This is a genomic window from Stackebrandtia albiflava (assembly GCF_007994225.1).
In the GTDB taxonomy this organism is placed as follows: Bacteria; Actinomycetota; Actinomycetes; order Mycobacteriales; family Micromonosporaceae; genus Stackebrandtia; species Stackebrandtia albiflava.
Map to the genome: position 1 here is coordinate 849351 of NZ_VLLL01000006.1, position 57671 is coordinate 907021.

A 57671-nucleotide genomic window follows, 5' to 3' on the forward strand; every position below is an offset into this window, starting at 1 on the left:
GCGACCTGGTCGAGGTGGGCCTCGTGGGCGTCCACCGTGTGGTATCCGCCGTAGTAGGTGTCGGCGGCGGTGGTGACGGGTGCGGGGTCCTTGTAGACGGTGTCGTGGAACGACGGCGTGAAGCCGTCGGCGCGGAGCCGGTCGGCGACCCGGGAGTCGCCCAGGACGACCGCGTCGCCGTCGTGATAGCGGACGACGTCGTAACCGTCGGCGGTCAGTCCGGCCAGCGCGTCGAGTGTGACGCCGGTGATCTGCCAGGTGACCGGCGTGTCGTCGCCGGGGTCGGAGTGGGCCGGTCCTGACGCCACCGCGATGAGTGCGGCGGCACCGGCCAGGCTGAGCAGCCTTCGCAATGCCATACGGATTCCTTCCGGTGGCGGGCGGTGTCGGCGCCCGCCGGAACGAGTATCGAAACATCGAGCCTACTGAATATTCACTCGGCGGGGGTGTCCGCGCACACCCGTCACCGCCGTCGACGGGCACATGACCGACCGGCCACCTCCACCGGAGTCACCGGCCGGAGGGTCCGGCCCACACTCCACTGTCCCCGATCCTCCCCGGACACGACGAAGCCCGCCGGAATCCGTTCCGGCGGGCTCCGCGGACGTGGACGCTACGGGCGGTACTTCGGGAAGGCCCCGGCTCCGGCGTAACGGGCGGCGTCGTCCAGCTCCTCCTCGATGCGCAGGAGCTGGTTGTACTTGGCGACCCGCTCCGAACGCGCCGGGGCGCCGGTCTTGATCTGGCCGCAACCGACCGCGACCGCCAGGTCTGCGATCGTGGTGTCCTCGGTCTCGCCGGAACGGTGACTCATCATGCAGCGCATGCCGTTGCGGTGCGCCAGCTCGACGGCGTCCAGCGTCTCGGTGAGGCTGCCGATCTGGTTCACCTTCACCAGCAGGGCGTTGGCGGCGCCGCTGTCGATACCGCGGCGGAGCCGCTGCGGGTTGGTGACGAACAGGTCGTCGCCGACGATCTGGATCTTCCCGCCCAGCTCGGAGGTCATGGCGATCCAGCCGTCCCAGTCGTCCTCCGACAACGGGTCCTCGATCGAGACGATCGGGTGGTCCGTGATCAGCCCGGCGTAGTACTCCACCATCTCCTCGGCGGACTTCTTCGCACCCTCGAACCGGTAGGCGCCGTCGGCGTGGAACTCGGTGGCGGCGACGTCCAGGGCGAGCACGATGTCGCGGCCGGGCGCGTAGCCGGCCTTCTCGATCGCCTCGGTGATGAGGTCGAGGGCCGCCGCGTTGGTGTCCAGGTCGGGTGCGAAACCGCCCTCGTCGCCCAGGCCGGTGGCCAGGCCCTTCTTCTTCAGTACGGACTTCAGGGCGTGGTAGGTCTCCGCACCCCAGCGCAGCGCCTCCCGGAACGTGGGGGCGCCGACCGGAGCGATCATGAACTCCTGGATGTCGACGTTGGAGTCCGCGTGGGCACCGCCGTTGAGGATGTTCAGCATCGGCACCGGCAGCATGTGCGCGTTCGGGCCGCCCAGGTAACGGAACAACGGCAGCTCGGCGGAGGCCGCGGCGGCCTTGGCCACGGCGAGCGAGACACCCAGGATCGTGTTGGCGCCCAGGCCGCTCTTGTCGGCGGTGCCGTCCAGGTCCAGCAGCAGTTGGTCGATGAGGCGCTGTTCGCTGGCGTCCACGCCCAGCAGCTCGTCGACGATCCGTTCGTTGATGTTGTCCACGGCGTTCAGGACGCCCTTGCCGCCGTACCGTTCGTCGTCGCCGTCGCGCAGTTCCAGCGCCTCGAACGCGCCGGTGCTGGCTCCCGACGGCACGGCCGCCCGGGACTGTGCGCCGTCGTCCAGCAGCACCTCGACCTCGACGGTCGGGTTGCCGCGCGAGTCCAGGATCTCCCGGGCGGCGATGTTCTCGATACTTGCCACTTTGTCGCACTCCTTGTCGGTGAGCGTCTGATCATGCGGTCGCCCGCGTGGCGGGCCCACCGGTCGTGAATCGTCGCCCGGCGCGACGGTGGCGCCCGCGATCCCCCGCCCGGTGACCGCGGCGTGAGCCCGCGGTGATCGGTCAGCGCGGCACTGCGCTGGTCTGAACCTGTGCAGAGTGAGCCTAGACCGGCCGGGGCCCGGTCCGTGCACCTGCCCGCGCGTCCGTCGTGACCGCTTCGCGCCGTCACCGATACACGACCGTGACCTGCGGGTCGTCCGGCGAACGGCTTGCGACGCGCGGGTAACGTGGCAGGCGCCGACAACTCCCGAATCCCCGATCCTCCAGGAGCCGAACCCATGCGCTCACGCGCGGCCATACTCGGTACCGTCCTCGCCGCCACGCTGGCCGGATGCGGTACCGGAGGCGGCAACGACCTCGCCGGTCACACCAGGTTGATCGACGAGCTGGCTCAGCAGGTCGACGGATCGGGTGATCGTGGTTACACCGCCGAGTACCTGCTCGGCGCGGACGGCGCCGCGGTGACCATCGGATGGCAGGCCGACCCGCCGCGCGCGGTGTACCGGTTCCCGGGCGGCCGGTACGTCGTCACCGAGGAGTACACCATGGTGTGCACGCCCGAGGACGCACCCGAGGAGTGCCGGCTGACCGACCCGACGTCGCCGGGTACGCCGCCGGGGGCCGCCGTCCTGGCCGAACTGTCCGGTCAGCAGTACCTCGCGCCGCAGACGGTGATCGGTTGGCTCACCGAGGCCGGGGCGAGTTCTGCCGCCGCCATCACCTCCGACACGCGCAGCATCGCCGGCGCGCACACCACGTGTGTACTGGTCAGCGGTGCCGAGGGCGCCCGGGTGAGCGACTTCGAGGCCTGTTTCACCGACGCCGGCCTGCTCGGCAGCTTCTCCGGCACCGTGGACGGCGAGGCCCGTTCCGTGGTGCTGGCGTCGGTCAGCGGCACGGTGGACGCCGAACTGTTCGAGGTGCCCGCCGACGCCGTGGTCACCGACGACCGCGAGGTCGACCCGACCTGACCCACCTTTCATGGGGCTTGGTTGGCCGTACGACCATCGACATGCCTCGAATAGGCCCTGATGTCCGGTTTTTCACCGTCGTATGACCAACCAAGCCGGCATTTTGACCAACCAAGCCGCGGATCAGACGCCGAGTAGGGTGCGCAGGTGCCGGGGTGAGGGGTTGCCGTGTGCGAGCATCGCGTCGTGCCAGGCCCGGTCGGGGCGCCCCGTCGGGCACGCCGCGGCGATCTCGGCGACCTCGGTGTGTCCGACGAAGTAGGTCGACAACTGCGTCGAGGACAGCAGCGCCCGCCGCCACTTGCCCGCCGCCTCGCCCTCGGACTGGAAACCGCGCTCGGTCATCAGCGCCATCGCCTCGTCCTCCGTCATACCCTCACAGTGGACGAGCTGGTCGATCAGCGCGTTGATGACCATCCGCAGCTGCATCTTCAACTGCTGCATCCGCACCGGCAGGCCACCGAACCCGTGCGAGGCCATCAACTCCTCCGCGTAGACGCCCCAGCCCTCCACGAAGGTGCCGCTGAACGACACCGCGCGCACCCGGGTGTAGCCCCGGTACCGGCGGGCGTGCGCCAACTGCAGATAGTGCCCCGGCATCGCCTCGTGGACCGTGAGGTTCCGCAGCATGTGGTCGTTGTACTCGGCGTAGAACGACTCGACCCTCGCGGCGTCCCAGTCGGCCGGGGTGGGCGAGATGGTGTAGAACGTCGGGACCTTCGCCGTCTCCAGGGAACCGGGCGGGTCGCAGTAGGCGACGGCGAGGCCGCGCGCGAACTCCGGCATCTCGATGATCTCCAGTGGATCGTCGAGCAGGGTCACCAGGTCGTGTGAGGCGACGAACTCGGTGGCCTCGGCCATGGTCCGGCGCGCCAACGGCACGATCGTGTCGTCGTCGGGGCGCTGCTCGGCCAGGGTGCGCAACGCCCGGGCGGCCACCTCGGGGGACGGCGGCTCGCCGAGCAGTTCACCACCGGCCTCGGCGATCTGCGTGGTCACCTCGTCCAGTCGCCGCCACGCGCGGTCCAGCAGTTCCCGCGCCGACAACGGCGTGTCGAGGGTGTGCCACAGCTTCGCCTCCCACTTGGCGCGGCCCAACCGGGGCTCGCCGTCGTGCGGTTGCGTCGTCAGCCACTCCCCGAACTCCCGGAGGGCGGCGACCGCCTGGTCGGTGGCCGCCGACGCGGCCGACGACATCCCGGGCACCTCCGCCGCCAACACCGGCACCTGGGACCGGACCAGTGCCGCGGTCCCGGCGAACTGTCCCACGGCGGCCTGCACGTGGATCTCGGGCATGTCGCGCAGTGTCCGCCGGGCGGTGGCGAGGCTGTCGGGCAGTGCCCGCAACTGGGCGAGCAGCGCCGTCAACCGCACCTCGGCGGTGTCGGTGGGCCGCAACAGCAGCGAGTTCAGCCGCATCCCGGGGTTGTAGGTCAGCGGATTCCACTCGTGTTCGCGCAGGTCGGTGAGCGCGAACAGCCGGGACGCGACCTGGTTGGTCAGCAGTTCCAGGTCCACCGCGTCGGGCGTCGCCAGTTCGTCCCCGTCCACCTCGGCGAGCGTGTGGGACGCCTCCCGCAGCATCGCCACCTGCGCGGCGACCCCGTCGGCCGAGTAGTCGGGCACCCGGTCGTCGAAGCGGTGGTCCCCGGCCCACTGCGCCGTGTCGGGGTCGTGTTCCAGGATCGCGTCGATGATGCGCTCGGCGCGGGAGATGAACTGTTCAGCCATCCCCACACGGTAACCCGGGGGCGGTCACAACCGGTCGAGCCAGTCTCCCTCGCCGAGGTCCCGCAGTAGGGCGCCGTACCGGGCGATCTTCGCCGGATCCTGTTTGACCACACCGTCCAGCAACGCGAAGTACGAGAGCGTGTCGAGGAAGTCCCGGTCGGTGACCTCCGCGTTCGGCGCGTCGAGCCGGGCGTCGAAACCGGGTTCGGGGACCCGCCAGTCGCCGTAGTTCTCGTCCAGGTACCGCTCGGGCGGGTCGGGCACGAACTGCGGCCGGCCGAGGAAGTCCACGGTGGTCAACTCGAACGGCGTGTTCCACCAGCGGGTCGCGGTGCCGTCGTGCCAGACGCGCCCGTCGGTGTCGTGGTAGTGCGGGAACAGGTCGATCATCATGCCGTTGCGGTGGTTGACCCGCAGCCGGTCGGTGTTGAAGTCGAGCCGCCTGACGTGGAACGTTTTCGACCGTTCGAACGACCGCTCCAGGTCGGCCGCCGACATCTCCGAGGTGAAGAACCCCAGGTCGATGTCCTTGTCCCAACTGATGAACCCGCCCTCGCGGACGTATCCGAGCAGGGTGCCCGAGATGAGGAAGCCGCGCACCCCCAGGGCGGCGAACTCGGCGTCCAACTCCGGAAGCGCCTCGGCGGCGCGGGGTTCGAAGGAGTCGGCGTCGTCGCCGGGCGTGACCTGCTTGACCTGCCTGATCGCGCCGTGCTTCAGGCGGCCGAGCCGGGCGCGGATCCGTTTGGCGCGCATGCCCTGCAGTACGGTCGCCTTGCGCAGGATGGTGCGGGCCTCGTCGTGTTCGCCGGCCGCCGCCGCCGCGCGGGCGATCGTCGTGTGCAACGGGACGACGCCGTGGCAGCTCCGCGGGCTGTCCCACCACAACCGGCGGATCCGCCGGTAGTCGGCCGGTTCCTCCATCATGGACCGCAGCTCGGTCCACAGCCGGGCGTACCGCCACAGGCCGCCCCGTATCGCGTCGGTCAGCCGCCGCTCGGCGGCGTCGCGGTCACCGGCGGCGCGCAGTGTGCGCGCGACCGTGAGGTGTTCCTGTGCCAGCCGTTCGAGTTCACGCGGGTCGTCGGGCAGTGTCGCGGGTGCCGTGCCGTCGGTCGTCGCCATTCTCATCCACCGATCCGAGCCGCCAGTTCCGGTTCCCCCGCACGCTCCAGCTCGGTAGCGGCGGCGGACGTGTTCCCCTTGGAGAGTTGTTTGTACCCACGCCGGATGAAATGCAGGCGCATGTAGTCCGGCCAGGTCACCTCCACGTTGGGGGCGTCGCCGTCGAAGAAGGCGTCGAATCCGGGGTACGGGGTCCGCCAGTCGCCGTAGTTCTCCGTCAGGTATCGGTCGGCGTCGGCCGGGAGCGGCAGGTCGAGGCCGCGGATGTCGCGTCGTTCGACCTCGAACGGCGTGTTCCCCCAGCGCACGAACACCGCGTCGTGGTAGACGAGGTCACCGTCGGAGTAGAACCGGAAGACGTCGATGGGGGAGCCGCCGCGGTGGCGCAGCCCGAGCTTCTTGGTGTGCGGGTGTACGACGTCGAAGTCGAAGCGGGGGTTCTTGGCGAACAGCTCCACCAGTGCGTCCCGGTCGAAGTCGGCGTCGAAGACCCCCACGTCGATGTCGTTGTCGGCCGACAGCGGCCGCCCCTCGCGGACGAGCCCCAGCGCGGTGCCCGCCGCGATGAAGTACGGCACCCCGGCGCCGTCGAGGGCCTGGTGGAGGTCTTGGAACGCCGTCCAGGCGCCCTTGCCCTCCAACTTGCCGTCGACAATCGGGCCGCCGAGTTCGGCCCCGTCGAGGACCAGCCGGATGGCGCGCCGGTAGAGGTCGACACCGGCCTCGATCTCACCGGCGCGGGCGGCGGCGGTGGCGAGCTGGCGTACCGACTTGAGGAGCCGCTCCGGCTCCGGCACCTCCTCGTGCCACGCGGCGTCGAGCCTGCGGAACTGTTCGGAGGAGTCGCACTGTTTGCACACCGCCCACAGCACCTCGCCGTTGACGGGGAAGCGGCGCAGGGCCGCCACCGCCGCCTGGTCGGCCTCTTCGGTGGGGAGTACGCGGTAGCCGTACTGGACCATGCGGGCGACGGCCCCGGCGTGGGACGGTTCGAGCAGCCGGCCCTGCCTGGCCGAGGCGAGCGCCCGCGGGTAGTCGCCGTAGTAGGCGTGGAAGTCGGCGGCGAGCGCCTGGACGTCGGGGGATTCGGGGAACCGCCGTTCCAGCGTCGTGAGCGTCTCGGTGAGCAGGTCGTCGGCACCGGCCCGGAACACCGCCTTGGCCGCGACCAGGGCGGTGGAGAGGTGCCGGGTGGGGATGCCACCGGACTTGCGGATGAACCGGGTGATCTCCTCACCGCCGGCGTTCTCGCCCAGGTATTTCAGGGCCGCGTAGGTGCGTACCGCACCGTTGGGGAGTGCCCGGTAGACGGGAGTCCTGCTGAAGACCCGGACGACGGACTGCTTGGCGGATGGCATATGCGCTCTCTCGTGAGTGGACGGTCTCCGGCGCGGGTCAGAACGTGTCGTTGGCGCGTGCGAGGTCTTCGGCGAAGTCGACCTCGATCACGGGGTGTGCCGAGATGTCGAGTGCCTCGATCTTGAGGCCGTCCTTCTCGATGGCGAGCTCCAGGCCGCGCTCGAAGTAGTCCTGGTCGTCGCACTCCTCCAGGCGCCTGGTCAGCATGGCGCGGTCACCCGAGGAGATGAAGTTGATGCCGACGGCCTCGCCCAGCGCGCCCTCGTGGACGGTCTTGGAGAGCTGCGCGACGTAACCCTCGGAGTCCAGTGTGTACTTGACCTCCTCCTCGGCGACGGAGGCGGTGTTGACGCACACGAACGACCTGTCCATGGCGATGTGCGGCAGGAGGTCGTCCAGCACCTCCTCGACGAACACGACGTCCCCGTTGAGCCACAGGACCCCGCCCGGCCCCGCGATAGTGAGCGCCTTCAGCAGGCTCTTGGACGTGTTGGTGTCGCCGTACGCCTGGTTGTACATGAAGCCGACGTCGGGGACGGCCTCCATGATCATCTCCTTCTTGAACCCGACGACCAGGTGGATGGAGTGGCGGCTGAATCGTGACACCAGCAGGCGCAGGCACCGGTGGAGGATGGTCTCCCCCGTCGACAGCGGCGTGAGCGGCTTGGGGTGGGGCCTGCCGAGCCGGGAACCGACCCCGGCGGCGAGGATCACGATGTTGTTGGCCACAGATACTCCTCCAGGAGACGTCCAGTCCGCGCGAGACGTCTCGGGCGGATCTGCCGGGGTGAACTGCTCATATGGGGCGAAGCGCTGAGTGTCGAGAGACTATATCACCGACGGGGGCGCCGGAATCCTCGCAGCGATACACCCGCATGACCGTATCGTGACCGATTCGTTACCAAATCCGCAGGTGGTCGCGGTGATGTCACCCGGTGGAGGTGGCCGGCAGCGGCTCGGCAGCGGCCCGGCGGGCGGCGCGCAGCCGCCGCCCGTGCCCGAAGGCGTCCACCGTGAACGCCAGCAGTGCGAGCCACACCAGCCCGAACCCGATCCAGCGGGCCGCCGGCATCGCCTCGTGGAACACCGCGACACCGATCACGAACTGGATGGACGGCGCGATGTACTGGCCCATGCCCAGCGCCGTCATCGGCAGCCGCGACGCCGCCCCGGCGAAGAACAGCAACGGGATCGCGGTGACCAGACCGGCGCCCGCCATCAGCAGGCCGTGACCGAGCGACACGGTGCCGAAGGTGCCCTCACCGGTGGCGTGCAACCAGACCAGGAACCCCGCCGCCGGAAGCGTGACCACGGCGGTCTCGGCGAACAGGCCGTCGGCGGCGGGCATCCGCACCTGCTTCTTCAGCAGCCCGTAAGTGGCGAACGAGCAACCCAGCACGAGCGCGATCCACGGCAGGCGTCCGTAGTCGAGGGTCAGCGTCACCATCGCCACCGCGCCGATCCCGACCGCCGCCCACTGCAACCGCCGGAGCCGTTCCCTGAGCACCACCACACCCAGCAGCACCGTCACCAGGGGGTTCAGGAAGTACCCGAGCGCCGACTCCACGACGTGACCGGAGTTGACGCCGTATATATAGGTACCCCAGTTGACGGTGATGATGACGCCCGCGAGCACCAGCGTCACGACGGTCCGCGTGTCGCGGAGTGCGGCGCGCAGGTGCCGGAACCGGCGCAGTCCCACCAGCAGCAGCCCCGTGAACACCGCCGACCACACCATCCGGTGCGCCAGGATCTCGAAGGCCGTGCTGGGTTGGAGCAGCTTCCAGTACAGCGGGAACAGACCCCACAGGCCGTAGGCGGCGCTGGCGAAGACGTAGCCGCGTCTGAGTTCGGGCACGGCGCAAACCTATGCCCGGTCCCGCTCCGGTATGTACTGCCACGAACGTGGTCTCGGTCACGGGGTAAGTCGGCGAGCCGGTGCGCTCCCGCCGCCGGTGTCGCCGTGTAGAACCGCGGTTCCGGGAAGTCCTGCCGCGCCGCGACCTCCGCGACGTGCCGGCACATCTCCTCGCTCCGGTCGCTGTTGACCAGGCAGATGACGCTGCCGCCGAAGCCGCCGCCGGTCATCCGGGCGCCCCAGGCGCCGCCCCGCAGCGCGGCCTCCACGGTGTGGTCGAGCTCCGGGACGGTCACCTCGAAGTCGGCGGCCAGGCTCAGGTGCGACTCCAGCATGAGTTCACCGAGGAACCGCAGGTCGGTGTCCCCCGCGCGGAGCCGGTCGGCGGCGGTGCGGGTGCGGTGGTTCTCCGACCGCACGTGCCGGACCCTCCTGCGCAGCACCTGGTCGGGGAGGGTCAGCGCCTCGCCCCGTCGCACGTCCCGCAGCGAGTCCAGGCCCAGCAGTTTCGCGGCGCGTTCGCAGTCGGCACGCCGGTCGGCGTACTCGCCGTCGCTGTGCCGGTGCGGGGCGCGGGTGTCGACGACGATCATGTCGAGACCGGACTCCGCCAGCGGAAACGGCAGCGCCTCCACCACGCCCGACCGGCAGTCCATGAACAGCACCGAGTCCGGCAGCGACCGCAGCGACGCCGTCTGGTCGAGTATGCCGGTGGGCGCACCGACGTACTCGTTCTCGGCGTGCTGCGCGACCAGTACCTTGTGCTCGTCGGGCAGGTCCACGCCGAACAGGTCGCACAACGCCAGCAGGACCGACAGTTCCAGCGCCGCCGAGGACGACAGGCCCGCACCGGTGGGCACGTCGGAGGCGATCGCGATGCGGGCGCCGCCGACGGGGGCGTCCGCCATGTGCCGCAGTGACCAGACCACGCCCGCGACGTAACCCGCCCAGCCCGACACCGCCTGGTCGCGGGGCAGTTCCTCCCGGACCCGCCCGGGGCCGAACGTGACGGTCTCCCCGGTGGCCTCCGACCACACCTGCCAGGTGGGGCTCTCCGACCTGGCGACCGCCGCGACCGTGTAGTACGGGATCGCGTACGGCAGGACGTAACCGTCGTTGTAGTCGGTGTGTTCGCCGAGGACGTTGATGCGGCCGGGCGCGGCCCAGCAGCCGTCGGGTTTACCGCCGAACGCGCGGGTGAAGCCGTTGCGGGCCCGTCTGATCAGGTCATCCATGTCTGTGGAACTCCCAGGCGTCGGCGACCATGTCGGTCAGGTCGGGGTGGTGGCGCCGCCAGCCGAGTTCGGTCTCGGCGCGGTGGGACGCGGCGACCAGGGTCGCCGGGTCGCCCGGGCGGCGCGGGGCGGCCTCGACGGGTACCGGGCGGCCCGTCACCCGGCCGACGGTGTCGAGGACCTCCCGGTTGGAGAAGCCGACGCCGTTGCCGAGGTTGTACACCAGGTGCCTTCCCGGTACGGCGGCGTCGACGGCCAGCAGGTGGGCGCGCGCGAGGTCGGCGACGTGGATGTAGTCGCGGACGCAGGTGCCGTCGGGCGTGTCGTAGTCCTCGCCGTACAGCCGCAGCGGTCCGCCGGTGCCGGTGGCCGCCGCCAGGGCGAGTGGGATCAGGTGGGTCTCCGGCAGGTGCCGTTCGCCGTGCCACCGGCCGCCGAGGTCCCGGTAGGCGCCGACCACGTTGAAGTACCGCAGGCTCACCGCGGCCAGGCCGTACGCGCCCGCGTAGGAGGCGACGGCGTGGTCGGCGGCGAGCTTCGTCGCGCCGTACGTGCTGGTGGGCGCGGTGACGGCGGACTCGGTGACCGGCAGTTCGGCGGGGTTGCCGTAGACGGCCGCGGTGGAGGAGAACACCAGCCGGGGCACTCCGGCGGCCCGCATCGCGGTGAGCAGGGCCAGGGTCCCGGTCGTGTTGACGTGCCAGTACTTCTCGGGTTCGGTCATGGACTCGCCGGCGGCGATGAGCCCCGCGAAGTGGAACACGCCGTCGAAGTCTCCGGTCAGGACGGACGCCGCCTCGTGGACCGACGCGGTCACCAGTTTCGCTCCGGCGGGGACCGCCTCGGCGTGGCCGGTGCTGCAGTCGTCGAGCACGACGACCTCGTGACCGGCCTCCAGCAGCATGGTGGCGACGATTCCGCCGATGTAACCGGCGCCGCCGGTCACCAGGTACTTGCGGCCGGGTCCACCGGCTTCGGGTCGTTTCACTGTGCCTCCCGTGTCGATTCGGATGCGTCAGGCTCGCGGCGTGACGCCGTTGAGCAGTTCCGCGGCGACCTCCGGCGGGACGTCGTTGACGAACCCGCCCATGGCCGACTCGGAGCCGGCGAGGTACTTGAGTTTCCCGGCCGCGCGGCGGACGCTGAACAGTTGCAGGTGCACCCGGAAGGGTGCGCCGGTGTGGCCCGCCGGGGCCTGATGCCACGCCGACACGTAGGGCATCGGTCCGTCGAACAGGGCGTCGAAGCGGCGCAGCACGTCCAGGTAGATCGGGCCGAAGGCGGCGCGGTACTCCGGCGGCAGGCTCGGCAGGTCGGGGGCCGCGATGTGCGGGTGGAAGTGGACCTCGAACGGCCAACGGGCCGCGTGCGGCACGAACGCCGTCCAGTGGGAGTCGGCGGCGACGACGCGCCCGCCGTCGCGTTCGGCGCGCAGCAGGTCCTCGAACAGGTCGGCGGAGTCGCCGTGCTCCCGCCGGTACCGCGCGGACTGGGCGAGCATGGCGCGGGTCACGGGCGTCACGTACGGGTAGCCGTAGATCTGGCCGTGCGGGTGGTGCAGTGTCACCCCGATCTCCTCGCCGCGGTTCTCGAAGCAGAACACCTGGGCGACGCCGGGCGTGCGGGAGAGTTCGGCGGTCCGGTCGGCGAGCGCGTCCACGACCAGCCTCGTCCGTTCGGGGGAGAGGTCGGCGAACCGGGACCCGTGGTCGTCGGTGAAGCACACGACCTCGGTGCGGCCGGTGGCGGGCGCGACGATTCCCGGACCGGGGGGAACGTCGGCGGCCGGTGCGGCGTGTTCCTCGCCGGCGAAGGACGGGAACCGGTTCTGGAACACCGCGACCTGGTACCCCGGGGCGGGGATCTCGGTCGCCGCGCCGGGTCGCGACGGGCACAACGGGCACTCGTCGCTGGGCGGCAGGAACGGCCGGTGCTGCCGGGCCGCGGAGATGGACACCCATTCGCCGCGCAGCGCGTCGAACCGCATCTCGCCGCCGGGTGCCCGTGGCGGCAGGTCGCGGGTGTCGGCGTGCGCGTCGCGGTGGTGTCCGGGTTCGGTGTCGTAGTAGTACAGCCGCCGGCCGTCGGCCAGGTCGATTCCGGTGCGGGTGAAGGTCACGCCTGTTCGTCCTGTTCTCCCGCGATGACGAGCCGTCCGACCGTGCCGCCGAAGGCCGACCGCGCCGACTGGGGCAGCCCGGTGTCGCTGATCAGGACGTGGGCCTCCTCGGGCCGGGCGATGGTGCGGATCCCGACTATCTCCCACTTGGTGGAGTCGGCGACGACGACGAGCCTGCGGGCGGCCCGGATCAGTGCCCGGTCGGTCTCCGACTCGTCGATGTTGGGGGTGGTGAACCCCTCTGGGGAGATGCCGTGCACGCCGAGGAACAGGGTGTCCACGTTGATGGTCTCCAGCATCGCGACCGCGAACGGCCCGACGAGGGCGTCGGAGGGGGTGCGGCGGCCACCGGTGAGGATCACCGACTGGTCGGCGCGGCCGGAACGGTAGAAGGTGTCGGCGACCGGTACGGAGTTGGTGACGACGGTGAGACCGGCGACGCCCAGAAGGTGCTGTGCGAGCGTCCACGTCGTGGTGCCGCCCGACAACGCGATGGCCTGGCCGGGGGAGACGAGGGTGGCGGCGGCCCGGGCGATGGCCTCCTTGGCCTCCTTCTCCCGGACGGACTTGGCGGCGAAGCCGGGTTCGTCGGTGGGGTTCATGTCGACGGCGGTGGCTCCACCGTGGACCTTGGAGACCAGGCCGCGTTCGGCGAGGCTCTCCAGGTCACGGCGGATCGTCATGTCGGACACGCCGAACTCGTCGACCAGTTCGGCCACCCGGACGGCACCGGTGCGGCGGACCCGTTCGGCGATGACGGACTGCCGTTGGGGGGCGAGCATGGCTCCTCCTGACAAGGGCTGGGGTGAGGGCTCCCGGGCGCCGGACGGTCCGGCGGGGAGCCCGGGTGGTGTGTCCGGTGGCGGCGTCGTCGGGGCGGCGGGCGTTCACCACCCGGGCCTCCGCCTCGCCGGGACGTCGATGTCACGGGAACACCGCGGCGGCCGTGACTACCACCGCCCGATCATAAAACAACAAGATCGAACATGGCCGCGTGGGTTCGCGCCCGACCCGGCCGACACTTCGGCGGCCCGCGCCGAGGGGCCTGGCACAATGACCCCATGACCACCGCAGACTCCGCGATCCGTCCCAGGGTGCTGTCGGGCATCCAGCCGACGGCAGACTCCTTCCACCTCGGCAACTACCTGGGCGCCCTGCGGAGCTGGGTGGAGATGCAGGAGACACACGACGCGTTCTACTGCGTGGTCGATCTGCACGCCATCACGATCTCGCACGACCCGGCACAGCTCCGCCGCCGCAGCCTCGTCGCCGCCGCCCAGTTGCTCGCGCTCGGCCTGGATCCGCAGCGCTGCACCCTCTTCGTGCAGTCGCAGGTGCCCGAGCACCCCATGCTGAGCTGGATCCTGGAGTGCCACACCGGATTCGGCGAGGCCGGCCGGATGACGCAGTTCAAGGACAAGTCCGCGAAGAACGAACGGGTCACCGTGGGCCTGTTCACCTACCCGGTGCTCCAGGCGGCCGACATCCTGCTCTACCAGGCGGACGCCGTACCGGTCGGCGAGGACCAGCGGCAGCACCTCGAACTGGTGCGTGACCTGGCACAGCGGTTCAACACCACGTACGGCAGGACCTTCACGGTGCCGTCGCCGTACATCGTCAAGGAGACCGGCACCATCCAGGACCTGGCGGAGCCCGCCCGGAAGATGTCGAAGTCGGCCTCGGGCCCGTCCGGCATCATCGACCTGTTGGAGGAGCCGGCGCGAATCCGCAAGAAGATCAAGTCCGCCGTCACCGACACCGGCCGCGAGATCGTCTACGACCCCGAGAACAAACCGGGCGTCTCCAACCTCCTGACCATCTTCTCGACCCTGGCGGCGGTCCCGATCGTGGAACTGCAGAACCGGTACGAGGGCAAGGGGTACGGCGACCTGAAGAAGGACCTCGCCGAGGTGGTGGCGGACTTCTGCGCGCCGATCGCCGAGCGCACCCGGTCCTACCTCGACGACCAGGCGGAACTGGACAAGATCCTGCTCGCCGGCGCGGAGAAGGCCCACGCCGTCGCCGCGCGGACGCTGGCCCACGCCTACGAGCGGATCGGGTTCCGGCAACCGCTGTGACCGCCGCCCGCGACGGCCGGGCCTCGTCCGTCGTTGCGGCACGACCCGGCCGGCCGGGCCGGTATCTCGACCAACCCGGCCGTTGTGGGACAACTGTCGTGCGCACGACCGGCTTTCGACCCACCAGGCGTTACAGTCGGGGAACCCGGCCGCCGACGGTGCCGAACGCGCCCGCCCGACCGGGCGCCACGCCGCCGCGCGACCGGGATGCGCGTCGACGGGTGCCCCCGCGCGGCGGACGACATGAACGACCTGCGAGGAGTTAGGTGAAGGCTGTGACGACCGTAGGGGTGGCGATCCCGATTCCCCAGCCGTGGGGGCGGCAGCTGGACGAGGCCCGGGCGCGCACCGGTGACCCGCAGGCGCCCCACGTCCCCAGCCACGTCACCCTGTTGGGGCCCACCGAGGTCGCCGCCGAGCGGATGGACACAGTGGAGCAGCACCTCGCTCGGGCGGCCGCCGACCACCACGCCTTCGAGATCCACCTGCGCGGTTCGGGCACCTTCCGGCCGGTCACCGAGGTCGTGTTCGTGACGGTCGCGCGCGGCATCAGCGAATGCGAGAAGCTTGAGGCGGTGGTCAGGTCGGGTCCCCTCCAGAAGGAGCTCACCTACCCGTACCACCCGCACGTCACGGTGGCGCAGTCGGTGCCGACCGAGGCGCTCGACGCGGTCTTCGAGGAACTGGCCGACTTCGAGGCCCGGTTCGCCGTCGCCGGCTTCACCCTCTACACCCACGACGCCGACGCCACCTGGCGGCCACGGCGCGAGTTCGGGTTCGGTGAGTGACCTCCCGCCGACCCGCGAGGAGCCGTCTCCGCGTCCCGTCTAGCCCCCTCGGGCAGGCGCCTGAGGCACGCATGGGCGGCTTCTCGCGGCGTGACGTGTCCCGATGGGTCACGATAGGCGCGTGAGGTTTCCCGACGTCGAGGCGATGTTCGACCGCGCCGTGGAGTGGCTGCGGTCCCGCTCCAAGCGGTTCGACCACTTCTGGCGCGCACAGGAACGGTTCTTCGAGGTGCAGGCCGGACTGTTCTCCGCCGCGATCTCCTACTACGCGTTCTTCGCGGCCCTGTCGCTGTCGCTGCTGGCGTTGTCGGTCCTCGGTTACCTGCTGGAACTGCAGGAGCTGTACCTGATCGTGCAGCAGTGGCTCAGCGAGAACCTGCCCATCATCGAGGCCGACAGCATCGCGGCGTCCCGGCAGACCGCCGGGATCATCGCCCTGGCGGCGCTGACCGTCACGGGTGTGAGCTGGGTGCAGAGCATCCGGTCGTCGATCCGTGCGGTGTGGCTGCTCGATCCCGAGCCCGGCCACCCCGTCTGGCGGGTGCTGGTCGACTTCGCGATGCTGATCGGCCTGGGCGTGCTCCTCATCGCGACGCTGACCGTCACCGCCGGTGCGGAGGTCGCGTTGGCGTGGCTGGGTGACGGCCACCAGGAGGGTTGGCTCGGACAGCTCATCGCGTGGGGCGGTACGGCCGTCGGGATCCTGGTCAACACCATCCTGGCGGCGGCGCTGCTGACCGGACTGCCCCGGCTGGCCCTGCCGTTGAAGCGGGTCCTGCCACCGGCCCTGTGGGTGGCGCTGGGGCTGGAACTGCTCAAGACGCTCGGGACGCTGTACATCGTCCGCGTGGAGAGCCGAGCCGCGTACCAGGCGGTCGGCACCGCCGTGGGCCTGCTGATCTTCCTGTACGTGTTCAACCAGATGTTGCTGTTCGCCGCGTCGTGGACCGCCACCAGTTCACGGGGGAACGTGCTGGACCTCGCCGACGAGCGCCGCCGGGTGGACACCGGCTGGATCGGCCGGCTCGCCGCCCCCGCCCCCGCACCCGCCGACGACCGGCAGGACGCCGAGGACCGCACCGAACGTGAACCCCCGGCCGCCGACGAATCGCCGGACCGGGACGCGATCGAGCCGCCCGAGCCGGAGGCTCCCCGGGACGAACCGGAACCCGGCCCCGGAGCCGGGCCGGAGTCCGACGCCGACGATGCGCCGGAGCCGCCCGACCCGGGGCCCGAGGCGCTGCGGATCTGGCCCGCCGAGCCCGACGCCGACGACGCCTCCGGTTCCCGCTCCGCGACCCGCGCCGCCCGTGGTGGCCGGGACGCCGACCCCGGTGATGACAGCCGGTAGCCGGACGGGTCCTGCCCACGCGCGCGTCCGCCCGATTGGCTATCGTTAGGGGCGGGTCGCCCGCGCGTTCACGCCGGGTGGCCGGATTGCCCGCCCAGCCTGAGAAGTTCTGATCACGGACTTCTGAGGTATGCTGTGCCGGCTGCCACCGTGACCGTGTGGCACCATCGCACCGCACCACCGCCCCACGCATGGAGGAACGCCGCCGTGGCCGACGACGAAAGCCGCAACGAGGACGCCGAGAAGCGTCCGGGCAAAGCCTCCAAAAAGGACTCGAAGTCCGAGGGGAAGCGTGATGCCGAGGCCGGCGCCGCCAAGAAGTCCGGTAAGAAGGCCGTCGCCAAGGACGCGAACGGTGAGGGCGAGTCCGACAAGGCCGTGAAGACGACCACCAAGAAGACCGCCCCCAAGAGCGACACCAAGCGGGTCGGACTGTTCCGCCGGATCTTCCGGTTCCTGCGCGAGGTCGTCGAGCAGCTGCGCAAGGTGGTCTACCCCACCCGCAAGGAACTGCTCACCTACACCGCCGTCGTGCTGGTGTTCGTGGCGTTCATGATCACCGTCATCTCGTTGCTCGACATGGGCTTCTCCGAGCTCAGCCAGCTCGTCTTCGGCGTCGATTAACAACCGGTCGCCGCGCCGCGCCCGGTGGCCGCTCCGGCCGCCGGTGCCGTGACCGCGCGAACCGTTCGACGGTGTCGCAGGCCGGGGTAGGCTTGTGGCTCCGGCCGCGGCGTGAGTCCGTCACGCCGCCCGATGGGTGGGGTCCGTTGAAGCGGTAAACTTCGACCGCAGAGCGTATTGATCGTGGCCGCATCGGTACGGCCAGTTTTTTCGGTGAATCAGAGAGATTGTGAGCCTTGAGCGTGTCCGAGATCGACGAGACCGCCCCGCAGCCCACCGACGTGCCCGACGCGCCCGTCGAGGACGTGAAGGTCGACCCGGTGGAAGAGCTGCGTCAGGCGTTGCGGTTCGCCCCCGGCGAGTGGTACGTCGTGCACTCGTACGCTGGCTTCGAGAACCGCGTGAAGACCAACCTGGAGGGCCGGATCGCCAGCTTCGACATGGAGGACTACATCTTCCAGATCGAGGTGCCGACCCAGATGCAGGTGGAGATCAAGAACGGCAAGCGGTCCCGGGTCCAGGCCAAGGTGTTCCCCAGCTACGTGCTGGTCCGGATGGAGCTGACGCCGGAGTCCTACTCCGTGGTGCGCAACACGCCCGGTGTCACCGGTTTCGTCGGCGCGACCGACCGCACCGACCGGCCGTCGCCGCTGCCGTTGGACGAGGTCGTCAAGTGGCTCGCGCCGACCGTGGAGACCGAGGAGACCGCCGGCACCGCGAGCACCGAGGGCGAGGGCGGAATCGGCAAGCCGGAGATCAAGCTCGACTTCGCGGTGGGCGACTCGGTGACCGTCACCGACGGGGCGTTCGCGTCGCTGCCGGCGACCATCTCCGAGATCAACCCCGATCAGCAGAAGCTCAAGGTGCTGGTCTCGATCTTCGGCCGGGAGACCCCGGTCGAGCTGAACTTCAACCAGGTCACCACGCTGTGACCTGCTGAGGGTCACTCTCCGCCGCGTTCGGTGGGGGGCTAGACTCGACGAGTTGTCCGCGGGGCGGCCTCGCCGTGCCCGCGTTCACCACCTGACCCGCCCGGCTGGGCCGGTCACGAATCCACAGCCCAGGAAGAAAACATGGCTCCTAAGAAAAAGCTCACGGTGACGTTCAAGCTGGAGCTGACCGCGGGCCAGGCGACCCCGGCTCCGCCGGTGGGTCCCGCCCTCGGTCAGCACGGCGTGAACATCATGGAGTTCTGCAAGGCGTACAACGCCGCCACCGAGGCACAGCGCGGTGAGATCGTCCCCGCCGAGATCAGCGTGTACGAGGACCGCTCGTTCACGTTCGTCCTCAAGACGCCTCCGGCCGCCAGGCTGCTGCTGAAGGCCGCCGGCGTGGAGAAGGGCTCGGGCGAACCGCACCGCGAGAAGGTCGGTTCGGTCACCCAGGCCCAGGTGCGCGAGATCGCCGAGAAGAAGCTCGCCGACCTCAACGCCAACGACCTCGACGCCGCCAGCAAGATCATCGCCGGCACCGCCCGCTCGATGGGCATCACCGTCGACGCGTGACCCGGTTACGGGATCGTCGGAGACCTCCGCTCGACGGCCGACGCCGCGGCGAACCGGTCTCGGGGCCGGCGTGCCCCGGCCGCGCGGCCGCCTCGACAGGCGACGGCGTGAACGATCCCCTCGGTGGCACGGCGACCGGGACCCCACCGGTCGCACCGGAAGTGGCGGGGTGTGCGTACAGCCCTGACCACGACATCCACAACAGACACACAAGGATGCGAAATGCAGCGCAGCAAGAACTACCGCAAGTCTGCGGATCTGATCGACAAGACGCGGCTCTACGGCCCCTTGGAGGCCTCGACCCTCGCCAAGGAGACCAACACCGCGAAGTTCGACGCCACCGTCGAGGTCGCGATGCGGCTGGGCGTCGACCCCCGCAAGGCGGACCAGATGGTGCGCGGCACCGTCAACCTGCCGCACGGCACCGGTAAGACCGCGCGGGTCATCGTGTTCGCCGCGGGCGAGAAGGCCGAGGCGGCCGTCGCCGCCGGCGCCGACGAGGTCGGTTCCGACGACCTGATCAAGCGGGTGCAGGACGGCTGGCTCGAGTTCGATGCCGCCATCGCCACCCCCGACCAGATGGCCAAGGTCGGCCGGATCGCGCGGATCCTGGGCCCGCGCGGCCTGATGCCGAACCCGAAGACCGGCACCGTCACCATGGACGTCGCCAAGGCGGTCGGGGACATCAAGGGCGGCAAGATCTCCTTCCGGATCGACAAGCACGCCAACCTCCACACCGTCATCGGAAAGGCGAACTTCACGGCCGAGCAGCTGGCCGAGAACTACGCCGCCGTCGCGGACGAGGTGCAGCGGCTCAAGCCCGCCTCCTCGAAGGGCAAGTACGTCAAGAAGGTCACCATCTCCACCACGATGGGACCGGGCATCCCGGTGGACCCGGCCAAGATCCGCGAGACCGTCGAAGCCGCGTAACGGACACGGCGGAGGACCACCCGCTCACGGCGGGTCACGCCATCGCCCGAAACGCCTCCGTGGCACGGTATCGGTATGACCGAGCTGACACGGGCGCCCTGCCTTCTGGTATGAAGGCAGGGCGCTTTTTCTTTCCGGGTACCGACTCTGGGATCCCCACTCACGACTGGAGGCAACGGATGCGGCGTGGCGCTGTGGCGGTGTTGTTGGCACTGGTCCCGGTGTTGTTCGTCGTACCGCTCGCCGACGCGGAGCCGGCGCAGAGCGACCTGTGGTACCTCGACGCCATGAAGGCCGTCGAGGCGCAGGAGGTGTCGCAGGGTGAGGGCGTCACCGTCGCCGTCGTGGACACCGGGGTGGACCCGGAGCACATCGACCTGCGAGGCCGGGTCCTGGAGGGCGCCGTCATCACCGCCGACGGGCCGCAACCGGGCGACACCTCCGACCGAGACGGGCACGGCACCGCCATGGCCGGCCTCATCGCCGGTTCCGACACCGATTCCGACTCACTCATCGGGATCGCACCCGAGGCGCGGATACTCCCGGTGCGCATCGACCGCGACGCCGACGGCACACTCGACCAGGACCTCGTCTACGAGGGCGTCCGGTGGGCCATCGACCAGGGCGCGCAGGTCGTCAACCTCTCGCTCACCGGCAGGGGACAACACGACGACGCCTGGAAACGCGAACTCATCGAGTACGCGCTTGAACACGACGCCGTCATCGTGGCGGCCGTCGGCAACCGGACGCCGGAGTCCGCCGAAGTCGGAGAGCCCGCCGCGATCCCCGGTGTCATCGCCGTGTCCGGCATGGGCAAGGACGGGGAGGTCTGGTCCGGCTCGCTGACCGGCGACCAGGTGGTGCTGTGCGCGCCCGCAGAGGACCTGCCGCACCTGCGGCCCGGCGGCGGCATGCGGATGGCGTCCGGCACCTCGGCGGCGACCGCGTTGGTGTCGGGCACCGTGGCGCTGATCCGCTCCGCGCACCCCGACGCCTCGGCCGCCGAAGTGGTCACCCGGCTGGTGTCCACCGCGACGGAGGCCGGTGACAGCGGACGCGACCCCGAGTACGGCTTCGGCACCGTGGACGCCTACGCCGCGCTGACGACCACGGTCTCGTCCGGTGAGCAGTACCCGCTCGACCTCCCCGACGCCCCCGCCGTCGTGGAGATCGCCGACGGCGACGTCGGCGGCTGGTGGCTGGCCGCCCCCGCGCTGGTCGCGGTGCTGGCCGGCGGCGCGGCGTTCCTGTGGCTCATGCGGCGCTCCAAGGGCGGCCGCCGCATGGTCCCCGCCGAATCCGACGCCTGACCCCCTCCACCTCCTCCCACCGCGCCCTCCCCGAACCGCTTGGTCCCCACCGTGATGCGCTTGGTCCTCGCCAAACGGGTACATACGGGCATGAATCGGGCGAAACGGGCTGGTTTCCCTCACCGGGCGGGGACCAAGTGCCACCGGGCGAGGACCAAGTGCTGGTGGAGGGTGGCCGGGTGGGCGTCGTGCGGACCCCCTGGTAAGGTGGTCGGAGTTCCAATAACCCGAAGACCGTCGGTTGTCGGTGGGTTCACACATCCCGATCACTCGCGCCACGAGTTGGCCGTGTGGTCGTGTGTCTCCCCCGTCCGAAGGTGCCAACCGTATGCGGCACGACCCACGTAGGGAGCCTGGACGAGCCCGCCGCCATTCCGCGGCCCCGAAGGTTCGCCCCGTGCGCCCACGCGCCGGGGCGTTTGTCGTGTCGGGGTTCGCTCCTTCCCGCCGTACACCGGTCTTCCCCGAAGCCAAGGAAGGAGGGACATGGTTGACAGGGTGATTCCCCAGGACAAGGTCTCCGCGGTCGACGAGCTGACCGAGAAGTTCCGCGACTCGAACGCCACGGTGCTCACCGAGTACCGCGGCCTGACCGTGCCGCAGCTCGCGGAACTGCGCCGTGCGCTGGCCGGCAACGCGTCGTACCGCGTGTCGAAGAACACGCTGGCGAAGCGCGCCGCTCACGACGCCGGCCTGACCGAGCTGGACGAGTTCTTCTCCGGTCCCACCGCGCTGGCGTTCGTCACCGGTGAAGTGGTGGACGCCGCCAAGGCCCTGCGTGACTTCGCCAAGGAGAACGAGGCGCTGGTCATCAAGGGCGGAGTGATGGACGGCCGTGCCATCACCGCCGAGGAGTTCAGCAAGATCGCCGACCTCGACTCGCGTGAGGTGCTGCTGGCCAAGCTGGCGGGCGCGATGAAGGGCAACCTGTCCAAGGCTGCGGCGCTGTTCGCCGCCCCCGCGTCGAAGATGGCCCGTGCCGCGGCCGCTCTGCGCGACAAGAAGGAAAGCGCCGGCGAGTAGTTCGCCGTCCCAGACTTAGAAACGGAAAGGAATCGCAATGGCCAAGCTCAGCAACGCCGAACTGCTGGACGCCTTCAAGGAGATGACCCTCCTGGAGCTCTCGGACTTCCTGAAGGAGTTCGAGGAGACCTTCGACGTCACCGCCGCCGCCCCGGTCGCCATGGTCGCCTCCGGTGGTGGAGCCGCCGGTGGCGAGACCGCCGCCGCGGAGCAGGACGAGTTCGACGTCGTCCTGGAAGGCGCGGGCGACAAGAAGATCCAGGTCATCAAGGAGGTGCGCGCCCTGACCTCCCTCGGCCTGAAGGAGGCCAAGGAGCTCGTCGAGAGCGCCCCCAAGGCCGTCCTGGAGAAGGTCAACAAGGAGACCGCCGAGAAGGCCAAGGAGCAGCTGGAAGGTGCCGGCGCGTCCGTCACCCTGAAGTAGTCTCCCGCTTCGGCGTCGTTGTGGCGTCCCACCGTCTCGGTGGGACGCCACAACCGTCTCACGAGGACTGCATGACCTCGAAGTCGCCGCGGATGTGGTTGCGCAGCGCCACACCGGCCGCCACCAGGGTCTCGGCGCACTCCACGAACATCTCGATCTTCAACACGGTGAGCTCGTAGAGGTCGACGACCGCGTGGTACAGCGCCGACACGAGCTTCTTGATGTTCCAGACGGCCTTGAAACTCAGCGAGGTCAGTTCGGTGAGCACCTTGGCGGCCGCCTTTATCTTCCTGCCGTAGAAGTTCAGGATGAACAGCAGTTCGTGCACCATCTCCTGGAACGCCGCGGCCATCTGCTCGCACAACTGCTGGAACAGGTCGCACAGTTGACCGCAGGCGTTCATCGCCGGTACCCAGCTCTCACGGATGTGGTGATCGAACGCCGCCGACGCGCCGGAGTCACCGGATTCGCTGGAGTCCCAGTGCACCGACAGGGTGTCCATGCCGGTGGTGAGGTCGGTGCCGATCGCGATGAAGGCGTGCTCCAGTTCGTTCCACGCCTCCCCGATGCGGTAGAGCTGCCCGAACTCGCCGATGGCCCACGGCACCCCCTTCTCCAGCGGGTTCCACCCCAACACCCAGGTCGCGATCCGGTTCGGCAGTTCCAGTGCGGAGTAGACGTTGTTGACCATCTCGACCGAGTCGCTGCGGGGCGCCGGGACGGCGAGGGTGATCACCGCCCCCCGGGTGTATCCGGTGGCGGGTGAATCGGCGTCGGTCTCGCGGTGGTCGGCGGGTGCGTCGAACACGGTGCGCCACAGTTCGTCGGCGGCGGCCAGATCGAGGTCTCGGTACGACTGCGCGGTGCCCGCCAGGTTGTCGGCCGTGAGCCACAGCTTGTCGGCGGCAGCCGTCATCAACTGGGACCCCCAGTCCGACATGACGCCCAGCGGCACCCGCAGCAGGTGCAGCAGCCCGGTGAGCCCGGTGTAGTCGACGCAGTGGGCGTTCCGGTACTCCTGCATGGTCTGTAGTGCCGAGCCGGCGTTGGCGCGTATCTGTCCGGCGTAGCCGTCGAGCTGGTCGGGTGTGACGGTCACGCTCATAGGCCGGTCCGCTGTTCCCGGTACTCGTCGGTCGCCGCGGCGACAGCCTTCGATTCGGACATTCCGGCGTCGACGAGATCGACGGCCCTGGCGAGGATTCGCAGCCTCGGGGTGAGCCATTCGTGGGCGGCTCGTGCGCCGGGGTCTTCGGAGTCGGCGTCGAGTACCGCCCCGCGTGGGAGTTCTCCGGCCGCGATGCGGTCGAAGACCTCCCGCACGGACGCCGGGACCTCCGTACCGACATCGGTGCCCGGTGACTGCAGCCGTGCCAGCTGGTCCGCCTGTTCCATAACCCTGGAACGGAAGTCGTCGAGCCCGGACGGTGCCGCCACGAACTCGGTGACCTTCTGTCTCGCCGCGCGGAGCAGCCCTTCCACGTCGGGAAGGGATCGTGTGGTGTCCATGCGGCGATGGTGGCCGGAGGTCTCATGTACACCGCACGGATTCTCCACGAGCGGTGCCGTTCCTCCGTGAGTCGTCGCCGAGGACCGTATCCACCGGTGGCCGACCGTGTGCCCGGGATACACGCGAACGAATCGTTCCCGCCGTCGCGGCGTCGGTGTCCATCGGCCGGAACGCCATGTGATTCCAGCCGGGGATCTCGACCCCGTTCGTCCCATCGGATGACACGACGGTCGTCCACGCCCCGTCCGGCACGACCCGGTACGGCTCTCAAGTGGAGAGACACCTTGATCGATCACCGTCACCGGGTGGTCGGAGCCGGCGGGCCACGGATTCGTCACGGGACATACATGAGTACCTTTGGCCCAGCCGTGGAGGGAGGAGGGTGGATGGAGTTCCGAATACTGGGGCCGGTCGAGGTGGTCCGGTCCGGTGTCGAGGTGCCGTTGCGGGGCAGGCATCATCCCAGACTGCTCGCGCTGCTCCTGGCGAACGCCTCGCGGCCGGTGCCGCTCGACCGGTTGATCAGGGCACTGTGGGACGACGACCCGCCCACGACGGCGCGGCAGCAGGTGCAGAACATCGTCGGCGGACTGCGACGGCAGTTGCCGGATGCCGCGATACACACCGTTCCGCAGGGTTACCGGCTCGACGTTCCCGCGCGGAGGCTCGACCTGCTCCGGTGCCGGGAGCTGGTGGCGTCCGCTCACCGGCTACGCGACGCCGGAAACCGGGTCGCCGCCGCCGAACGGTTGGCGGCGGCGCAGTCGGAGTGGCGGGGTCCGTCACTGGCCGGCGTCACCGGCCAGATCATGACCGGCCTCGCCGGGCAACTCGACGAGCTGCGGTTGACGATCACGCAGGAACGCATCGACATCGACCTGGAGTTGGGTAGACACGGCGAGCTCTTGGAGGAACTGTGGCAGCTCGTCGCCGAGCACCCGCTCCGGCAACCGTTCGTGATGCGGTTGATGCTGGCGCTGCACCGCGCGGGCCGGACACCCGAGGCCCTCACCGTCTACAGTGATGCGGCGGGCCGGTTGGCGGACCAACTCGGCATCGACCCGGCTCCGTCGCTACGTGACCTGCACACCGCGATCCTGCGGCAGGACGACTCCATCGACGTGCGTGTGCCGGCCCCCGCGGTCGGTCCGGTCCCCGCGCTCGGTCCGGTTCCCGCGCAGCTTCCGGCGGCGTCCCGCGCCTTCACCGGCCGCGACGCCGAGCTGGCCGCGTTGGACGGTCTGCTCGACGGTCCGGACAGCGTGGCGTTGTTGACCGCCATCGGAGGCGGCGGGGGGATCGGGAAGACCGCACTCGCCGTGCACTGGGGATACAGGCGCCGCGATCGCTTCCCCGACGGCCAGTTGTACGCGGACCTGCGCGGCTTCGGGCCCGGGGAACCCGTCGACCCGTACACCGTCGTGACCCGTTTCCTCCGCGCCCTCGGTGTCCGGGGCGACGGCGTGCCCGCAGACCTCGACGAGGCCACCGCGCTGTTCCGTTCCCTCGTCGACGGACGCCGCATGTTGATCCTGCTGGACAACGCCCGCGACGTCGCGCAGGTGCGGCCGTTGTTGCCCGGTGTCGCCGGACCGTCGACCGTCGTCACCAGTCGGGCAGCACTGCCGGGACTGATCGCCCTGGACGACGCACGGCCGATCCGGCTCGACACCCTGACCGACGTCGAGGCCGACCGGCTCATCACCGGACTCGTCGGCGACACCCGCCTGGAGGCGGAACCCGCGGCGGCGCGGGAACTCGTGAGCCGGTGTGGCGGCCTACCGTTGGCGCTGCGCATCGCGGCGGCGATCCTGTTGAGCCGGCCCGACCTCAGTCTGTCGCGGTTCGTCGCCGAACTTGCCGGGCCGCAACGGCTCACGGCACTGTCGGTCCCCGGTGACCCGGAGGCCGCGATCGCCGCCACCTTCGACGCCTCCTACGTCCGTTTGGAGCCCGACACCGCGGCCCTGTTCCTGGCACTGGGGCTGCTGCCCGGCGACGACTTCGACGCCGGGCTCGCCGCGGCGGCCGGCGGAATCGACGAGAGCGTCGCCGCCGGACTGCTGGCGCGACTGGCGGACGGGCATCTCGTCGAACGCCACCGCGACGACACCTTCCGGATGCACGACCTGGTGCGGGCGTACGCCAGGCAACGTGCCGAGACCACCTGGACCCCGGCCGCCCGTGAGGCACAACGCGACCGGATCGTCGATCACTACTTCCAGAGCCGGGGCGTGGTCGCGCCCGGCAGGTACGAGAACCTGATGGCCACCTATCGGGAGTACGCCGACCATCCGCAGCGGTGGCACCTGGTGGCGGGATTCCGAGGTCATCTCGTCAATGGACACGGTGCTCGCGACATCCTCGCCGCATGCGAGGAACAGATCCGGGCGGTCACCGCCGGACACGATCCACAGGGGGTGGAGGTCATGACGTCCTACGCGGCTGCGGCGGCGTGGTCGCTGGGGGAGATGGGAGCCGCGATCCGCTACGCGCGTGAGGCCGCCGCCATAGCGACCGATCCCTGGCGGCGGGACATGGAGCTGAGCAACCTCGCGTTGTACCTGTACGTGCGGGGCGACTACCGGGAGGCGGAACGGATCACCTCCGACACCCTCGAGCGCACCGACCGCGACACCAGGCCGTACGAGTGGGCGAGCCAGATGGGCAGGCTCGGCAACATCTACCGGGTCACCGGCCGGTACGACCGCGCCCTGGAGTGCAACGACGCGGCCCTCGGATTCACGGGGACGACACCGGAGCTGCGGCTGAGCCACACCATCGCACGTGGACTGTTGTACTGCGACCTCGGGAACACCGGGCCGGCGAAAGAGGCGTTCAAGGCGGCCTTCGCGATGCCCGGTATCGCGGAGAACCACCGGTTGCGGGTGTTGGCGATGTCCGGCCGCGCCGAACTCGCGGCACAGGCCGGCCGCCACGACGAGGCGGTGACGGAGTTCGCCGCCGCCATCGAGATCTGCCGCCGGGAACAACTCATGGCGCACTACCACGAACTGGGCAGTGACATGGCCGTGGTCCTGACCCGGCTCGGTCGCGCCGGCGAGGCGGTGGACGTGGCCGAGGCGGCGTGGGACTTCCACCGCCGCGCCGAACACCGCAACAGTGAGGCGATCGCCGGGAGGTCACTGTGTGTGGCCTACACCGCGTCGGGCGACGCCACGGTCGCCGTCGAGTACGGCGAGGCCGCGGTCCGGTTGTTCGAGGCGGGACCGAATCCGTTGTGGCTGTCGAGAAGTCTCACCGATCTCGCGGCGGCGTTCGATGCGGCGGGTGAGGCCGACGAGGCCCGTAGACGCCGGTCCCGCGCGGCGTCGATACTCCGCCGACTCGGTGACGCCAACCGGGTGCCCATCGTCGACGTCGCCGCGGCGGACGCCTCGGCGGCATGGGACGCCGCTCCGCGAGAGGGCGGCGCATGAGATTCCGCATCCTGGGTTCCCTGGAGGTGGTGGAGGACGCGGGTGAGCCGGTGACGATCGCGGGACGTCACCACCCGAGACTGCTGGGGCTGCTGCTGCTCGGCGCGAACCGGGTTCTGACGGCCGACCGTGCCGTGGAGGTGCTGTGGGGCGACGACCCGCCCGCCACCGCGACCCGGCAGGTGCAGAACATCGCCGGGACACTACGCCGACGACTGGCGCCGGGGCTGTTGGAACGCGTCGGGAGCGGCTACCGCCTCAGCGTCGCCGACGACCGGCTGGACGCCGCGGTGTTCACCGCGGCGGTGACGGCGGCCCGTGGGCATCGGGAACGGGGCGACGCGGCGGAGGCGTGGCGCGTCCTGGACGCCGGCCTGTCGGTCTGGCGCGGCCCCGTGCTCGCGGACCTCTCCGGGCTGTCGCACCTGACGGCACGACTGGAGCAGGAGCGGCTGTCGGCGATCGAGGATCGCGCGGAGCTCTCGCTCGTGTTGGGACGGGCCGAATCCGAGATCCCCCGGCTACGGGAACTGGCCGGCGAACACCCACTGCGGCAGAGCCTCGTCGGCGTGCTGATGCGGTCACTGCACCAGACGGGCCGGACCGCCGAGGCGCTGGACGTCTACAACGAGTGCCGGACCCGGCTGGCGGACGAACTGGGCATCGACCCCGGTCGGCGACTCCGCGACCTGTACACGGCGATCCTGCGGGACGAACCGGCGCCGGTGGAGAGTGTGCCCGCCGCGACGGTGTCCGATGCACCCGCCGCGCCGACCGTGCCACGACCCGCGCAACTCCCGCACCCGCCCGGCCGGTTCGTCGGCCGGGCGGCGGAGCTGGCGATACTCGACACCCTGCCGCACCGCCCCGGCGGCGCCGTCGCCGCGATCACCGGTCAGGGCGGTGTCGGCAAGACCGCCCTGGCACTGCATTGGGCGCATCGTCACGCCACCGAGTTCCCGGACGGCCAGCTCTACCTCAACCTCCGCGGTTTCGACGACCGCCCGACCATGACGGTCTCCCACGCGCTGGCCGAACTGCTGCGGTCGCTCGGTCACGCCGACTCGGCCATTCCGGACGACCCGGAGACCGCGGCGACGCTGTGGCGTTCGACCTTGAACGACAAGCGTGCCTTCATCCTGTTCGACAACGCACTGGACGCCGCGCAACTGCGCCCGCTGCTGCCGGGTTCCGGTGAGAACCTCATCGTGGTGACCAGCCGGAACCGGCTCACCGGCCTGGTCGCCCTCGACGACGCGATCCCGATCCCGTTGCCCGGGCTGGCATCGGAGGACTCCCGCGCCCTGCTGCGCGAGATCCTGCCGGGTGACCCGCCCGCTTCGGCCCTGGACCGGCTGGCGGAGCGGTGCGAACATCTGCCGTTGGCCCTGCGGATCGCCGCCGCGAACCTGTTGGCCGGTACCCGGACGATCGACGACTACGTGCGCGGTCTGGACGACGACCGGATCGCGGAACTGGCGCTCGCCGACGAACCCGGCTCCGGCATCGCCGCCACCATCACGGCGTCGGTGGCGACCATGCCCGAGCCGATCGCCCGTGGGCTCGCGGTCCTGGGCATGCTGCCGGGCACCGACTTCACCGCCTCACTGGCGGCGGCCGTGCTGCCCGACGGCTCACCCGACGCCGGAGCCGTGCTGGAGCGGTTGAGCGCGAATCACCTGGTGGAGCTCCATTCCACCGGACGGTATCGCATGCACGACCTGGTGCGGTGGTACGCCAACCGTATGGCCGACCGGATCCTGTCGGAGGCCGAACGCTTCGACGTCCGGGACCGCGCCATCGAGTGGTGCTACGGAAATCGTGGCAGCGTCCAACTCCCCGACTACGACAACGTGATGCTCACCTGCCGTGCCTTCGCGGACCATCCGGGCAGCTGGCGGGGAACGCTCGGGCTCACCCGCGCCGTCAATCGCGGTTATCGGGTCGCGGCACTGCGAAAGCTGTTCGCCGAGATCTTGTCGGCGGCCGAACGGGCCCACGACATCGAGGGCCGCACCAAGATGACGGCCATGGTCGGCGCCACGTACTGGGCCCTGGGCAATCTCGAGGAGGCACTGGACTACAAGCTGCGGGCCGTGGAACTGGCGGAGGAACTCGACGACGACCTGACACGCCAGGTGACCCTGGCCAACTGCAGCGTGGTGCTCATGTCGAACTGCCGGTTCGCCGAGGCGGAGGAGATGTCGCTGCGGTGTAGGAAGTTCATTCCACCTGACGATCTGCGCAGAATCCGGACCTGGCACATACAGCTCGTCGGCACCCGGCTTCGACTCGGCAGGTTCGCGGCGGCGGAGGAGGACGTACAGCGCTCGTTGGAGATCTCGGCGATGCTCGACGACCCGGGTCTCTATGCCGCCACGCACGTCGCCGCGGCGGACTTCATGGTGACGACTCGACGGATCGCGTCGGCCCGGCGGCACATCGCCGAGGCGCTGACATTGGCGGAGTCCGTCGATTCGCACCGGGACCTGATGCAGGTCGTGGAGGTCAGGGCCAGACTGCACGTCCTGCTCAACGAGGGTGAAGCGGCCCTCGGCGACTATCGAGAGGTGGCGGATCTCGCGTCGCAGACCGGTGACAGGTTGTTCGAGTGCATGGCTCACCAGGGGCTGGCGATGGTGTCCGCACGGGCCGGTGACACCGGAACGGCGCTGCGGCACATCGACACCGCCGCGAAGCTCAACGAGACCGTCCGGCACCGGGGAGTCGCGGCGGACCTGGAGATGGCACGTGCCGCCGTGGCGATCGCCGCCGGGAACCCGGACGTCGCTCTCGTCCACGGACGCCGGGCGCTCCACGAACACCGGGAGATCGGGCAGCGGTTGAGTACCGGCGAGGCGTGGGAACTGTTGGCGCGGGCCCACTCGGCGGTGGGAGACCGGGAGGCCGCCCGCAACGCCTGGCGGGCCGCGTACGAGATCTACACCGATCTGGGCCTGCCGGACGCCGAGCGGCTCGCGGACTCGCCGTCCTGACCGGGCCGGCAGGTGCCCCGCTCGGAGCCTCCTCTCATTCCGCTTGGTCCCCGCCGTGGGCGGCTTGGTCCCCGGGAAATCGGTATGAACGGATACGAAACAGACAAATCGGTCCACAGATGTCGACCGGGCGGGGACCAAGCGCGACCGGGCGGGGACCAAGCGCGACCGGGAGGGGACCAAGCGGTCGGGGAAGGCGGAGGGTGGGGGCGGGGTTCGGGCGGTCGGGCCGGGTCAGTCCTCGTGCCCGACGTGGGCGAGCTCGGCGGGGACGCCTCGGACGGACTCGATGTGGCGGATGTTCCACCTGCCCCATTCGCCCAACGGCGCCAACGCCTCGTTGAGGGCCCGTCCCTCCTCGGTGAGTGAGTACTCCACTCTGGGCGGTACCTCGGCGTACACCCGCCGCGCGACGATGCCGTCTGCTTCGAGCTCGCGCAACTGCTGGACGAGCATCTTCTCGCTCACTCCCGGCAGTTCGCGGCGCAGTTCGCCGAACCGCCGCACCCCGTCGGCGAGGCCCCACAGGATCAGGCCCTTCCACTTGCCGCCGACGACGTCCATGGCCGCGTCGATTCCGCAGATGTACGGCAGATTCCTCGCCATGACCTCGACACTCACCTCTTCAACGGTACGGAACAGAACAGCGGTACCGTATCGACGGTACTGCACCGACGGTCCGCCCCGAGGTGCCCGTACTCCACCACTGACTGCGGGGTCGCAGCCGGGCGCGGTGCCGGGCGGCGGTTGGAAGACCATCACGCGCGACGCGGCGCACCCCGGGACACCACTGTGGCTTGTGGATCGATCGGTCGTCACGGCCCGTCGGCAGCCGACCCGTCCCGCCCGTCCCCAACCGACCGTCACGGCGGAGACCGGCCGCCGAACCCGCGGCGGTCGTGGCCCGGTGACGGCGGTTCTCGCCGTTACGAGACTGTGATCCACGTCCCCTTCTTGTCACCCGGGAGGTTCGCTAAGCTGCCGTGATCAGCCGGACGCCCTCCCCCACCACCGGCCATCCCCGGCGCCCGGCGGAAAGGTCCCTCCATGGGCGTCGGTGCCGAAGTCGTCGGACTGACCAAGTCGTTCGGTGAACAGACCGTCTGGTCCGATGTGACGCTGACCGTCCCCGCCGGGGACATCACGGTGTTGCTCGGTCCGTCCGGCACCGGCAAGTCGGTGTTCCTGAAGACGCTGATCGGCCTGCTGCGACCCGACCGGGGCAGGGTGTACATCGACGGCAGCGAGCTCACCGCGATGCGGGACCGAGAACTGTACGAGGTGCGGAAGCGCTGCGGCGTCCTGTTCCAGGACGGCGCCCTGTTCGGGTCGATGACGGTGTACGACAACATCGCCTTCCCGCTGCGGGAGCACACCCGCAAGACCGAGGCCGAGATCCGCAGGATCGTCTCGGCCCGCCTGGAACTGGTGGGCATGACCGGGGACGAGGACAAACTCCCCTCCGAGATCTCCGGCGGGATGCGCAAACGCGCCGGACTGGCCCGCGCGCTCGTGATGGACCCCGAACTCATCCTCTGCGATGAACCGGACTCCGGCCTCGACCCGGTGCGTACCGCCTTCCTCGGCAAACTGATCGCCGACCTCAACGCCGAGACCGGCGCGACGTTCCTCATCGTCACCCACGACATCAACACCGCGCGCACCCTGCCCGACCACATCGGGATGCTCTACCGGGGCGAACTGATCGCGTTCGCGTCGAGGGAGGAGATCCTGGCGTCGCGGGAACCCGTCGTCCACCAGTTCCTCACCGCCGGACTCGACGGACCCATCGGGATGGCCGAGGAGAAGGACGCCGAGGAGACCCGGTCGGTGGAGGCCCGCCGATGAGGCCGCTCGTCGGGCTCGGCCGGTTCACCGGGTTCTGCGCCGACGTGTTCAAGGCCGTGCCGAAGCGCCCGTTCCAGTGGGGTGAGACGGTCCGGCAGGCGTGGTTCATCGCCAGTGTCTCGATCCTGCCGACCGCGCTGGTGGCGATCCCGTTCGGCGCGGTCATCGCGCTGCAGCTCGGTTCGCTGTCGCGGCAGATCGGCGCGGAGTCGTTCGCGGGCGCCGCCAGCGTCCTCGCCGTGGTGCGGGAGGCCGGCCCCATCGTCACCGCCCTGCTCATCGCGGGCGCCGGTGGCTCCGCCATGTGCGCGGATCTGGGTGCCCGCAAGATCCGCGAGGAACTGGACGCCATGCAGACCCTCGGCGTCGACCCGGTGCAACGCCTCGTGGTGCCCCGGATGATCGCCGGAGCGGTGGTCGCGGTGCTGCTGAACGGCGTCGTCTCGGCGGTCGGCATCGCCGGCGGCTACCTGTTCAACGTCTACATGCAGGGCGGCACACCCGGCGCCTACCTGGCGAGCTTCGCCGCCCTGGGCCAGGTCGCCGACCTGGTGAGCGCGCAGGTGCGTGCCTTCGTGTTCGGGATCGTGGCGGCGCTCATCGCGTGCTATCTGGGCATGAACGCCAAGGGCGGCCCCAAGGGCGTCGGCCAGGCGGTCAACACCTCGGTGGTGGTCAGCTTCATGGTGCTGTTCGCGGTCAACTTCGTGATGGTCGCGCTGTACTTCCAACTGGTCCCGCAGAAGGGATCCTGACATGTTGACCACATTGGGCACCCAACTGCTGTTCTACCTGCGGGCCATCGCGTGGATGCCGAAGGCGGCGGTCCGCTACCGCCGCGAGGTGTACCGGCTGCTGGGCGAGGTCAGCTTCGGAGTCGGCGGCCTGACGGTCGTCGGCGGCACCGTCGGCGTCGTGGTGTTCCTGACCTTCTTCACCGGCACCGAGGTGGGACTCCAGGGTTACCAGGCGCTCAACCAGGTCGGCACCAGCGCGTTCACCGGATTCATCTCTGCGTACTTCAACACCAGGGAGATCGCGCCGCTGGTGGCGGGTATCGCGCTGTCGGCGACGGTCGGCGCCGGCTTCACCGCGCAACTCGGCGCCATGCGGGTGAACGAGGAGGTGGACGCCCTGGAGGTCATGGGCGTTCGGTCGCTCCCGTACCTGGTGACCACCCGGATGATCGCCGGCCTGCTGGCGGCCGTCCCGTTGTACGTGTTGGCGCTGCTGTCCAGCTACGTCGCGACCCGGGGCGTCGCGACACTCTACTTCGGTCAGTCCACCGGCACCTACGACCACTACTTCTCGACGTTCCTGGTGTCCACGGACGTGTGGTGGTCGTTCGGCAAGGTGGTCGTGTTCGCAGTCATCGTCATCGGTGTCCACTGTTTTTACGGCTACCACGCCACCGGCGGCCCCGCCGGAGTCGGTGTCGCGGTCGGGCGGGCCGTCCGCACCGCCATCGTCGCAGTTAACATCGTCGATTTCTTTGTATCCTTGGCGGTCTGGGGCGCCACCACCACGGTGAGGATTGTCGGATGAGAGAACGCATCGCCGGCCTGGGCTTCCTCGTCGTGCTCGCCGCACTGCTGGGCCTGTGCGTCGCGGCCTACGCGAAGGTGTTCACGCCGGTCGTCGGCATCACAGTCCACGCCGACACGGCCGGACTCCAGATGTCCAAGGGCGCCGACGTCAAACTGCACGGCGTCCTGGTGGGGGAGGTGCGGGCGGTCGAGTCCACCGGAGACGGCGCCGTGCTGACCCTCGGACTGGACCCGGTCGCCGCCGCGCGCATCCCGGCGGGCGTCACCGCCAGACTGCTGCCCAAGACCGTGTTCGGCGAGAAGTACGTCGAACTCGTCCCACCGGCCGACCCCACCGGCGAACCCATCGCCGAGCACACCGTCATCGAGGTCGACCGGTCGCAGGCGGCCGTGGAACTGGGCGAGGTCCTCGACGGCGCCCTCCCGCTGCTGCGGGCCGTCCCACCGGAGAAGCTCGCCGTCACACTCACCTCCGTCGCCGACGCCCTCGACGGCCGTGGCGACCGCCTCGGCGAGACCTTCGTGAAACTCGGCGACGTCGTCCGGCAGCTCAACGACGAGATGCCCGCGATCGAGGCCGACCTGGAACTGCTGGCCGCCGTCCTCGACGAGTACACCGGCGCACTGCCGGACCTGATCACCGTCCTGGAGAACCTGACGATCACCAACCGGACCGTCGTCGAACAGTCCGACCAACTTAAGTCGCTGTGGATGTCGACGGCCGACTTCGGCGACGACACCAGGATCTTCCTCGACCGGTACCAGGGCAGGCTCATCCAGTTCGCGGAGGTCACCGAACCGTTCCTGGAGGTGCTGGCCGCGTACTCGCCGCAGTACCCGTGCCTGTTCCAGGGACTGACCGCCCTCGAACCGGCCATCGTGGACTCGTTCTCCGGCGGGCGCCTCCACATCACCCTGGAGATCACCCGCGACAACGGCAAGTACGAGCCCGGCATGGACGAACCCGCCTGGGCCACCGGATACGGCCCCGACTGCCGCGGACTCCCGGACCCCCAGACCCCCGGCGTGGAACGCCAGTTCGCCAACGGATACGACTACGCCACCGGCCGCGTCAACCTGCCGATCAACATCCCGGGACTCACCGACGCGCTCGACTACGCCGACCCCTCCGACGCCGCCACCGGCACCGACACCGGGGACGGCGAGACCGACACCGGCTTCCTGCCGTTCGACCCCCGGATGGGGTACGGAGGCACCGAGGAGGAGAAACAGTTGATCGTCCCGCTCGTCGCCGCGGCCACCGGAGTCGACGCGACCCGGGTCAGCGACACCGCGACCCTCCTGTGGGGACCCCTGTTGCGCGGGAACACCGTGTCGGTGCGGTGATTCCCCGTCGCGCGGGTGCAACCAATACACGACCGTCGCGCGTCAACCAGACATGAAGCCCCTCCTCCTCCGTTGGCCCGTCGCGGTGTCGGGCGCCCTGTTGGCCGCCACCCTGCTCACGGCATGTGGCGGCGACGAACCCGAAGAGTCGGCGCTCGACTCCATCAACGAGGCCGTCCTCGACGCCATGCGGCTGGAAGCCGAGCTGCAGGGTGTCGTCAACCGGTTGACCGTCGACTGCATGACCGACGCCGGGTTCGACGTCCACCCGCTCGAACTGACCCAGGACCCGACCGAATGGCTCGAGGACGGCCAGTCGATCACCGAATCCGAGCCGCCGGGGTTGTACGAGATCCCCGTCAGCGTCGCCGAGGCCGAGGAGATCGGCCTCGACATCGGCCGCTACAACGACCCCGACTTCGACTGGGACGCGTACGAGGAGGAGCAGGGCGGCCCCGAGATGGGGCCCGACCCGTTCTGGGAGGAGATGTCCGACGCCTACCGGGAGGAGTACGAGAAGGCCCGGTACGGCGAGGAGTACTACGAGTACATGTACTCCGAAGACCCGGAGACCTACGACGACCAGGCGGAGCCACCCGCCGAGGCCGGCTGTGCCGGTGACGTGCGCGGCAGGATCAGCGACGCCACCGGCACCGAGGACGGTTACGTCGAATGGCCCGACTCCCTGAACGACTGGGAGGCCCAGATCGAGATGTACGAGACCGAGGCCGTACTGACCGCCCAGGACGACTGGTCCGCCTGCGTCGAGGACCGCGGCCACCCCTACTTCGAGTTCAAGGACGGATCGCTCGACATGTGGTCCTACGTCAACTCGTTCTACGAGGGGATGGGCGAGATGGTCGACGAGACCGGCGAGGAACCCGCGCACGAGCCGCCACCGGGAGCGCCCTGGCCGTTCGAGGAGGCGTACGCCAAGGAGGTCGCGCTCGCCGTCGACATGGCCGAATGCTCAGACGAGACCGGGCTCCGCGAAACCCTCCAGACCGAGTGGGACAACACCATGGAGACCATGGCCGTCGAACACCAGGACGAGATCTTCGCGTGGCACGACAAGCTGGAGACCGCGCTGGCCGAGGCACAGAAACTGCTCCAGAACTGAGCCGACGACCCCACCCGTGCCGGAACCGGCGGGCCACCTGAGGACGGCCGCGGCGGCCCCGGCACGGTAGCATGGGCCGCTGCACCGAATCGGGTACGCGACACCGCCGGAACCGGCCCCGCCGCCCGATTCGGCACCGAGGCATCCCGCATCACCGTTGAGGAGTTCGTCACGTGCGTGGAATAGTGCTGGCCGCCGGACAGGGGCAGCGGTTGCGGCCCGACACCGACGATCTGCCGAAGACGCTGTTGACGGTCGACGGAGACACCACGATCCTCGACATCGCGATCCGCAACCTCGCGGCGGCCGGAGTCTCCGACGTGTCGATCGTCGTCGGCTACGCCGCCCACACCGTCGAGGCCGTACGCGACGACCTGCGGGAACGCCACGGCATCGACATCACGCTGATCCACAACGACCGCGTCGACTGGAACAACGCCTACTCGCTGTGGCACGCCCGCGACGTCTACGCCGACGGTGCCCTGCTGGTCAACGGCGACACCGTCCACCCCGGCTCCGTCGAGAAGATCCTGCTCGCATCCGACGCCGAAGGCGTCCTGCTGGCCACCGACGCCGTCAAGACCCTCACCGACGAGGCCATGAAACTGCGCTGCGACGCCGACGGCGTCGTCAGCCGCGTCACCAAGCAGATGCCGGTGGACACCGCCTACGGCGAGTACATCGGGGTCAGCCGGATCGACGCGGGCGTCGCCGCCGCACTCACCGAGGCGCTCGAACGCACCTTCCGCACCGACCCGAACCTCTACTACGAGGATGCGTTCCAACTGCTCGCCGACGCCGGACCGAAGGTCCGCGCCGTACCGATCGGCCACGTCGAATGGGTCGAGGTCGACGACCACGCCGACCTCGCCGCGGCACGGGAGCTGGCATGCCGCTGCTAGCCCGCACCATCACCACCCCGTTGGCGGTGGAGGTGCACGCCGGCGCGTTGTCCCACCTGGGGACGCTGCTCGCCGACCGGCGCATCTCCGCGGGCGGCGAGGTCGCGGTGGTGGTCGGACCCGGCGTCGGCAAGGCTGCCGCCGAACGGCTCCGAGACGGCCTCAGCCGCGCCGAGATCATCACCATCACCGCCGGACGGCACTCCGACGCCCTGGAACTGGCCGACAAGCTCCGCAGCCGCAACTTCGACGCCGTCGTCGGCATCGGCGGCGGCCGGGTCATCGACACGGTGAAGTACGCGTCCTTCCGGCAGGGCCTGCCCATGGTGTCCGTGGCGACCAGCCTGGCCAACGACGGCATCGCCTCACCCGTCGCCTCCCTGGACCGCGACGGCCACTCCATCTCCTACGGCGCCCACATACCCATCGCCGTCATCGTCGACCTCGACTTCGTCAGGCAGGCCCCCATCCGGCAACTGCGGTCCGGAGTCGGCGACGCCCTGTCCAACCTCAGCGCCACCGCCGACTGGCAGCTGAGCCACGACGTCACCGGCGAACCCATCGACGGCCTCGCCATGGCCCTGTCCCGCAGCAGCGCCGAAGCCGTGCTCCGCCACCCGGGCGAGCTCACCGACGACGACTTCCTCACCAGCCTCGCCGACGCGCTCATCCTCGGCGGCACCGCCATGGCCGTCGCGGGGACGTCACTGCCGTGCAGTGGCGCCTGTCACGAGATCGCCCACGCCGTGCAGGAGAACCACCCGGACGCCGCGACCCACGGTGAACAGGTCGGTGTCGGCGCGCTGTTCGCCACGCATCTGCGAGGGGACTCGCGGATGTTCGAAGCCATGGCCGCCACCATGAAGCGCCATGCCCTGCCCCGCACGCCCGGTGATATAGGGCTTAGTGTGGACGAGTTCACGGCCGCGGTCGCTTACGCTCCACGCACCAGGCCGGGCAGGTACACCATTCTGGAGCACCTGAATCTTGACGGTTCCGCTTTGCGCGCAAGGATTACGGATTTCGTAGATGACCTCAACTAGCCCGCCGCCCGTAGCCGCCCGCCCCAAGCGGATCTTCCCCAAGACCACCGGTCTGACCGCGTTGTGGCGGCATCGCCAGTCCCTCACCGTCCTGGTCCGGCGAGACCTCGCCGTCAAGTACCAGGCGACCGTGATGGGTTACCTGTGGTCACTCATCGAGCCACTGGGTCTGGCGTTCATCTACTGGTTCATCTTCGGCGTCCTCTACGACCGGGGCGGACTGCCCGCGGAGGTCGAGTACCCGCTCTACATCGTCTCGGGCATCTTCGCGTGGCAGTGGATGAGCTCCGCCATGACGGAGGCGACCACCTCGCTGACCTCACAGGCGTCGCTGATCACCACGATGCGCGTCCCCCGCGAGGTGTTCCCGGTGGCGCGCGTGTTCGCCCGGTTCGCGGAGTTCCTCGCCGGCATCCCCATCCTGTTGGCGTTCGTGTACTTCTTCGACGGCCAGATCGGTTGGCACACCTTCAACCTGTTCTTCGCCGTCGCCATGCACTTCATGATCCTGACCGGCCTGTCGTTCATCCTGGCCTCCATCAACGTGCTGTTCCGTGACGTGCAGCGGTTCATGCGACTGGTGATGCGGGTGCTGTTCTACGGCATGCCGATCATCTACCCGCTGGAGAAGGTCGTCGGCCCCGACAGTCCGCTCGACAGTTGGGTGCAGACGGCCTACCAGGTCAACCCGTTCGTCGGCATCATGCAGCTCTACCGGTCGGCGTGGATACCGCAGATCGTCCCGAGCACCTTCCAGATCCTCGTCTCCGTCGGGTTCTGCGTCTTCCTGTTGTTCTTCGGCCGCTGGTTGTTCTACAAGCTCGAACCCGCCGTGTTGAAGGAGATTTAATCCAACGGTCATGTGACGGTCGTTTCCGGAGCGTCGCGAAAACGTTATACTTTCGCGGCGCTCCGCACCGTTTCACCCCCCCCCCCCCCCCCCCCCCCCCCCCCCCCCCCCCCCCCCCCCCCCCCCCCCCCCCCCCCCCCCCCCCCCCCCCCCCCCCCCGGAGCGAGACCGTCACGAACGGCCGCCCCGCGACGTCGCGGCGAACCGGCCACGGACGGCCGACGACTCACTAGAGTTGATATCCGTGACATCCAGCCCAGAACGGCAGGCGAGAATGCGTAACACGAACCTCCTCAACGACGCGGAATCGATCATCACCTCGGGCGTGCCCCGGCCGCGCCTGACCTTCCTGGGCGTCGGCCCGCTCGGCGGCACCTACGCCGCCTGCTACGCCGAACTGGGATACGAGGTGCTCGGCTACGACGTCGACGAGGGCAGGATCGCCAAGTTCAACGCGGGGGAGCTGCCGTTCTACGAGCGCGGGCTGGACGAACTGCTCGTGAAGAACCTCGCCAACGGGCGGCTGAGGTTCACCACCGACGTCGACGAGGTCGCCGAGTTCGGCGACGTGCACTTCCTGTGCGTGGGAACGCCCTCGCGCGCCGACTCGCACTCCGCCGACCTGTCGTACCTGGAGTCCTGCGTCACCACGCTGGCGCCGCGCCTGACCCGGCGCTGCATCATCGTCGGTAAGTCCACCGTCCCGGTCGGCACCTCCTCGTGGGTGCAGCAGCTCATCGACCGGCACTCCAAGCCCGACGTGGACGTGGAGGTCGCCTGGAGCCCCGAGTTCCTCCAGGAGTCCAACGCCGTGCAGGACGTCATGCGCCCCAACCGGGTCGTGCTCGCCGCGCAGAGCGAATGGGCGCAGCAGCTCCTCCAGGCCGCCCACAAGGGCGTCTTCGAGCTCGCCGCTCAGGAGGACCGTGACGTGCCGCTGGTCGTCACCGACTTCGCCACCGCGGAACTGGTCAAGGTCGCGTCCAACGCGTTCCTGTCCACCAAGATCTCCTACATCAACGCCATGGCCGACCTCTGCGAGGTCGCCGGCGGCGACGTCACCGCCCTGGCGCGCGCCATGGGCCACGACGACCGCATCGGGCAGAAGTTCCTGCGCGCCGGCATCGGCTTCGGCGGCGGCTGCCTCCCGAAGGACCTGCGGGCGCTGGCGTCCCGGGCACAGGAGCTCGGTGTCGGGGAGTCGCTGCGGTTCCTCGCCGAGATCGACGAGGTCAACACCCGCCGCCGGACCAAGGCGGTCAGGCTCGCCGCCGAACTCACCGACCGGGAGGTGGGACCCGCCGGTCCCCGTCTCGACGGCCTGCGCATCACCGTGCTGGGTGCGACGTTCAAACCCGAGACCGACGACATCCGGGACTCGCCAGCCCTCGACATCGCCCGCCGGCTGCGCAACGCCGGTGCCGCCGTGACCGTGTACGACCCCAAGGGCCTCGACAACGCGCAGGTCGCGGAACCCGAACTGCTGTACAGCAAGCCGCTCACCGAGGCCGTCGACGGCGCCGACCTGATCTGCGTCCTGACGCCGTGGGAGGAGTTCCGTCACCTCGACCCGGTCGCGCTGGGCGAACTGGTGGCGCACAAGCGGATCCTCGACGGCATGAACGCCCTCGACCCGCAGTTGTGGCGCAACGCCGGTTGGACATACCGGGGAATGGGCCGCGCCGCCGCCTGACGGCCGCCGCCACCCGGAGCCGGGGACCGGTTCAGGTCCCCGGCACCCACACCCGCCGCCAGTCGCCCAACGGCCCGTTACCCGGTGCCTCCTGATGCGCCGAATACAGACAGCCGTCCATCCCCAGTACGGCCGCCACCAGGCGGCCGGCGCCGTCCAACGCCATCCCCGGTGCGCGACCGGCCACCGGACCGGAAGTCGTCCACTCCGGTGTCGTGGAGGCCGACCGGCTCTCCAACCCGCGGTAGTCCAGCAGGGTGAAACCGAGCCGCGCGTCGTCGCCCCGGTGCAGCAGCGCCAACGTCGGATCCCACGCCCGCATCGCGGATACCGCGACCGGGTCGATACCCCCGTTCCCACCCAGGATCACCGGTGAGGTGATCCACTCCTCGTCCAGAGCGGGCCGCTGGTACATGACGACCGCCGAGGTGCCCGCCTGACGCGCGATGAGCAGGATCCGTCCGTTGCGGTCCGACACCGCCGACACCGGCCCGGCGGGGGGATCCACCGGTAGTACGTCGGTGAGGTGTTCGTCATGGTCGACGATCCGCCAGTACCGGACACCGTCGGCGGCCGCCGCGAACACCATCAACGCCCCGTCGGCGTGGTCCTGGACCACGCTGAGACCGTCCTGCGTGTCGCCGCCACCCAGCGAGCGCCAGTCCGTCCATTGGCCGTGTTCGAGTTCCGCACGGATCGACAGACCCTTGTCGTGGTCTCGGACCAGGACCATACGGGTGCCGGTCGGCGTGACGACGACCTGCGGCACTCCGACGTCCCGGACGTGCTCCGTGCCGCCGCCGGCCGGATTGCCCAGTTCGTGCCAGCGCACGTCCTCACCGTCGGCGAGTTCGGCGACCGTGATGTTCCGCAGGTGTGCGTCGCGGTCGGAGTCCATCCGGTATTCGATTCCCGCGACCAGTACCCGGCCCTGGTCGTCCACGGTGGTGCTCGTGTACGGCATCCACGGCATTTCGCGTTCAAGCGTCCGGCTACGCCAAGGACGGAACGAATCGACCTGTCCCGTCCACACCGTCGGCCTGCCGTTGAGCACCGTCGTCGCGTGCAGCCGGCCGTCCCGACCGGTCGTCAGGGCCGGATCGCTGCCCTGATGCCGTTGGATGGTGCTTCCGCCGTACCGTTTGCCGACGCCGTCGGCGGGCAGCTTCAGATCGCCGCACCCGGCGGGATCACCGCAGTCACGTCCGTCCGCCCACGCGTAGGTGTCGAGGTACCGGCCCTTCTCCTCGCGTGCCTCCGGACTGAGGTTCCGGGGCCACCGTTGGTTGTAGTAGCCGCGATAGCCGACCACGGTGGTCGCGCCGTCCTGACGGCCGGGAAGCCACCGGGCCAGTGCCTCGGCGGCGAACCACGCCGCACCGGTGTGGTCGATGTGATCGGAGTAGCCGTCCTGTTCGGCGAACTGCGGGTTGTCCGCGTCGTGAATCTGCGGATCGGGGTCGGTGTCCATGATCCGCACCACGTCGGGGCGGTACTCGTCCAGCACCGCGACCAGGCTCTCGACGAGCATGTCCCTGTTCAACGAGACCGTTCCCGTCACCGCGCCGTCCCGCAACGGCAGGGTGGGGAGGTCCGAGGCCTCGCCGCTCCACAGGTCGGTGATCCGCCGGCTGGGCCCGATCCCGGAGTGGCGGCCGTTCTCCCACAGCGAGAAGTACAGCAGCACGATGTCCGGATTGTCGGCCAACACCGCCTTCTCGGCGGTCAGGTGGCCCACCGTCGCGGCCTCACGGGTCCACTGCGCGGCACTGTCACCGGTGGCCATCTGCGCGTAGGTGCGACGCGCCCCGGTGAACCGCGCCGCGGCGTAACCGGAGTAGTCGGTGGACAACGTGCTCCACTTGTCGTCACTGCGAGGCAGGTTCTTGCCGTCGGACTCGCCCGCCGTCAAGCACACCGTGACGGTCCGGTGACCCTCCTGGAGCGCCCTTGCCATGTCCAGGTTGAAGAAGTAGAAGTCGTCGTCCGGGTGGGCGATGATCTGAAGGTGTGTCGCCTGCCGGTACGGGCCGCCGTCGGGCGTCGCCGACTGCGCGGAGCCGGTACACGCGGCCAGGGTGGAGGCACCCGCCAAGCCGAGCGCGCCGAGCAGCAGCGGGCGCCGGGGAATTCCGGCACCGGTCGCCGTTTCACTGAACCGGTGAGGTGTCGTCATGAGGAGGGGTCTTCAGCCGGTCAGCCGGTTATCTCAAGGCTCTGCTGAACCGCCTGACACCCTTCGTACATCGCCGTGCGCTGCTCGGGGGTGCTGTCCTTCTCCTCCCACTGGCACGTCACCTGGATGAGCTGCAGGCCGTTGAAGAGGAAGGTGTTGTCCTGGTAGACCCGTTTACCGCTGCTGTTGGAGAACAACGCGCGCCGGAACAGGCCCTGGTCACCGCCGACCAGGGCGAGGTTGACCGCACCCTCGTCGAGGTTGCCGAGTACGTCGTCGTACTCGGCGACGACGGCCTCCTGCTGGTTGCGGGTCTCGGTCAGCACTCCGGGTTCCAGCAGGTACGACACCACGTAGATCATGTAGTTCGCCGAGGCGTCGTCCAACTGGAGGGCACTCGCCTCGTAGTTCTCCGTGACCGGGAACTCGACCTGCGCGTTCGAGACGGCGGTGAACCCGTCGGGGGCGTCGTAGGTCAACTGCGCGGGAGCCGTCGCGGCGGGACTCTCCGAGGACGTCTGGGACTGCGGGTCGGATTCGGGCGTCTCGGTGCCGCATCCGGCCAACCCGACCGCCAGCACGGCGGCACAGCTGACGAGAGCCGTAACTCGTTTCATGGTTCTACTACTTCCGTGGCAGGGGGATTCGATGCGACGAGATGGCGCGAACACCGTGTCGATAAAGGATAACCGGTGGAGACCATGGTGCCGACCGCCGTCATTCCGCCGCCCGCTCGGCGCCACGCGCCGCGGCCACCGCCTCGTCGACGGCGGCGGCGAACCGCACCGCGGACGACGGCTCGGCCGGACCCAGCAGGTACTCGCGCAACCGGGTCCGCTCCGGCGCCAACGGATCGCGGTACGTCGGGTCGGCGCGCAGCTTCCTGACGTGTTCGACGATGTCACCGAGACCCGACAGTCCGGGTGACAGCAGGTAACCGCCCTTCGTCGACGGATTCGCGGTCTGGAAGGCGGCCGCGTCGCCACCGGACGGATTGCACACCACGTACGGCTTCTCGCTGGCGATGAAGTCCGACACGACGCTGGAGATGTCGGTGACCAGGACGTCCGCCTGGTTGAACATCTCATACAGGGTGGGCAACGGCATGTGAGCGACCACGTGGTGCTGTTGCGGACCCGCGGCGCCCCAGTACCCGTCCTGCCAGCGTCTCCGGAGCCGCTCGATCTCGTCGCCGAGGTCGGCGCGGGCCGTCCCGGCGTCACGCGACCGTTGCGCCTCGTCGATGCCGGTCGGGGACGCCCCCAGCCGCGCGATCTCGGCGGCTATCGGCGCCAGCTCGGGCGGTACCCAGCCCGCCGGCGGGAGGCCGTCGCGGGTGTTGGCGGCGTCGAGGAGTTCGGTGATCCGGCGGTGCGCCGCCGAGGTGGCCCGGTCACGGGTACCCGTCAACGGGTGCGGCCGGTACAACACCCTGACGCCCGGAACCTCCTTCAACAGGTACTCGACCAGATGCGGGCCCATCGTGACCAGAGACGTGTGCTGGAGGTTGGCGGTCCAACCCTCCCAGGTCGGCGCGTAGAGCACCGTCAACGCCTCGGGCGCGCGGTGCTCCGACGCGGCGACGACGTCCTGAAGCTGCGGGCGGCCGACCTCCCGGATCTCCTCGTCACGCACACCGATGTCCGCGACCCGGTAGCGGTCCCGCCCGGCGCGCCCGGCACTCCAGATCTGGTTGTACACCTTGGAGAAGGGGTTGAAACTGGCCGGCTTGTCACTGTCACCGTGACCGATGAACACGTGCGTCACGCCCGGAATCCGCAGCATGTGGATGTTCTTGCCGGCGTTGCCCGGGTACAACGCCGTGCGGATCGTGGGAAGCGCGAAGTTCATCAGGTCGATGTTGTCCGGGATGCACACCGTCGGAGTGCTCGTCGGGCCGAGCTGCTGCAGCAGTCCCCGTTCCCGCATGATGATCACGGCCGGGCGGTTCAGCTGCTCCACGGTCCGCAGCCACATGTTGATCTGGTAGATGCTGGTGAGCGAACCCGTGAAGTAGAGCGCCACCTCGGGCTTCGACCTGGCGACCTGCTCCCGCACCCGGTCGAGCACCCAACGTTTCCGGGCCAGGTGCCGGTTACGTTTGGCGTCGACCAGGAGGACGACGGCTCGCAGACCCGCGATGACCACGGCCACCGCGCATCCCGCCGGAACCGGCCATTCGACGCCGGACCCGATCGCCGCCAGGACGCCCACCGTGATCGGTATGTCCATCTCGAACAGGATCCGCCGTTGCGACGGCATCCAACGCGGATGCAACGCATCGGGTATCCGGAGCTTCGACAGGTCCACGTTCCGGCTCGCGACCGGCAGCTTCCGCCGCTGAGTGACATAGGTCTCCAGCCCCGTCACCAGAGCCCGGACCAGATGGGCCGTGACCACGCCGGCGGCCAGCACCAGTAGGCCGATCGTACTGACGGTGCCGTAGGCGGCGACCAGCAACATCACCGACATCTGCCGGATCAGCGTGAGTACGGAGGTGCCCAGCTGCACCCGGCGGAGGATGTCCACGAACGCCGGGATCTTGCGGGCGGTCCACATCTCCGCGACGTAGGTACCGGCCAGTACCGACCCGAACACCCACCAGGGCGACGCCACTGCGAGCACCGGCGCCGCCGCCATCCCCGCGAGCAGCAGCCCCATCGCGGCGTGTGCGGAAGGAGGCGCGGAACGGACCTCGGAGATGACCTGACTCATGTCGCCGCGTCCTCCGTGGGAGATATCGGGGCGAACGGGCGGCGGACGTCCATGACGTGACCGGTGAGATTCGAGACCAGCACGTCCACCGAGTTGCGGGCGACGATCTCCGCGCTCAACAGCGACCCCGCCGGTTCCTCACCGAACGCCCGGCTGCGCATCGGCGTCGCGGTGCGCTCCGGATTGACGCAGTTCACCCGGACACGGTCCTCGGCCCACTCGTCGGCGAGCGCCTGCACCAGGTTCACGATCCCCGCCTTCGCAGACGAGTAGAGGCTGTAGCCGGCCCTGCCCCGGGTGTACGAGCTCGACGTGAAGAGCAGCAGCCCACCGGACGTCTCCCGCAGGTAGGGAAGCGCGCTGCGGGCGATGTGAATCGGTGCGAGGAGGTTCACCCGCATCGCGGCGTCGAGAGTGGCGTCGTCGCACTGGTCGAGACGCATCTTGTGAAGCACCCCCGCCGTGTTGACCACGTAGTCGACCCGGCCGTACTCGCGGTGCGCGGCCTCCAACGCCGCCGCGACCTGCTCCGGGCGTTCCACGTGGACCCCGGTCGTGGAACGACTGTGACCCACCACCGAGGCGCCGTGCCCACGGGCGATGTCGGCGATGGCGGCGCCGATGCCGTAACTCCCCCCGAACACCACCACGGTGCGGCCCTCCAACGCCTCCGAGAGTTCCCGGGGGCTTCTCGGTTCGGGCGCGGCGTGCGACGCCAGCTGGAACAGGCGGTCGGCGAGGTAGATGTCGATCGGGTGGGTCACCTTCATGTTGTGCTCGCTGCCGTTCACCACGTGAATCGGCACGTCGGGAAGGTAACGCCGGACGACGCCGCAGTCGTCCGTGGCGGTGAACCCCGGGTCGCGGGCGGCCCGCGCGTAGGCGTCGGCCAGCACCGACGGCCGGAACGCCTGAGGGGTCTGGCCGCGCCGGAGCCGCGCGCGGTCCGGGATGCCCGTGATCGTCTCGTCACCGTCGTGGGAGTCCACCTCGATGATCGTGTCGGCGGACGGTATCGCGACGTCCACGGCGTCGAACCGGTCGAGGGCGTCGACACAGTCCCGCAGGATGCGCTGGTCGACCAGCGGACGCACGGCGTCGTGCAGCAGTAGTTTGCAGTCGGGGTCGCCGATGGCGGTCAGTGCGGCGATCGTCGTCTCGCTGCGGCTCGCCCCGCCCGGCAGTACCGCGGTGACCTTGTCGAATCCGCCACCCCCGACGATCTTCTCGGCCTCGGGGATGAACTCGGCGTTCATCATGACGAGGATCGAGTCGATCACGTCACTGGCCTGGAACACCGCCAGGGTGTGTTCCAGGATCGGCTTTCCCGACACCTTCAGAAGCTGCTTGGGCAACCGCGCTCCGAATCGCTGGCCCGTGCCGCCGGCGAGGATCACGGCCACCGTCCGGCGCGCGGCGTGTTCCAAAGTCATCATCGAATCGGACCGGTCGCCGTCTCCGGGCGGCGCGATCCCACGCTCCTGTTCTCAACGAGTGCGCTTCCGGGGGCGGAGCACAGACTGTGGTGAGGGTGTCCCCGGGGTTTCCGTGCCTGAACGCCGGGGGCAATTCAACCCTAGGGCATCGTCCTACACGATAACGGACGCCGACCATCGGGCAAAACGCGTGCGAACGCCGCCCCTCCGCCGCTCCCGACCACGCCTCACTCCCGCGAAGTGCTGCTAGATTGGGCCGGTGTCGCCCGACCCATGGCCCCTCCGGACCCATCGAGGCGACGACCTCCGCGGCCGGCACCCGCAACCCCGACACCTATGAGCGGAACCTCCCGGGAATGAAGATCACCTTCCTCGTGCACGGAATGTATGGCCTCGGCGGCACCATCCGTTCGACGCTCAATTCGGCGTCGGCGCTCGCGGATCGGGGCCATCAGGTCGAGATCGTGTCCGTGATGCGCGGCGCGACCCGGCCGCGCCTTCCCTTCGATCCCCGAGTCCCGGTCATCTCGCTGCTCGACCGGCGAAGGCCGGAAGACCGGCGGCCCGGTGACGGTGGAGCCATCGAGAGCGCGGAGGATGTGGCGCTGCTGGAGCAGCCGTCACGCGTGTTCCCCAAGCACGAGACGATCCACCACAAGTACAGTGCGCTGACGGACCGGCGGGTGGGCCGTTTCCTGCAGAGGCATCGCACCGACGTCTGGGTCGGCACGAGACCGGGCCTGAACGTCTACCTGTCCCACTACGCGCCGCGCAGCGCCGTGCTGATCGGCCAAGAGCACATGTTCCACGACTACCACTCCGCCGGACTGCGGTCCTCCCTGTCACAGGCGTACCGCAAGCTCGACGCCCTCGTGACGGTCAGCTCCGCCGATGCCGACACCTACCGCCGTGAGATGCCACATCTGGCCGACCGCGTCCACCACATACCGAACAGCGTTCCGGCGTGCCTGGTGGAACCGGCCGACGGCACATCGAAGCTCATCGTGGCGGCCGGCCGGATCGAGAAGGTCAAGCGCTACGACCTCTTGATCAAGGCGTTCGCCGAGGTGGTCCGGCGCCACCCGGACTGGCGGCTGAGGATCTACGGGGTCGGGTCGGAGACCGCGAACCTGCGCGAACTCGTCTCGGAGCTCGGCCTCAACGACTCCGCCATGCTCATGGGTCCCTACTCACCCATCGACACCGAGTGGGTGAAGGGTTCCATCGCGGCGGTCACCTCGGAGTACGAGTCCTTCGGCCTGACGATCATCGAGGCCATGGGCGCCGGCCTGCCGGTCGTCTCCACCGCCTGCCGGATGGGGCCGCTCGAACTCATCGACGACGGCGTCGACGGCCTGCTCGTGAACCCCGGTGACCCCGCCGCCATCGCCGCGGGCCTGTGCGAACTCATCGAGGACCCGGCGCTCCGCCGGAAACTGGCGTCGGCCGCCCTGGAGAAGGCACGGACCTACCGCCCCGAGGCGGTGGCCGCGCAACTCGAAGCATTGATGGATCGTCTTCGTGCGACGACGCGGGGTCGACGAACGCTCCGGAGGATCCGGCATCGTACTTCGTTTCGCGGCAGAGCTGGAGGATCCGGTGGCTTCGACCAGCTGTCGACGACCTCACCGCGGTCGACTGTTCGCGTTAGTTGTCATGCGTTGTCGTTCGACCGACTGATACTGCGCCTAGAGGGGGTTCCTGTTGACGCAGATGTCCGCCTGATCCTGGACGGAGACAGTTCTCCGGTGCGGTTGCATTTGAGGAGGGCCGACGGTATCGCTTTGGCCGAGATCGACTCAGAGCTGGTGCGACGCTTGCGAAGCGGAAGGTGGTTCCTCAACGTGGCAGGCGTACGTCCGGTTCTGCGATTCGTCGACAACCGCGCACTGGTTGAACAGATTCCGGAACGCGCCGTCTCCGCCGTGGTCGTTCCAGGGGCGCATGCTGGTGAGTTGGTGCTGCGGGTCTGGAGAAGGAAGATGCATGCCGAAGTCGCATCACTTGCGTGGGAGGGCTCCTACTTGACGATCAGCGGAGACCTATTCGGAGACTGGCCGGAGGGCGGAATATCCGGCGTTCTCGGTCGAAAGGGATTGCCGGCGCGATTGAGGGATATCCCTATCACGGTGGTTGGCGGCCGGTTCGAACTGCGTTTGCCGACGGAGGTGCTCACTGAGTCGGAGGCTCCAATTGCTGCGGACTGGCGCGTGTGGCTCCGTCCGTTGAACGAACCACGGCGCGAGGTCATGCCAGGCCGCTTCTTCGACGATATTCCCGACAAACGTCGCGTAACGCCGTTCAAGAAGATCCAACGACCGCACAAGAGTGGCCGAGACATGGAGATCGCGCCACTGTTCACCGCCGATAACAAACTGTCGATTCGCGTCGCACCGGTGCCTGCAAGCGACATGCGTTAGAACCATGTTGGGACAAGGCGGTCATTTCGATCCATAGTGGATGAAGCTGGGCCTTCCACGCTCGTCCTATCAGTCGCCTGATCCGCCAAACCCCAACGCGTCTGCCAGCAGAGGCGTCAACATCCTGACGTACGGCGTGGAAAGATGATGTTTGTCTTTGAATACCATCAGGTTTCCAACGATGACAGGGCATGTCTCAGGCCCGCATATCCATGCCCCTGGATCAATCACCTTCACCTCGGTCTGCGACAACATGTCGATAACCATCTGTCGACGATTCGGCTCCCGGTAACCTTCTGTCGTGGCCTGAACGCAAGGGGTCACGTTCGACAGGTTATCGGCTATGCATTCGGGCACGTCATGTGCGAACGACGGGGTGTCGGCGAGATAGGCCACCCGAGTATCACCCTCCTGCAATCTATCCACTGTGCTTGAAATACCGTCCAGCCACAGTTGATCCAGGTTCCCTTGCCCATCGGCGCTGTTTCCGTCGCTAGTCGAAATCACGGCCAGTTGAGGTCTCGTCTGCGTGATCCATTCGAACGTGGCGTTTCGCCAATCGATGCACTCCGTATACGGACGGTCGAACGTGGAGTTGTACGTTGCCACGTCGGCCACCGGGCAGGCGCTCTTAGTGGCATTGAACAACCGCCATCCGGCTTCCCGGGCAATGGCTTCCAAGGCGGGGAACCATTGAGCCGCATGAGAATCACCCATGAGCACCATCGTGTTTTCGCCGTTCGGGTCGCCGTACAGACAGTCCGATTCGGCCGTTGTCTCATCGAAGCCCAGATGACAACCGTCGGGGTACGTCACCGGTTGGTCGTCTTTGGCATCCTCCAGCGAGGGCTTCAGGTTCGCCGGGACGGTGGTGGTCTCCGCCGCTTCGATCAGCAATTCGGTCAATTGCTCTTGGGTGAAGCCCCCCTCCGTCAGCTCCAGTCCGGGATCGGCGGCATTACCGGTGCCGGTCGCCTGCGGTAGCACCGTGACGGCGAGTACTGACGCCAAGGCCACCATTCCCGACATCGCGACACCGAGACCGATACCACGGAACGGACGCCTCCGCAGGGAAGGTGCGCCACGAAGTGGATTTTCGACCAGTTCGTACGAAATCGCGGCCAACAGAAGCCCGGCGCCGGCCAAGCCCAATCCGGCGGTGATCGACGGCTCGATGCCGAACGCGGCCGGTCCGATGATCAACAACGGCCAATGCCACAGGTACCAGCCGTATGACAGTTTCCCGATCAACTGCATCGGCTGCGTCGACAGCAGCCCTTGCACGTCCCCCTGCTTGGCGCAACCGCCGAAGATCAACAAGGCGGCGCCGGCAGTCGGCAACAAGGCCAGGTAGCCCGGAAACTCGGTCGCGGCGTCGAAACGGACGGCGGCTGTGACCACGGCCGCCAGACCGAGCCAGCTTATGGCTGACGCCAGGGCTTTCGGGAGCTTGGCGGCCTGGGTCGCAGACAGTGCCACGAACGCTCCGAGTGCCAGTTCCCAGGCGCGAGTGTGAATGCCGAAGTAAGCCCATGGAGCTGCGGACGCCGTCTGCGTCACACTGAGAGAGAACGACACCACGGCCAGGAGAAGCAGCACGAGGAAGATCGGTCGTCGAACGGTCGCGGGCCGCTTCCGCCAGATCACCGCGGTCAGGATCAGCAGGATCGGCCAGACGAGATAGAACTGCTCCTCCACCGCCAACGACCAGAAGTGCTGGAATGGGGACGGTGCCTCTTCGGAAGCCAGGTAGTCCGTACCGTTCACGGCAAGCCGGTAATTGATGACATAGAAGGCGCTCGACACCGCGTCGAAGACGATCGACTTGAATCGGGTCACCGGCAGCCACAACCACGCCGCGAACAACGTCGCCAGAATGACGAGCGTCGCCGCAGGGAGCAGTCGGACCGCACGCCGGGCGTAGAAACGGCGGATCGAGATCGTGCCGGTGCGTTCCAACTCACTAAACAGCAGGCTCGTTATCAGGAAGCCCGATATGACGAAGAAGACGTCCACGCCCACGTAGCCACCCTGGAGGAACGGTACACCGGCGTGCGCGAGCACCACCAGGAGCACGGCGATGGCCCTGATGCCTTCGATGTCAGGGCGGAACGGCAATCTGCCAATGTGGACGGTTTCGCTGCGTGGGTGCGCTCTTTCGAAGTCGACGCGTGGGGTGGTGTCCGAATTCAAGGCTCGCCCGTTCTACTCGGATGGGGGATGCCGTAGAGAGGCGAGAGTCGACAGGATTTCGTCATGACGCTCGCTTGCGGCGAGTCGCTCGGTTTCGATGACTGCGAGGAGTCGGCGCTGCAACATCTCGATGCGCCGGTCTACGTCAACAGTTTGAGCCTGAAGAACCTGCATTCGGGATTCGAGATGTTGCCTGCTGGTGGTGATGCGCTGTGAAATACCTCGGCGATCCTGGGCCATTCTTCGGCGGACTTGCAATAGCGATATGAATAGCAAGGCGGAAAGAAGCCCGAGGCCGACAAGAGGTACCGCATCGCTGCCTACGACAGCACCAACCGTGATGCCGACGGTGATGCCGACCATTAGCGCGATGCTCACGGCCTGTCGGAAGGTCAGCAACCGGCGGATCCGTGGTGACAGCCTACTCACTGGCGACGACCTTTCGTTCCTGATTGGAGAGCGTGATCATTCCTTGCGGCATTTCAGGGATCCGTGGTGAAAGGTAACGAGACACAAGATCGAAATACGATTGGTGACTGTGCCGTTCGGTCACTCGTTGCCGGGCGAGTCTGCTTTGTCGCAAGAATGCGCTGGGTGACGAACGGAATCCATCCACGACCTCGCTCACTTCGAAGCTTTCACAGTACACCGCCGCGTCCTTGAATGTCGCTTCGAAGCGGTGTGGCAGGATGACGACACATCCGGCGGCAAGTGCCTCTAGGATTGCACGACCGAATGCCTCGATCTGAACCAGATGTGGGAAGTATATGAAGAAGTCGAGTTGGTAGAGGAACTCACGAACACCGACTTCGTCATAGTCGTACGACACCCAGTTCAAGGGAATCTTGCCGCCCAGCAATCCCGCTGCCACGTCGGTCCCGCCCATGACTCGGACGTCGACGTTGGGGCTGTCCGGGTAGACCTGTAGCAACCTATCGCGGCTTTCCGGCCATTTGGACCAATGATCCCGAGAATGTCGACCGATTACCGGCAACTGCGAACGGAAACCCGTGCGCGAGAAATTCCATTCGTCGATGTCCAGGATGCCTGGCATGTCGAATGGTGCGAGTTGCCGGGCTGGCAGTAGCTTCTCCAGCACTTCCCTGACGCTAGGGCCCTGCGGACACCACATCGGCTCGACATGGAACAGGCGCCTGGCATTCTTGGTGCAGGCCGAGGGTACATACCGAAGGTCCGTGCCGTCTGATTCGGAGGGAGCCTGGTTTGCCAGAATGACGACGTTGTCGGGCTTCACATTCGTCGGCGCATCTGAGGGAAACTGAAGAACGAGTGGATAGCGAATGACGAGCAGCCGCACTTCAGTGTGGTCGGAAGGTAGAACGTGGTGCACGACGTCTTGGTTGATCAGTTCTTGTATGGGACGGCATAGCGGAAGCTTCAACTTCGTCATGAACCGGTATGCTTCCATCTGCATTACACCGACCCGAAGCCCTCGTCGGGTCAACGCCTTGATCTCCTCGATCATCGATTTCTGCGGGCCCCCGTAAGGGCGCCAATCGCTGGCGTAGATAACGTCGAACTTCGCGTCCATCACAGAAGAAGCGGGCTTGGTCGTGAAGTGATCGGGAGCTTGAAATGGCCGCTCTTCCAACCGGTCCGATAGGTAGGGGTCGGCATCACCGCTTGCAATGGCTTCATGCCAGAGGCCGTACGCCGATCGATATGCGGCCCGGGCGGGGTGCATCCATCCTGCGAGGAACTCCGAGCGCGATAGCGAATCCTCTGACATCCGTACAAGTCCCAGGACGGCGTCCATCCGCAGGACCGAGCCCTCTCCGAATGCCGCAACGATTCTACGGTGATACTCCGTGTCGGCAGACTTTCTGACACTGTCCATGAAACCGATTCGTGCGACGACCGGCTCGCGCCGAAACATCAACGAAGCAGTGGAGATGTCACGAGTTGTCCGGCCGGGCCGGTTGAGTCTCAGATCGTTGGTCAGCTTCAGAGCATCCGACAGGGTGGCCATGACATCCGGTGTCTGGAGCAGGGGTTCGATCTGTCGTTCAAGACGAAGCGGATGTGACCAGTCGTCCGAATCTTGAAAGGTGATGAAATCACCGCTGGCAGCGCGGATGGCGGTGTTACGAGCAGCATAAGTCCCGGCGTTGACCGGCTGTGTGATCAACCTGACCCTGCTATCGAGATCGAGGCACTCATTCAATACCGCCATATGTACGGCTGGCGAGGCATCATCGACGATGAGCACCTCGATGTTCTGCCAAGTCTGGTCGAGTATCGACCGGACTGCGGTAACCAAGTCACGGCCGGGACGGAACGCGGTGATCACCACCGTGATCTTCGCCTCGTGCGAAACGGTGGAGTGCGGATGACTCGAGGTGATGCTGTCAAATGGCGTTATGCCGGAGCCCAGTGTGATCGGTGAAGGCAGCAAGGTGTTGAACATCTGAAGCCAACGTTCCACGGAGCCCGAGCGCACGAAAGGATTGATGAAATCGAGCTCTAGGAAAGTACGTGACTTCTCCGAAATCTTCCCATAGACACCATACAGTTCGACTGCACGTTCGAACCGGTCGGTTACCAAGGCGAGCTGAGTATGGATTGTTTGATCCCGCGGTGAGAGGTCTGCCGGTTGGAACATCTCCAGGGCAAGCTCATAGAGGAGGAAGCTGTCGGTCTCATCGCTGGGAAGTATCTTTTGGAGTCCGATTACTTGGGCGAGTTCCAGGAACCGCTTGGTGCTGCGGATGAGCGAGGATCTCTTGGGAAGTATCGAACGATCGCCATGGGCAGCAGCCATGAACTGGGCAAGGCTGACGTTCGGCCCGCCGGCGGCATAGGCGAGCAGTTCACGAGCGGCGAGCGATCTCGTGCGCAACGCAGTGTTTCTCAGCGCCGGTTTCGAGCGCTTGTCCGCGATCTTCAGGTAACTAGCGAGCATCGCCTCCGGAAAGTCCGACGGATCGCCACGCATTCCTGGTGTTGGACCGCCCTTGTTGGATTCGGGCTGCAAGACAACTCCGTTCCCATCTGCCGCGTTCATGTTCACTCGCTTGTGGCCGAAAGTCTGTGCTTAAAGGATTGCGATCGCATGTCGCCTCGGGGCGGCCGTCGCGTTTCGTGTATCGAGCAACGACCTGACCGATGAGAAGTCTGCAGCTCGATAATCGGTGTGCGCGGTCAACAGGATCGTCAGGTCGGCTTCGGCCAGAGCGCTGCGCAGATCGGCTGCGCGTGCGACGGGACGCCCGTCGACCTCCCAGGTCTCGATGAACGGGTCGTGATAGGAGACCTCGGCGCCCATCTTCCGCAGCTTGCGGCACACCGGCTGGGCGGGCGACTCCCGTTGGTCGGCGATGTCGGCCTTGTACGTGACACCGAGCAACAGGACCTTCGCACGCGACAACGCCAGGCCCTGCTCGTTGAGTAGATCCATCGCCCGCCGCACGACGTAGTCGGGCATCCGGGCGTTGATCTCCTGCGCCAGTTCCACGAACCGGAACGGATAGCCGAGAGCGCCCTTCACCCGGTGCGACAGGTAATTGGGATCGATCGGGATGCAGTGCCCGCCGACACCGGGGCCCGGGTAGAACGCCTGAAACCCGAACGGTTTGGTCTTGGCCGCCTTGATGACGTCCCACAGGTCGATGCCGAGTTCATGGCAGAAGATCGCCATCTCGTTGACCAGGGCGATGTTGACGTGCCGATACGTGTTCTCCAGCAGTTTCGCCATCTCGGCCTCCCGGGTTCCCCGGGTGCGGACCACCGTGTCGACGAACTTGCCGTAGAAGGCGGCGGCGGCGTCACCGCAGGCCGGCGTCACACCACCGACGACCTTCGGGGTGTTCGCCACCCCGAAGACCGGGTTGCCCGGGTCCACCCGTTCGGGGGAGAACGCCAGATGGAAGTCGACGCCGGCGCGTAGTCCGGACCCCTCCAGGACCGGCTTGACCACCTCGTCGGTGGTGCCGGGGTAGGTGGTGGACTCCAGGACGACTAGGGTGCCGGGCCGAAGATGACGGGCCGCAGCGGCCACGGCACCGTTGACCGCGGCCAGGTCGGGACCGCCGTCGGCTGTCAACGGAGTGGGAACGCAGATCACGATCGCCCCCGCGCCGGCCTGCACCGCAGGGTCGGTGGTCGCGACGAACCCGGCCTCCCGCATCCGTGTCACGTCGGCGTCGGAGATGTCGTCGACGTGTGACCGGCCGTCGTTCAGCCCGGCCACCACGTCGGCGTCCAGGTCCAGGCCGACGACCAGGAGTCCAGCCCGGGACGCCTCCCTGGCGAGGGGAAGTCCGACATAGCCCATCCCGACTACGACGACGTCCGGGGTCGGCGGGGTGTTGTGCATACCGAGAGTTCCTTTGCGGGCCAGCGAGTATCCGTGGGGTCGGCTCGTCTCACGATACGAGGCGGTGCCGAGGGGCGGTCGTCTCACTCCGTCACGACGCCGATCGCGCTGAGTTCGAATCCCGTGTTCAGCGGTCAGCGTCCGAATGTGCCGGCAAGCCGACGCCGTAGCCGTCGCATGATCTTAACCGGCGTTATCGGTGCGTTATCCACCCTCACCTGGGTGCCATGCCGTCGGATCCGCCATGTGCGTGGCGACGGCCACCACGCCCGCAGGCGAGGCGGCTCGCCTCCCGCGAGCACCGGAGTCGGATCGGTGCCGGTGAGCCCCCGGATGGTGCATTCGAGCCGACCGTTGGTGACGAGTCTCCTCGCGGGAAGTGCGCAGTCGAAGTGTCCCGTTCCGGAGGAACCACCCGGCAGCGGGACCCTGTCGCCCGCCGGTGTGCGCAGTGACCACCGGATCGCATCCTGTGGCAATCCGATGGCGGGGACCGTGCCGGTTCCCCTGAACGCGCCTCCGCGCGTCGTCAGGGCGACCGTCACCGGCAGTGGTCTCCGCCCACGCCGCATGTCGACGTCGAAGCTGAGGTTCCCGAACGGCTTCGTGAGGTAGGCGGTGACCGTGCGGACATCGATGCCGTCGCCGACCAGCCGGGTGGATTCGCCGGTCATCACGTCCGCATCGCGGCGCGCCCCGATTCGGACCCGCCGATGAACCCCCGACCAGTCGAGGTCCACGAACACGTCCCACCGGTCCGGCGTGATGAGGGTACCGCCGAGATCTGTGAAGTCGAGTGCGGTCTCGAAGCGGATCCGGTCCTCCACGGGCACGCACCGGGTCGGCACCGGGTACGCAGTCGAGCCGTCGCGCGTCACCAGTACGACCTGCGCGGTGAGACTCGACACCGGAAGGCCGGGGATTCGTGCTTCACCCGTGATGTGGAAACCGGCGTCCCCCCACGCTGCGGCGGTGAGCCGGTGAACCACCGACAGCTCGTCCGTGACGTCGAAGAGATGCCGGGGGAGATCGGTCTCGAAGCCGGGGTATTCGGCGTAGGCGCGGCCGTCGTCGACCCGGACGTTCCACGGTTCCCCGTCCTTCTGGAATCGCATCATCTCGACCGCTCCCGCCAGGTCGCCGCGCCGCACCAGTTCGAGGCGGAGGCGATCGGAGGCCGGCAACGGCGACACCACCGACGGTGTCGCGAAGCGCGACACGTGGTTCCGGAAGACGTCGAAGGCGTGGTGTCGCAGAGCGGGGTCGTTCTCCCTGCCCAGGTGTTCCAGGAACTCCCGTTGGTCGCTCTGCAACACGCGGCGCAGCAGGAGGTCGCGGCGTTCACCGGGCTCCACGATCTCCGGCAACAACGAGAACATGGCGTTCAACAGTGGCAGCCGACGAACGGCACCGCCCTCGCGCTGTGTGTTGTTGCCGCCGTCGTCGCGGAGGCGGGCGAAGTAGCAGTCATAGGACGCCAGGACCGACACGACCTTCGCGTGGACGTATGCCCGTGCCACGAACGGTTGGTCCTGGCCTACCGGCAGATCGACCGGAAACCGCAGGCCGTGCCGTTCGATGAATTCACGCCGGAAAAGTTTGAGCGGGTTCAGCGCCCAGAACACCCGGGAATCCCACACGGTGGTGCGTGGTTGGTCACGGGTGAACATCGATCTCGGTACGGCACGTCCT

Annotated in this window: 45 protein-coding genes and 1 pseudogene (2 of these 46 cut by a window edge); 24 read left to right on the forward strand and 22 right to left on the reverse strand. The window is 68.4% G+C overall.

The window, feature by feature from the left end; genetic code table 11:
• Both LX16_RS14825 and eno read right to left on the reverse strand, forming a co-directional pair.
• A protein-coding gene (locus tag LX16_RS14825; RefSeq protein ID WP_147139221.1) for a M14 family zinc carboxypeptidase crosses the window boundary here: on the reverse strand, nucleotides 1–359 show its 5' end (the start). The gene continues 943 nt to the left of window position 1, outside the view; the window shows 359 of its 1302 coding nt (coding positions 1–359); the start codon lies at nucleotides 357–359; its stop codon lies beyond the left edge, outside the window.
• Between the two features lie 254 nt (nucleotides 360–613).
• On the reverse strand, nucleotides 614–1894 hold the full coding sequence (gene eno / locus LX16_RS14830; protein ID WP_147139223.1) for a phosphopyruvate hydratase: 1281 nt from the start codon (nucleotides 1892–1894) through the stop codon (nucleotides 614–616).
• Between the two features lie 360 nt (nucleotides 1895–2254).
• Between eno and LX16_RS14835 the strand changes: the two genes are divergently transcribed.
• Nucleotides 2255–2947 (forward strand): hypothetical protein, encoded by a 693-nt coding sequence (locus LX16_RS14835; protein WP_147139225.1) that lies wholly within the window; start codon nucleotides 2255–2257, stop codon nucleotides 2945–2947.
• Between the two features lie 123 nt (nucleotides 2948–3070).
• Here LX16_RS14835 and LX16_RS14840 read toward each other — a convergent pair whose 3' ends face one another.
• The 9 genes and pseudogenes from LX16_RS14840 to LX16_RS14880 form a co-directional block, all read right to left on the reverse strand.
• Nucleotides 3071–4678, reverse strand: a complete 1608-nt coding sequence (locus LX16_RS14840; protein ID WP_147139227.1) for a DUF885 domain-containing protein — start codon at nucleotides 4676–4678, stop codon at nucleotides 3071–3073.
• A gap of 24 nt (nucleotides 4679–4702) precedes the next feature.
• On the reverse strand, nucleotides 4703–5809 hold the full coding sequence (locus LX16_RS14845; RefSeq protein ID WP_147139229.1) for a LicD family protein: 1107 nt from the start codon (nucleotides 5807–5809) through the stop codon (nucleotides 4703–4705).
• Nucleotides 5806–7161, reverse strand: coding sequence for a LicD family protein (locus LX16_RS14850; RefSeq protein WP_147139231.1), 1356 nt, complete (start codon nucleotides 7159–7161; stop codon nucleotides 5806–5808). Before LX16_RS14850 ends, LX16_RS14845 begins: the two co-directional genes overlap by 4 nt.
• A gap of 37 nt (nucleotides 7162–7198) precedes the next feature.
• Nucleotides 7199–7891, reverse strand: coding sequence for a phosphocholine cytidylyltransferase family protein (locus LX16_RS14855; protein WP_147139233.1), 693 nt, complete (start codon nucleotides 7889–7891; stop codon nucleotides 7199–7201).
• Nucleotides 7892–8090: 199 nt separating this feature from the next.
• Nucleotides 8091–9020: an EamA family transporter RarD gene (rarD, locus tag LX16_RS14860; RefSeq protein WP_147139236.1), complete on the reverse strand. Its 930-nt coding sequence runs from the start codon at nucleotides 9018–9020 to the stop codon at nucleotides 8091–8093.
• Between the two features lie 155 nt (nucleotides 9021–9175).
• Nucleotides 9176–10255: pseudogene (gene galK, locus LX16_RS27160) on the reverse strand (galactokinase); the annotation flags it as partial.
• Complete coding sequence (galE, locus tag LX16_RS14870; RefSeq protein WP_147139239.1) at nucleotides 10248–11243, reverse strand: UDP-glucose 4-epimerase GalE; 996 nt, start codon at nucleotides 11241–11243, stop codon at nucleotides 10248–10250. The pseudogene galK and the gene galE, both read right to left, overlap by 8 nt.
• Before the next feature lie 27 nt (nucleotides 11244–11270).
• Nucleotides 11271–12374 (reverse strand): galactose-1-phosphate uridylyltransferase, encoded by a 1104-nt coding sequence (gene galT / locus LX16_RS14875; protein ID WP_147139241.1) that lies wholly within the window; start codon nucleotides 12372–12374, stop codon nucleotides 11271–11273.
• Entirely contained in the window at nucleotides 12371–13156 is a 786-nt protein-coding gene (locus tag LX16_RS14880) for a DeoR/GlpR family DNA-binding transcription regulator (protein ID WP_147139243.1), read from the reverse strand. Before LX16_RS14880 ends, galT begins: the two co-directional genes overlap by 4 nt.
• 279 nt (nucleotides 13157–13435) lie before the next feature.
• On the opposite strand from LX16_RS14880, the gene trpS reads away from it, so the two are divergent.
• The 10 genes from trpS to rplL all read left to right on the forward strand — a co-directional run bounded on the left by trpS (nucleotide 13436) and on the right by rplL (nucleotide 22407).
• Nucleotides 13436–14452 (forward strand): tryptophan--tRNA ligase, encoded by a 1017-nt coding sequence (gene trpS / locus LX16_RS14885; RefSeq protein WP_147139245.1) that lies wholly within the window; start codon nucleotides 13436–13438, stop codon nucleotides 14450–14452.
• A 266-nt stretch (nucleotides 14453–14718) separates the two neighbouring features.
• Nucleotides 14719–15240 (forward strand): 2'-5' RNA ligase family protein, encoded by a 522-nt coding sequence (locus LX16_RS14890; protein WP_147139247.1) that lies wholly within the window; start codon nucleotides 14719–14721, stop codon nucleotides 15238–15240.
• Nucleotides 15241–15361: 121 nt separating this feature from the next.
• On the forward strand, nucleotides 15362–16591 hold the full coding sequence (locus LX16_RS14895) for a YhjD/YihY/BrkB family envelope integrity protein (RefSeq protein WP_158645606.1): 1230 nt from the start codon (nucleotides 15362–15364) through the stop codon (nucleotides 16589–16591).
• Nucleotides 16592–16798: 207 nt separating this feature from the next.
• Nucleotides 16799–17215 carry a preprotein translocase subunit SecE gene (secE, locus tag LX16_RS27615; protein WP_244615831.1) on the forward strand — a complete coding sequence of 139 codons (417 nt, stop codon included), beginning with the start codon at nucleotides 16799–16801 and terminating at the stop codon, nucleotides 17213–17215.
• A 242-nt stretch (nucleotides 17216–17457) separates the two neighbouring features.
• On the forward strand, nucleotides 17458–18147 hold the full coding sequence (gene nusG, locus LX16_RS14905; protein WP_244615879.1) for a transcription termination/antitermination protein NusG: 690 nt from the start codon (nucleotides 17458–17460) through the stop codon (nucleotides 18145–18147).
• A 141-nt stretch (nucleotides 18148–18288) separates the two neighbouring features.
• Nucleotides 18289–18720, forward strand: a complete 432-nt coding sequence (gene rplK, locus LX16_RS14910) for a 50S ribosomal protein L11 (protein ID WP_147139256.1) — start codon at nucleotides 18289–18291, stop codon at nucleotides 18718–18720.
• Nucleotides 18721–18942: 222 nt separating this feature from the next.
• On the forward strand, nucleotides 18943–19650 hold the full coding sequence (gene rplA, locus LX16_RS14915; protein WP_147139258.1) for a 50S ribosomal protein L1: 708 nt from the start codon (nucleotides 18943–18945) through the stop codon (nucleotides 19648–19650).
• 179 nt (nucleotides 19651–19829) lie between these two features.
• Nucleotides 19830–20960, forward strand: coding sequence for a S8 family serine peptidase (locus LX16_RS14920; protein ID WP_158645607.1), 1131 nt, complete (start codon nucleotides 19830–19832; stop codon nucleotides 20958–20960).
• A 486-nt stretch (nucleotides 20961–21446) separates the two neighbouring features.
• On the forward strand, nucleotides 21447–21983 hold the full coding sequence (rplJ, locus tag LX16_RS14925; RefSeq protein ID WP_147139262.1) for a 50S ribosomal protein L10: 537 nt from the start codon (nucleotides 21447–21449) through the stop codon (nucleotides 21981–21983).
• Between the two features lie 37 nt (nucleotides 21984–22020).
• Nucleotides 22021–22407 (forward strand): 50S ribosomal protein L7/L12, encoded by a 387-nt coding sequence (gene rplL / locus LX16_RS14930; RefSeq protein ID WP_147139264.1) that lies wholly within the window; start codon nucleotides 22021–22023, stop codon nucleotides 22405–22407.
• A gap of 58 nt (nucleotides 22408–22465) precedes the next feature.
• Here the strand turns inward: rplL and LX16_RS14935 are convergent, their stop codons facing one another.
• Entirely contained in the window at nucleotides 22466–23512 is a 1047-nt protein-coding gene (locus LX16_RS14935) for a hypothetical protein (RefSeq protein WP_147139265.1), read from the reverse strand.
• Nucleotides 23509–23916 (reverse strand): hypothetical protein, encoded by a 408-nt coding sequence (locus LX16_RS14940; RefSeq protein ID WP_147139267.1) that lies wholly within the window; start codon nucleotides 23914–23916, stop codon nucleotides 23509–23511. The genes LX16_RS14935 and LX16_RS14940 overlap by 4 nt, the downstream gene beginning before the upstream one ends.
• Before the next feature lie 387 nt (nucleotides 23917–24303).
• On the opposite strand from LX16_RS14940, the gene LX16_RS14945 reads away from it, so the two are divergent.
• Nucleotides 24304–27357 (forward strand): AfsR/SARP family transcriptional regulator, encoded by a 3054-nt coding sequence (locus tag LX16_RS14945; RefSeq protein ID WP_158645608.1) that lies wholly within the window; start codon nucleotides 24304–24306, stop codon nucleotides 27355–27357.
• The gene (locus tag LX16_RS14950) at nucleotides 27354–30353 is read left to right on the forward strand and encodes an AfsR/SARP family transcriptional regulator (RefSeq protein WP_158645609.1); all 3000 of its coding nucleotides are present in this window, start codon (nucleotides 27354–27356) and stop codon (nucleotides 30351–30353) included. The genes LX16_RS14945 and LX16_RS14950 overlap by 4 nt, the downstream gene beginning before the upstream one ends.
• Before the next feature lie 234 nt (nucleotides 30354–30587).
• On the opposite strand, the gene LX16_RS14955 is transcribed toward LX16_RS14950, so the two are convergent.
• Nucleotides 30588–30959 carry a winged helix-turn-helix transcriptional regulator gene (locus tag LX16_RS14955; RefSeq protein ID WP_147140800.1) on the reverse strand — a complete coding sequence of 124 codons (372 nt, stop codon included), beginning with the start codon at nucleotides 30957–30959 and terminating at the stop codon, nucleotides 30588–30590.
• A gap of 441 nt (nucleotides 30960–31400) precedes the next feature.
• Between LX16_RS14955 and LX16_RS14960 the strand changes: the two genes are divergently transcribed.
• The 9 genes from LX16_RS14960 to LX16_RS15000 all read left to right on the forward strand — a co-directional run bounded on the left by LX16_RS14960 (nucleotide 31401) and on the right by LX16_RS15000 (nucleotide 40703).
• On the forward strand, nucleotides 31401–32201 hold the full coding sequence (locus tag LX16_RS14960; RefSeq protein WP_147139273.1) for an ABC transporter ATP-binding protein: 801 nt from the start codon (nucleotides 31401–31403) through the stop codon (nucleotides 32199–32201).
• The gene (locus LX16_RS14965; protein WP_147139275.1) at nucleotides 32198–32956 is read left to right on the forward strand and encodes an MlaE family ABC transporter permease; all 759 of its coding nucleotides are present in this window, start codon (nucleotides 32198–32200) and stop codon (nucleotides 32954–32956) included. The genes LX16_RS14960 and LX16_RS14965 overlap by 4 nt, the downstream gene beginning before the upstream one ends.
• Nucleotide 32957: 1 nt before the next feature.
• A complete protein-coding gene (locus LX16_RS14970) occupies nucleotides 32958–33746 on the forward strand; it encodes an ABC transporter permease (protein WP_147139276.1) in 789 nt (262 codons plus the stop codon).
• Complete coding sequence (locus tag LX16_RS14975) at nucleotides 33743–35095, forward strand: MCE family protein (RefSeq protein WP_147139278.1); 1353 nt, start codon at nucleotides 33743–33745, stop codon at nucleotides 35093–35095. Before LX16_RS14970 ends, LX16_RS14975 begins: the two co-directional genes overlap by 4 nt.
• Nucleotides 35096–35147: 52 nt before the next feature.
• Nucleotides 35148–36215, forward strand: coding sequence for a hypothetical protein (locus tag LX16_RS14980; protein ID WP_147139280.1), 1068 nt, complete (start codon nucleotides 35148–35150; stop codon nucleotides 36213–36215).
• A 173-nt stretch (nucleotides 36216–36388) separates the two neighbouring features.
• Entirely contained in the window at nucleotides 36389–37117 is a 729-nt protein-coding gene (locus LX16_RS14985; RefSeq protein ID WP_147139283.1) for a phosphocholine cytidylyltransferase family protein, read from the forward strand.
• On the forward strand, nucleotides 37105–38160 hold the full coding sequence (locus LX16_RS14990) for an iron-containing alcohol dehydrogenase family protein (RefSeq protein ID WP_147139284.1): 1056 nt from the start codon (nucleotides 37105–37107) through the stop codon (nucleotides 38158–38160). Before LX16_RS14985 ends, LX16_RS14990 begins: the two co-directional genes overlap by 13 nt.
• Complete coding sequence (locus LX16_RS14995) at nucleotides 38147–39010, forward strand: ABC transporter permease (protein WP_147139286.1); 864 nt, start codon at nucleotides 38147–38149, stop codon at nucleotides 39008–39010. Before LX16_RS14990 ends, LX16_RS14995 begins: the two co-directional genes overlap by 14 nt.
• A 340-nt stretch (nucleotides 39011–39350) precedes the next feature.
• Entirely contained in the window at nucleotides 39351–40703 is a 1353-nt protein-coding gene (locus LX16_RS15000; protein WP_345740756.1) for a UDP-glucose dehydrogenase family protein, read from the forward strand.
• A 31-nt stretch (nucleotides 40704–40734) separates the two neighbouring features.
• Here LX16_RS15000 and LX16_RS15005 read toward each other — a convergent pair whose 3' ends face one another.
• The 4 genes from LX16_RS15005 to LX16_RS15020 all read right to left on the reverse strand — a co-directional run bounded on the left by LX16_RS15005 (nucleotide 40735) and on the right by LX16_RS15020 (nucleotide 47027).
• Nucleotides 40735–42879, reverse strand: a complete 2145-nt coding sequence (locus tag LX16_RS15005) for a PIG-L family deacetylase (RefSeq protein WP_147139288.1) — start codon at nucleotides 42877–42879, stop codon at nucleotides 40735–40737.
• Between the two features lie 20 nt (nucleotides 42880–42899).
• A complete protein-coding gene (locus LX16_RS15010; RefSeq protein ID WP_147139289.1) occupies nucleotides 42900–43496 on the reverse strand; it encodes a hypothetical protein in 597 nt (198 codons plus the stop codon).
• A 100-nt stretch (nucleotides 43497–43596) separates the two neighbouring features.
• Nucleotides 43597–45594, reverse strand: a complete 1998-nt coding sequence (locus LX16_RS15015) for a hypothetical protein (RefSeq protein ID WP_147139291.1) — start codon at nucleotides 45592–45594, stop codon at nucleotides 43597–43599.
• Nucleotides 45591–47027, reverse strand: a complete 1437-nt coding sequence (locus tag LX16_RS15020; protein WP_147139293.1) for a bifunctional cytidylyltransferase/SDR family oxidoreductase — start codon at nucleotides 47025–47027, stop codon at nucleotides 45591–45593. Before LX16_RS15020 ends, LX16_RS15015 begins: the two co-directional genes overlap by 4 nt.
• Before the next feature lie 359 nt (nucleotides 47028–47386).
• Here LX16_RS15020 and LX16_RS15025 point away from each other — a divergent pair, with 359 nt between their 5' ends.
• The gene (locus LX16_RS15025; RefSeq protein ID WP_147139295.1) at nucleotides 47387–49450 is read left to right on the forward strand and encodes a glycosyltransferase family 4 protein; all 2064 of its coding nucleotides are present in this window, start codon (nucleotides 47387–47389) and stop codon (nucleotides 49448–49450) included.
• 69 nt (nucleotides 49451–49519) lie between these two features.
• On the opposite strand, the gene LX16_RS15030 is transcribed toward LX16_RS15025, so the two are convergent.
• Nucleotides 49520–51568 (reverse strand): acyltransferase family protein, encoded by a 2049-nt coding sequence (locus LX16_RS15030; protein WP_158645610.1) that lies wholly within the window; start codon nucleotides 51566–51568, stop codon nucleotides 49520–49522.
• Nucleotides 51569–51706: 138 nt separating this feature from the next.
• Between LX16_RS15030 and LX16_RS26645 the strand changes: the two genes are divergently transcribed.
• Entirely contained in the window at nucleotides 51707–51859 is a 153-nt protein-coding gene (locus LX16_RS26645; RefSeq protein ID WP_158645611.1) for a hypothetical protein, read from the forward strand.
• 205 nt (nucleotides 51860–52064) lie between these two features.
• On the opposite strand, the gene LX16_RS15035 is transcribed toward LX16_RS26645, so the two are convergent.
• The 3 genes from LX16_RS15035 to LX16_RS15045 form a co-directional block, all read right to left on the reverse strand.
• Nucleotides 52065–54638 carry a glycosyltransferase gene (locus LX16_RS15035; RefSeq protein ID WP_158645612.1) on the reverse strand — a complete coding sequence of 858 codons (2574 nt, stop codon included), beginning with the start codon at nucleotides 54636–54638 and terminating at the stop codon, nucleotides 52065–52067.
• 60 nt (nucleotides 54639–54698) lie between these two features.
• Nucleotides 54699–55979: a nucleotide sugar dehydrogenase gene (locus tag LX16_RS15040; RefSeq protein WP_147139301.1), complete on the reverse strand. Its 1281-nt coding sequence runs from the start codon at nucleotides 55977–55979 to the stop codon at nucleotides 54699–54701.
• A gap of 134 nt (nucleotides 55980–56113) precedes the next feature.
• A protein-coding gene (locus tag LX16_RS15045) for a glycosyltransferase (protein WP_147139303.1) crosses the window boundary here: on the reverse strand, nucleotides 56114–57671 show its 3' portion. Its footprint extends 383 nt past the window's final position; only the last 1558 of its 1941 coding nucleotides appear in the window; its start codon lies off the right edge, out of view — the gene reads right to left on this strand; it ends in the stop codon at nucleotides 56114–56116.

Coding starts and splice junctions, on each gene's coding strand:
- LX16_RS14835 (WP_147139225.1), top strand. CDS start 2,255: ATGCGCTCACGCGCGGCCATACTCGGTACCGTCCTCGCCGCCACGCTG.
- LX16_RS14840 (WP_147139227.1), bottom strand. CDS start 4,678: ATGGCTGAACAGTTCATCTCCCGCGCCGAGCGCATCATCGACGCGATC.
- LX16_RS14845 (WP_147139229.1), bottom strand. CDS start 5,809: ATGAGAATGGCGACGACCGACGGCACGGCACCCGCGACACTGCCCGAC.
- LX16_RS14850 (WP_147139231.1), bottom strand. CDS start 7,161: ATGCCATCCGCCAAGCAGTCCGTCGTCCGGGTCTTCAGCAGGACTCCC.
- LX16_RS14880 (WP_147139243.1), bottom strand. CDS start 13,156: ATGCTCGCCCCCCAACGGCAGTCCGTCATCGCCGAACGGGTCCGCCGC.
- trpS (WP_147139245.1), top strand. CDS start 13,436: ATGACCACCGCAGACTCCGCGATCCGTCCCAGGGTGCTGTCGGGCATC.
- rplK (WP_147139256.1), top strand. CDS start 18,289: ATGGCTCCTAAGAAAAAGCTCACGGTGACGTTCAAGCTGGAGCTGACC.
- rplA (WP_147139258.1), top strand. CDS start 18,943: ATGCAGCGCAGCAAGAACTACCGCAAGTCTGCGGATCTGATCGACAAG.
- LX16_RS14920 (WP_158645607.1), top strand. CDS start 19,830: ATGCGGCGTGGCGCTGTGGCGGTGTTGTTGGCACTGGTCCCGGTGTTG.
- rplJ (WP_147139262.1), top strand. CDS start 21,447: ATGGTTGACAGGGTGATTCCCCAGGACAAGGTCTCCGCGGTCGACGAG.
- rplL (WP_147139264.1), top strand. CDS start 22,021: ATGGCCAAGCTCAGCAACGCCGAACTGCTGGACGCCTTCAAGGAGATG.
- LX16_RS14935 (WP_147139265.1), bottom strand. CDS start 23,512: ATGAGCGTGACCGTCACACCCGACCAGCTCGACGGCTACGCCGGACAG.
- LX16_RS14940 (WP_147139267.1), bottom strand. CDS start 23,916: ATGGACACCACACGATCCCTTCCCGACGTGGAAGGGCTGCTCCGCGCG.
- LX16_RS14945 (WP_158645608.1), top strand. CDS start 24,304: ATGGAGTTCCGAATACTGGGGCCGGTCGAGGTGGTCCGGTCCGGTGTC.
- LX16_RS14950 (WP_158645609.1), top strand. CDS start 27,354: ATGAGATTCCGCATCCTGGGTTCCCTGGAGGTGGTGGAGGACGCGGGT.
- LX16_RS14955 (WP_147140800.1), bottom strand. CDS start 30,959: ATGGCGAGGAATCTGCCGTACATCTGCGGAATCGACGCGGCCATGGAC.
- LX16_RS14960 (WP_147139273.1), top strand. CDS start 31,401: ATGGGCGTCGGTGCCGAAGTCGTCGGACTGACCAAGTCGTTCGGTGAA.
- LX16_RS14965 (WP_147139275.1), top strand. CDS start 32,198: ATGAGGCCGCTCGTCGGGCTCGGCCGGTTCACCGGGTTCTGCGCCGAC.
- LX16_RS14970 (WP_147139276.1), top strand. CDS start 32,958: ATGTTGACCACATTGGGCACCCAACTGCTGTTCTACCTGCGGGCCATC.
- LX16_RS14975 (WP_147139278.1), top strand. CDS start 33,743: ATGAGAGAACGCATCGCCGGCCTGGGCTTCCTCGTCGTGCTCGCCGCA.
- LX16_RS14980 (WP_147139280.1), top strand. CDS start 35,148: ATGAAGCCCCTCCTCCTCCGTTGGCCCGTCGCGGTGTCGGGCGCCCTG.
- LX16_RS14990 (WP_147139284.1), top strand. CDS start 37,105: ATGCCGCTGCTAGCCCGCACCATCACCACCCCGTTGGCGGTGGAGGTG.
- LX16_RS14995 (WP_147139286.1), top strand. CDS start 38,147: ATGACCTCAACTAGCCCGCCGCCCGTAGCCGCCCGCCCCAAGCGGATC.
- LX16_RS15005 (WP_147139288.1), bottom strand. CDS start 42,879: ATGACGACACCTCACCGGTTCAGTGAAACGGCGACCGGTGCCGGAATT.
- LX16_RS15010 (WP_147139289.1), bottom strand. CDS start 43,496: ATGAAACGAGTTACGGCTCTCGTCAGCTGTGCCGCCGTGCTGGCGGTC.
- LX16_RS15015 (WP_147139291.1), bottom strand. CDS start 45,594: ATGAGTCAGGTCATCTCCGAGGTCCGTTCCGCGCCTCCTTCCGCACAC.
- LX16_RS15020 (WP_147139293.1), bottom strand. CDS start 47,027: ATGACTTTGGAACACGCCGCGCGCCGGACGGTGGCCGTGATCCTCGCC.
- LX16_RS15025 (WP_147139295.1), top strand. CDS start 47,387: ATGAAGATCACCTTCCTCGTGCACGGAATGTATGGCCTCGGCGGCACC.
- LX16_RS26645 (WP_158645611.1), top strand. CDS start 51,707: ATGACGCTCGCTTGCGGCGAGTCGCTCGGTTTCGATGACTGCGAGGAG.
- LX16_RS15040 (WP_147139301.1), bottom strand. CDS start 55,979: ATGCACAACACCCCGCCGACCCCGGACGTCGTCGTAGTCGGGATGGGC.